Below are 57,671 nucleotides of genomic sequence, written 5' to 3' on the forward strand. Positions count from 1 at the left end.
TATCAAGCGGAGTGTAGTAAAAATCTATTTACTATCATTATGAGTTTAAAAACGTAGACAGTAAAGCTACCCAAGATTTAAGCGCTTACTAGGTAAAAGCATTTTCTAGATAGACATGATTGCATTATAAAAATTAGAACAATTTATTTATTACATTTTTTATGCTGTCATCATCTGCGTTTGCTTGTTTCAGAACCATAGTATATATCAGTGCTCTAGCGACTTCATATAAAACCACATGAAGCGGCTCTATTTCTTTTGGATTACCATGTGCAATTCCATTTCTGAACTCAGCGAACTTTTTACCAGCCTCACTTACCGAAGGAAACTCAACTTTGTTTGCTCTACTCATTTTGTCAACTACAGGTTGAATATATTCCAAGTTATTTGTCAATGCATTTTTATATTTTTCAGCAAGACTATAATCTATCTTCGACAATGCCTCTTTTACTTTTTCACAATATCCATTCATTTTTTTCTTTTTGGTTTGTGATAAATTTTTCACAAGACTATTATACTCATTATCAACCTTTCCAAAATATAATTTTTTGAATTCCTCCGATGTTAATTTGTTCTCTTTAATTGCTATAAATAGCATTTCCAACTCATCTGCAGAATTTTGAAAAACTTCATATACATCAGCATATAAATTATTATCTTCCTTTTTGGTTGGGTACAAACGATCATATTCACTCTCTAAACTTAACGCACAAGCTAAAAATTTTTCATATGATACCGTCAATGCTTCTTTTGAATTCTTTGGGATGTAAAAATTATCATATATTTTTTGATTTCGTCTTAGCGCTACAGTCTTAAATAATTCAGGCAAATAAGATTTGCAATCTTGAGATATAATCGAAGTATTTTCATTTCTATCATAATCATCATCATTTTCGGAATTAATATAAACTGTAGCACTTGTACGAAATTTATCATTTTCTTTGATCTGAAGCGTTATTTTTTCAAAATATATATTTCTACAGAAATTTAAAAAGCAAAAGAAATCATATACCATCAAATATATTTGTGGAAGCCTTTTTATATTCACTGCCTTTTGAAATTCTAATGTAAACTTAGGTATTGCATCACCCATTGAAGTTTCAGCATATTTTAAATTGTGCCAAAAGCTAAAATTAACACCTATATTAATTCTGTCTGAATTGATAACTACTTGAGATGATATATTTATATCCTCCCACTTTTTCGGTGTAATTGACTTCATTCGTTCTGAAATATCAAATCCACTTTCTGATATAAAGGCCCTTCCCGGGCCTGCAAATACATTAACCGGCTTACCTTCAAAACAAATACGATCAAACTTTGTTATTCCGGAATATAAGCCAGTATTGCAATCTGATATCACCAATGCTTTATACCCAAGGCTATTATTGTTATAACGGCATCCTACAAATGCAACTTCTCTATTTCCTGTAGTTGCTCCCTTTATTACTTCTTTTTCTCTAATTTCACCAGGTATTAAGCATGCATATGTATTATTAGGAATTAAATGTACCTTCTTATCTTTTAAATGATATGGGATTACCTTTCTGTCAATTCGAATATGTCCTGTATGTTCCATTCAAATTCTCCTTTTTATTATCATATAAATTAGATAATTGCATATCTTTTCTAGAACACCTGATACCATAGCTGGAAACTTTTACTTGCTTTATCCGCTCTCTAAAGCAATACTCACATTAACGAAACTTATATGCAAAATCCTTTAATTTTGTAACCTATTATACATTTTCCAAATTCAAATACTTGCACACAGAATTAGCAACATACCAGAACATAACTGGAGGAATTGCATTTCCCAAAGCTCGATATTGAGCAGTCTCACTTCCTACCAATTTAAAGTTCTCTGGAAAGCTCTGAATTCGTGCAACCTCTCTTGGGGTAAATCTTCTATATCTCTCGCCTATTTTTAGCACAGGATCTGTACTATTTAATGAAACTTTTGCCAAATGTGCTCCTACTGTATTACAAGGCTTCTCTATGTCTTGAGCTCTCCCCTTGTTCATAAACTCACGTTTTCTCATCATTCCTGCAACAGCTCTTTCGCTAAAGAAATATTTTTCATCCACTGTTTTTTCAATTACTGAACTAAGTGGCTCATATAAATCTTCTTTCTTCAATGCAATATCTGGAAAAGAGAACTGGATGTTCAAATCCTTTCTAAAGCCAACAATAATGACCCTCTCCCTTTTCTGCGGAACCCCATACTCAGCTGCGTTAAGTATGGAGTATGTTACATCATATCCACTTTTCTCAAACTCTTCCATTATAAGTGGAAATGCACTTCTCTTATTCGCAGTAAGTAACCCTTTAACATTCTCTGCAATAAAACATTTAGGTTGCTTTTCTCTAAGAATTCTGCACATTTCAAAAAATAACTTCCCACGTTCATCTTTCACGCCTAACCGCTTTGGATTCTGTGCTACTATCGAAAACGATTGACAAGGGAATCCCCCCGTTAAAATATCAAAATCCGGAATTTCTTCTGATTTTACCTCTCGAATATCTCTATTGTCTGGTTTTATTCCAAAGTTTTCCTCAAAAATATTACAGGCATTGTCATCAATATCATTTGCATACACAATTTCCATATTGTTTGTATTATACTTTTGACCAAGAAAATCAAAGCCACCAAGCAATCCTACATCGGTACCTCCGCATCCGCAAAATAATGATGCAACTTTTAATTTGTCCATGTTAACAACTCCTCAAATTGACCTACCTTGGACGGATTGAAAGTAATATCCGCACCATCGCTAGGTATCATATCAATCAAATCTTTCTTATACAAACCTACAGGATCTTGCAGTAAAAATAACTTTCTATCATTCTTACTAAGAAGCAGTCTGTATACGTAGTATCTGTCATGAGTGCTACTTGCAGTATTCCACTCATTTTTGGTAAGATGAATTCTGTTAAAATGCAATGGTTTTGAACTAATGGTAGTTTTTACTTCAATGTATCTCTTTCGTTCATCCAATTCAACAGAACTTATATCATACCCAACAGCAAACTGTGTAGGGATGCGTTTTATCAAATGAATCAAATCTTCACGACCACCAGTCTTAATACGCATACATTCATGACCATGCACAAGACTTTCACCGATATCTCCAATGTCCTTTGTTGTAAATCCGTCATAATATGTAGCAATTCTCTTTTCAAGAACATTTTCTCTTTCAATGAGATCAGCAAGACCTCCAATGCTATCAGTTGTAGTATTCTCCTTAAGTTTCTTTAACTCATCTTCATCAGATGCAATATACGCCAAAATATCAGTTGAAAAATCAGTCTCTTCAATATCTCGGTTAACATATGAGAACCAACTGTTAACACACTTCTTCACAGCATCCAAAGTGCCTGCCTTCTTCTCAATCATCTCATCATACCCACCGAACCATTCTGTGGATTCGATAAATTTGATAATGGCCTCTTCTTCCAGGGTATTAAGATAATAGGTATAACTATCATAAGTTTTAAGAAGGTTAGCAATCTCCATATAATCAAGGATGTCTCCAGCATAACGAACAACGTCTCCCGTCTGATCATATTCCACTTTATTCTGTCGATTGACAAGTATCCTTTCCCAAGTCTTCTCTACCCCCTCATTATCTCTAGTCACGCGAAGATCATTAAAGATACAATGGCAAGCTTCATATTTTGTAATTCCAACAGAATTACCACCCTCTCGGTTAGCAAATTTCAACATCTTTAAAATATACTGTGCCGGCTTAAAGTGAATTCCATTCTCAATCTGTTCCAATACATTCTTTGGCTTGATATGGGCTCCTGGATACTGAAAATTATATAAAAACACCTTAAAACACTCTACCAAGTCCTCATTAGCAGCCAATTCTTTAGCTCTTCTACCTGGTTTATCTGTTTCGTTTGTATGTTCAATAAACCCAAAAAGTGCTGATATCTCTGTTCTCCAGTTATTGATGGTCTTCAGTTCCCTATGGGCATTTCCTGGATATCTATAAATTGCTTCATTTATTTTTTTAATAAATTCATGTGTAGGCTGTTCCCCTACTCTTGTAATTTCTTCCGCCATATAGATCAGCACATTTTCAATATCACCTTTGAAACGAGGTCTGACATGGTGAATTCGAAAATAATATTCTTCTGGAATTTTATATTCACTCATAGATATCCTCCAATTCTTTCTTCAATTTTTCAGCAATTGCCTGTGCCATTAGCGGTGGAACTGCATTTCCAACTTGTCTAAACTGCTGTGTCTTATTTCCTAAGAAAATAAAATCATCTGGAAACGACTGCAATCTTGCACATTCTCTAACTGTTGGCACACGATTATATTTATAATGAAAATGATGTCTATGTCCTGTATCAATCGTAGGTGCAGGTTTGTTACTCGCAAATCGTGTCCATGCTACATGGAAATTCCTTGAATTAATATATTCTTCCGGTAGATCTTTATAATTTCCACCATCAGGTACAAGAGAAATTATTTTTTTTACCTTATCTGAATGAGCTGCTGCAATATGGTTTCTTACAGATGTAGAATTGATTCTCATCAGTTTTTGATACTCATTTCTCGGTTCTGTAGCATATGAAGCATTATCCTCACCCAACTCATCTTCTAATGGTGGAAGATCATCCAGTGCCATACTGCAAGTCACCTTTTCTTCAAAGGGAGTTGGATAATGAAACTCCCCTTTTTTCATTCCAACAAAAACAACTCTTTTTCTATTTTGAGGTACACCATAATCCGCTGCACACAAAATCTTATACTGAATGTTATACCCCATTAATTTAAACTTTTCTATGATACTATCTTTAATCTGCCCCCCAAATAAACCTACTAATCCCGGAACATTCTCAATAACAAATGCCTTAGGCTTTATTTCCTCTACTAAACGAATATAGGAAAGATACAATTTATTTCTCGGATCATCAAACTTTCGAGGTCCAGACAGTGACATTCCCTGGCAAGGTGGTCCTCCTATTATAACATCTATGCTTTTATCCCCTATCAAGGGCTTAATATCTCCTTCATAGGTGATTTTTGTAATATCACCACAAATAGATTTTGCCCCCTTGTGATTAAATTCGAAAGTCTCTAACGCTTTTTTATCATTATCTATTCCTAATAAAACATTAAATCCAGCAGACTCAAACCCATAGGACAGTCCACCTGCACCTGAAAATAAATCTATTACATTCATGTTTCATTCATCCTTCTTTATTATTCTTTGTTCTTCTTGGATCTTCTGGCTTTTCAGCATCCGCTGGTATAGCCCATGCCTCTCCTAGCTTAAAAACACCTGGTATTCTATCTTCCGCACACAATATTTGTACTCTTCTCTGTGAAATATTCCATCGTTTTGAAGCTTGACTTGCTGTAATGTATTTCATTGATATTCCTCCACTAAGGCACAACACATTATTTTATATTATATTCGAAGGGGCGAATACTTTCAAGTATTCATTTACTTACTCTATACTCAATTAAAAGTTCTCACATTTTTATATGCAAATTAATCGAGGACAGTCTGGTTAATATAATCTTTAGCCCCTAAAGTTTCATTTTTAAAGTATCGTAGTATTTGTGTTAAACAGCCATTCATACAAAGCTTAATAGTCGCTTTCCTCGTTACTCAAACAAAATAGGGGGCATAACAGGGGTACAGATTTCATTACTCATCCCATAAGCCCTTGATTTTAAGGCATTTCAGACAAAAGTACAGATTCTGCCATGGCATACGAAACAAACTCTAATCATAATATTTTCTCCTCTCAAAATGCTAAGAAATGCCGAGTTTTGGGGTATTTTGCCCTACTCGACGAGAGCATTTATTTTCATCGTATAGACTACGCTTTTTGCAAAATACTGCAAAACGGAGTAAATCACTTCCATGTGTAGTAGTCAAATTGTAGTCAGTTTAGGGGGTGCAGACTACTGATAAAAATGCGATTTTATCGTCTCTACAAAAAATTCTTAAATGCCTTTTTCATCTTTAGGCAAACATCCAGAATGTACTCAAATTGCTGTGACCAAGTGGTCTGACCATCAAACTTCGCTTCTTTTTCTATAATGATACGACTTGCTTTTCTTTCCGGCAGATGGCATTATACACTGCCTATGACGCCTATATAGATAATTTTGATTCAAACTTATGTTTGCCTTTCATGCCTCTAAAGGAAAGGTATTCCAAAAACACCTAATCAACTTGGACGATTTTTTACTTTTTCCTGCTCTTAAAGAAGACCCTATGCCTGACAAATGACTCCGCTCATCGTCTGATAATGTCTTTCGGCATATGAAACTAACCGTTCTTTTTCTTCTGCTGACATACGAAATCTCAAACATGAATCTTTGCCATCTAATGATGCTTTTCTCAGCATTTCCATCCCTTCCTTACAAATTTCATTTTAATATGAATCAATACAACTACCAATATTTTTATCGTTTTATAGTACTGGACGAGTTACGTATTTTTTATTGTAGCTCTGGACGATATGATGATACGCTTTGTATTATGTAATTAAATTCTTCATTATGCCTTTTTGTCATATATTCTTTAGCCAATTCAAGCACCTTTTCACTATCTAGTCTGAACATTTTTATTGTGTTTTTTGCTTTATTAGTATGGTATGAATCTGCATCTACTTTAGGTATTGGAATAAAACCTTTACTCCCATCTTCAAGAGAAGGAATATCAAAGTATTCTCTCGGATCATCAAAATATGGATGTACTATATTAAACTCCCAGTTACTGTAGTCACCCTCCTTTTTTACAACTGTATCTTTTTGGCCTTTACACTCTGTTGAATTGCAATTATGACATGCATACACAAGATTTTCCGGTAAAAACATACACTCAATATGTTTTACTCGCTTTATCCCTCCTTTAGGAGCTATATGCTCAATTTCGGGATTTCTGGTAGCAAGAGGCAGTTCACAATATGCACACTTTCCGTCCTGTAATTCTTGCAATGCATTTTTCATTATTTCCTTAAATTTATTCACATTCTCGTCATTAATATCCCAAGCACCTGGTTTAATGTAATTATTGTTCAATTTATCTAATAAATCTTGAGGTACTTTATTTGTCGTTACCAATTTTCGTGTGAACATTTCAAAAAGCCCTCCGCCTGCTTTACAATCAAATCCAATGGATCTTCATCATTATAGATATATTTCTTCAATTTATCTGTAAGTCTCTTAACCTCCTCAAAATCTTCTTTCGTCATTTCAGTTTTTTGCATTCCCATCAATAATTTGTGTAAATCGCTTTCAAAATAGTAATTTCTTGTAGTTCTTAAGCCAAACACATTATAAATTATATTTTCTGCTGACCACGCATACGTTGAATACGGTAATAATTCGGCCTCTGGTGCTTTTTCATTTTTCTTTTTCAGTGTAACTACTGATGATGTATCCTCTTGTAAATCAGATACTAAATAGTGCGAATGACTAGCAAGTATAAAATGACATCCTGAATAATTTTTAAATACTTTTTTCAACAATGAAATATATTTTATTTGCCATTCCGGATGTAAACTTATTTCTGGTTCATCTATTAATACCAAAGAATTTTTGCTAATGTTATTCATAATTCCAGACAAAGCAAAAATCATATGTTTTTCACCAGAGCTACAAGATTCAAAATCAATTTTTTCGCCATTCTTATAGAAAAAAATCTGAGAAGGAATAATCTGTCTTCTTTTCAACAAATTACTTACCTTATCACGCCCAATAAACTGCTCCTCAAAAACCTTCTTTTCCTCTTTAGAACAGTCAACTTTAATTTCCTTTACTAAGGCATTCTTTCCTTCTGAACTATTACTAAATGCAATATCTAAAATTTTATCAAAATGTAACACTGACAGTACTGTGCTCATTTCTTTCAGGAGACCATCATTAATTATTTGTGTTACACATTCAATAACACGATCACATACCGAACTCGTGTAAGTAGCGTTACTTGTTTTTCTAACTCCCAAATATTTATAAATACCATCTTCTTGTTTAACATCGTCCACGAATAAAAATTTGTCGTTTACCATAAACGCAACCGCTAAAATGCTCGATGGCAACTTTATATCATGAAAATCTATATCCTCATTATCGCATTTACAAAGAATTTCTCTTCCTGAAATTCTATTGACCTCATACCAATGATTGTCTAAATAGTATTCCACATAAAACTTTTCATACCTAAATCTCGGTTTTCTCTTTGATATCGGCATTTTATCTAAGAAGATAAAAATATCCGCTATAGTTTTAAGCAAAAAACTTTTTCCAGTCCCATTTTCTCCCAAAATCAGTGTAGAAAACGGTTGTTCTTGTTCTTTTTGTTGATTGTCCAAAAAAGTAACATCTAAAACAGTATTTTGATGATTCTCAACTACTATTTTCTTTAACAAAAACATTTTATCATTCTCCCTACAAAAACTTTTTAAATGCCTTTTTCATCTTCAGGCAAACATCCATAATATACTCAAATTGCTGTGACCACGTGGTACGATCATCAAACTTCACTTCTTTTTCTATAATGATGCGGCTTGCTTTTCTTTCCGGCAGCTCCCGCCAGTCAAGAGCAAATCCCATCACTGATTCAGTCTCATCTTTATGTAACAGCAAATTTCTGAAAAGTTCCTTATCATCATTTATGTACAATTCAACATCAATCGCATTTCTTTTTTGGATTTGAGATACTGCGATATGACAAGATGATGATCCAATACTAAAATCCATCCAATGATCTGTCGTTGGTTTTCTCTTATTAAACGCTTTGTTAAATTCTGCGTTCTGAAAGGCATAATCATTGAACGCCTGCCAATATTCCAGTCTCTGCTGCTGTGTTGGATTTGTAGCAGTTGTTTTCTTAATCTCCTTTGTCCAATCATTCGGTCTTTCCACTACTGTAAATGATGGAGCAATATCAGAATCTCCTATCTGGAACAGCTTTATTTCACATAAGAAGAAGCCTATCTTATCATCTGTATGGTTATTAAGCCACTCAACTGCTGCCTTATGTTCCTCTCTTGCATACTTTACTACCCAAATAACCACATCTGCGCCTTTGCCGGATGCATAAGTAATCAATTTTCCAAGATGGTCATGGTCGGTGTCCTCTAATTGATTTTCAATGATAATTTTTCTATCTGTTCCTGTTTCAGATGCATAGATATCAACATTGAAATCTCCGACTGAAGATTCTGTCTCCTCAACAGTAATATCCAATCCTACTGCATCTGCTAATAAATCAATATTCTCTGCTACCCAAGGAGTAAAATTTAATGCTTCGTGTAGCCATATACTCCTTAAATCTGTTATTTCCCTCAACGTACCCAATTTTACCATTGTGCTTTATCCTCCAATCGCAAAGCACCTAACAACATCTCAGATGCTATTGACACCCAACTAATAATAAGAATTTTTGAGGCATCATCAGAATATGTGAGCAGGTAGCTACCTCTGGCAACATACTTATCCTTTATTCTGCTTGACTACTTTTCATCTGGTATATAAATCAGGGACAAGGGCTCGTTTTTGTATTGCCCGTGGTTTTGTGTTCTGTCACCGTATTGAAGGTTTTTCGTCTTTCTTAAGTGACTCCCTTGTGATCTTTTTCATATCAAGGAATGGCAGCCCGGATGATGCGTCTGCTCGACAATCTCCAATATAAGGTGCTGACGGTTCTCATCCCCGATAGCGTTCAGCAGCTTCCGGCATTGTTTAAATTCCGCCTCCAGTTTATGGACCTCTTCGCAAAACAGATTCATGGTATAACCATCTGCTTTATTCAAGCGCTTAAACTGATTATACCATAAATCTATGAACAAAGTTTATCTGTAAAGAAAATTGATACAGAGTTTTTCAAAATCGGTCCATCTGCACCAAAGCATCCTGCCAGCATTTCTCTCCTCCCCGCAGGAACTTCTTTCACCACAAATCATATTCATTTTTATCGAGGACAGTCCGGTTAACAAATTCCAACCCGAAAGCTTTGCTTTTAGGTTGTCGCGGTACACTCGCGCAAAATAGGGGTACAATGGGGGTACAAATACCATTCTCATTCCCCAAAAGCCTTGATTTTAAGGCATTTCAGGCAAAAGTACAGTTTCTGCCGTGACAAGCAAAAGGAAAATATCTGTAGAATGCTTTCCTGAAATTTATGCGAAACATTTAGAATCAAATAACTATAATTGTCTTGCTGTTATAACCAGATAAACTTTTAATACGAATGGATTTATGTTTGAATATACACAACCGAAACATTGACCGGATTATTTTCAGGATACAGCAACAAGAAAAGGAAAACTGTCATTGTAGAAAATTATTATGTTTCCGTATTCCATATTGATACAAAAAACCAATATCATCAGCACACGATTTGAGCAGAAAAAGTCCTATGATCATGAACGAAAATGAGAGCAAAATTTATTAGACGGCACAATATACTATACCTTTCAAATTCCAGTTGCATAATCATATTGCATCCTAAACGTCATCTATTTTTCTTTGTAATACTTATCAAAAAAAGAAGCACTCATACAAGCGCTTCTTCTTACCATATTAGGACTTCGACCAAAAGTTAGTGGGCCACAAAGTGGGCCATTTTTCAAAAAATTACATGAATTTATATAGAGTTTTATCCAAGTCGAAAATCCGCTAAATGCTCTAGCTATCAGCATTTAAAGGCATTTAACAACTTATATGGACATTTATGAAATCGGCCTCATAATAACGATACCTAATTTCATTGCTTTTGCCTATCCTACACCAATTTATGAAAATAAAAAGATCCAGAATTGTGAAATCCCAACCCGACTCACAATCCTGGATTTTTAAATATGTATTGCCTAATTTCCATGTAACTTCCATAAGGCACCTTATCCTCATTCGAATTTTTCTTTTAATTTGAGATACATTTTATACAATTCTTCTTCCTTGCTCTGAGCATCGGAATCTTTTTTGTATTCCTCAAGAACGGCCTGGGATGGTGTCATAACACTACTAAGTGCTTCCTCTGTAGCATGTGTGTACACATTCTCTACACTGATTGCCTTATGCCCCATTTTTAATGCAGTATTCACTACATTTGCATTTTTTGCAGTATTCGCCATGGTATCTGCAGTGTGTCTGAGTGAATGAAGACACAGCCCTTTCATCTGACCGCCTTTAGTGAGATGCACATCTCTGTCAATATTAAGCTTGTCACATAATTCCTTAAAACACACTTCCATAGAAGCATTTGAACGTCTCTTACCATTAGCAAATGTTGGATAGAGCAAGTCATCCGGATTGTCTTTACATTTAAGTCGGGTCTGCTCCATCATATACAATACACATTCCCGACATAGATCCGACATCATTATGAACCTGGCTTCTCCATTCTTGGGAACTTTTGTGTAATATTCTATCCCTTTTTCCTTATCATTATCCTTAAAACGAACAGATCGTGCCTCTACAATATGAATCTTGTTATTCTCTAGATCCACATTGTCATTTCTCAAAGCGGCAAATTCTCCGATTCTAAGCCCTGTTTCCAATAGAAATAATACAACAACCGGATACTGTCCCATATTATTTTTGTAGGCATAATAAAATTTCTGAATGTCTTCTGGCGTGAATACTTCTTTACGATTTTTGATATCATCTTCTCTTTTCTTGTCGTATTCATCAGAAATTTCCTTTTTTATTCTCACCTGGGCAGCATAATTCTCTTTAAGCAAGCTCCGATCAACCAGCCATTTACAACAGCGTTTACATAGCTGCATCGGCAGAAAGCAGGTTTTCTTACTCTTTAATTCTAATATTGTATCAAAATACCGTTCAAATTCCACAGCATTCAGCATATGAAGCTGGTACTTTGATATTGGAAAATCAAAGAAATTCCGGTTCATGTTATTAATATATGTATGATAGCCGCTTCCAGTTATATTGGGCTTTACCTCCGTCTCAATATATTCAGACATATATTCGCCAAAGGTCTTGGCTTTATTAATCTTTGTATCTCTGCCTCTCTCAATTTCCTTCTCCCAGGCGACAAGATCCAGCTTTGCTTTTTCACGGGCTGCCTTTTCTGTTTCTCCCACTCGTTTAATTCTTTTTGGTTTCCCGGTCTTTGGATTAATGTATTTGCTTTGTACTACACATTCATATTTTCCGCTTGGCAGTTTTCTTACATTGCCCTCACCATTTTCTTTTCTGCCCTCATAGTTCTTCGCCATTTACTTCCTCCCCTGTAGCAATTATCACTTTTTTGAATGACAGTGATTTTTCCTTCCAAAAGTGATACCAAAAGGTGATAGTAGGTAAATTATAAAACGCCCCTACCCACAATTCAATTGGTAATATTTACCAATCATCCTTGTGTTTAGGGGCGTTTAATTACTTCTCGCTTGGACACATTAGCTAAAAAATAGCTATTATTTTATTATTTGTTATAGTTAACGATATCGCCGAACTCTGGTTTCAGGGATGCACCGCCTACAAGACCGCCGTCGATGTCTGCCTGAGCAAATAACTCCGGAGCTGTCTTAGCGTTTACAGATCCGCCGTACTGGATGCGGATTGCTGCTGCAGTTGCCTCATCATAGATCTCAGCGATGCAAGCACGGATTCCTGCGCAAACTTCCTGAGCCTGCTCAGTTGTAGCTGTTTTACCAGTTCCGATAGCCCAGATTGGCTCGTAAGCGATAACGGCTGTTTTAGCCTGATCAGCTGTAACATTCTGGAAACCAACTTTAACCTGCTGACGGATGAAATCCATAGTTACGCCCTGCTCTCTCTGATCAAGAGTCTCTCCACAGCACATAATTGGAGTAATTCCATGCTCAAATGCTTTAAGCATTTTTTTGTTTACAGTTTCGCTTGTCTCAGCGAAGTACTCTCTTCTCTCAGAGTGTCCGAGAACTACGTATTTAACACCAGCGTCTGTAAGCATGTTCGGGGAAATCTCGCCTGTGAAAGCACCTTTCTCCTCAAAGTACATGTTCTCAGCACCAACCTGGATGTTGGAGCCTTTTGCAGCCTCAACTACAGGAAGAATATCAATAGCCGGTACGCAGAATACTACGTCGACGTCATCATTAGCTACTAATGGTTTTAAAGTTTCAACTAATTTAACTGCCTCACTTGGAGTCATGTTCATTTTCCAGTTTCCGGCAATAATTTTCTTTCTAGACATTTTATATATCTCCTTTTGTGTGATAAGGAAGTTCGATTCACTAAACGGACATGTCGCCGGCAGGCGACATCACCATATATGAAAGTCAGCTGGTCTGCGCCGTTGGCTTGCTCTCATTAAGTTCCTTCGAACCAAATTCGCACATAATTCAAGCTGCGCTTACAGCTTGCTTTCATTAAGTGCTCTATTTATTTATCGTTAGCTGCTGCTACACCTGGTAACTCTTTTCCTTCAAGGAATTCAAGAGACGCACCGCCACCTGTGGAGATGTGTGTCATCTTGTCACCATAGCCGAGGATGTTAACAGCTGCAGCGGAATCACCACCACCGATGATAGTGGTAGCATCTGTATCAGCAAGAGCTTTGGCAACAGCCTCTGTGCCATGAGCGAAGTTCGGCATTTCGAAACAGCCCATCGGTCCGTTCCAAACAACTGTCTTGGCATCTTTTACAGCGTCAGCGAAAAGTTTCTCTGTCTCTGGTCCGATGTCCATTCCTTCCCATCCATCCGGGATTTCGCCACGTTTTACGACCTGGATGTTGCAGTCGTTGGAGAAGTCATCTCCGATTCTGTTATCTACAGGAAGAAGAAGCTTAACGCCTTTATCTTCTGCTTTCTTCATCATGTCTAATGCATACTGAAGATAATCATCCTCGCAAAGGGATCTTCCGATATGTCCACCCATAGCCTTGGAGAATGTGTAGGACATTCCACCACCGATGATCAGAGTATCTACCTTGTCAAGAAGGTTGTTGATAACAGAAATCTTGCTGGAAACCTTAGCGCCGCCAAGGATAGCTACGAATGGTCTGTCAGGATTGTTTACAGCGTTTCCGAGGAAATCGATTTCTTTCTGCATCAGATATCCAACAACAGCTGTATCTACATATTTGGTAACACCAACGTTAGAGCAATGTGCTCTGTGAGCGGTACCAAATGCATCGTTTACAAATACGTCACAAAGAGAAGCAAGTTCCTTGCTGAATTCATCACCGTTCTTAGTCTCTTCTGCACGATAACGAGTGTTCTCAAGAAGAATGATCTCGCCGTCTTTCATGTCAGCTACTGCTGCTTTTACAGTGTCATCTACAACAACCGGGCTTGGAACGAATTTCACTTCCTGTCCGAGAAGTTCTGTGAGACGTTTTGCAACAGGTGCAAGAGAAAGCTCCGGTTTCGGCTCTCCTTTCGGTTTTCCAAGGTGAGAGCAAAGGATAATCTTTCCACCATCTGCAACAAGCTTCTTGATTGTAGGAAGAGCTGCTACCAGACGGTTCTCATCTGTAATCTTACCGTCCTGCAGAGGTACATTGAAGTCACATCTTACGAGGACTCTTTTGCCTTTTACGTTGATGTCATCAACAGATTTCTTATTCAGCATCTTGTTATGCCTCCTTATAAAATTTAACTTTTTATACAGACAAAAGGGTCCGGTCCTATTCAGACCGGACCCTTCTCTGAGTCTTATTCATATGCTGTCAAGCCATAGCTTGTCAGCATTCGAAAACCCTACTCTGCTTCTGATTAAGCGTTAAGCAGTTTGCCAAAGTGTTTGATTGTACGAACCATCTGGCTTGTGTAGGAGTTCTCATTATCATACCAGGAAACAACCTGAACCTCTGTTGTGCCATTCTCAAGTGGAAGAACCATTGTCTGAGTAGCATCGAACAGAGAACCAAATCTCATACCAACGATATCGCTGGAAACGATCTCATCTTCGTTGTATCCGAAGGACTCGTTAGAAGCTGCTTTCATAGCTGCGTTGATCTGCTCTTTAGTTACATTTCCTTCAACAACTGCTGTAAGGATTGTAGTAGAACCTGTTGGGGTTGGAACACGCTGTGCGGAACCGATCAGTTTGCCGTTCAGTTCTGGGATAACAAGACCGATTGCTTTAGCAGCACCTGTGCTGTTCGGAACGATGTTAACTGCAGCTGCACGGGATCTTCTCAGATCGCCTTTTCTCTGCGGTCCGTCAAGTGTCATCTGATCGCCTGTGTAAGCGTGGATTGTGCACATGATACCGGATTTGATTGCAGCAAGGTCATTAAGTGCTTTAGCCATTGGAGCTAAGCAGTTTGTTGTACAGGAAGCTGCGGAAATGATGTGATCCTCTTTTGTAAGAGTCTCATGGTTTACATTGTAAACGATTGTCTTAAGGTCGTTTCCTGCCGGAGCGGAAATGATAACGTGTTTAGCACCTGCATCGATATGAGCCTGAGCTTTGTCTTTGGATGTATAGAATCCAGTACACTCAAGAACTACGTCTACACCGATCTCTCCCCATGGAAGCTCAGCAGCGTTAGCTTTTGCATAAATTTTGATTTCTTTTCCGTCAACTGTGATGGAATCCTCTCCAGCTACTACTGTATCTGCAAGAGCATATCTTCCCTGAGTTGAATCATATTTTAATAAGTGAGCGAGCATTTTAGGAGATGTTAAGTCGTTGATAGCAACGATTTCAAATCCTTCTGCACCGAACATCTGACGGAATGCAAGACGACCAATACGTCCAAAACCATTAATTGCAACTTTTACTGCCATGATAAATTCCTCCTATGAATTAAATGGTAAAAATTATGTGAGTGCTTCAATCTTTGTGAAAGAAACATCAACCTATAGCGTATTGTACCTAATTCCGAACAAAAATTCAAGCCTATTTTCAAAAAAATAACAGGCAAATTGCCACAAATATTCTCTGATATGATATACTGCTCTCAAATGAGACAATTAAGTCCCTTTTATGACACATTGGCAGCATTTATGCACGTTTTTTCCTTTCTTTTTCGTGTAGGAAGAATTTTTTTCACATGTTCCTTCGCTGTACACTTATCCATAAAATATATCTTTATATTTACAGAAAATATATTTTTAAAATACTTTTCTTGGTTTATAATTTATAAGGAGGTTATTATGAAAATACTTTCCAACTCTCCCGGAGTTTTGTGGGACTGCCACATGCATTCTGAATTTTCCGCAGATTCCGGCACTCCCACTGCGGATATGATCCGCCAGGCCATTGCACTGGGGTTTAAGGGAATCTGCTTTACAGAGCATCTGGATCCAGACTATCCACCAACTCCGGATGACCTGGAATTTGCCCTAGATATTCCCGCCTATTACACTAAACTCAACGAACTGAAAGAGACTTACAAGAATCAGATTCACATCCATTTCGGTATTGAGATCGGTTTGCAGCTTCATCTTAAACAATATTTTCACAATCTTTTAAAAGAATATCCTTTCGATTTCGTGATTGGTTCTTCTCACGTAGTCCACGGTGCTGACCCCTACTACCCGGAATTTTTCCAGGACAGGGACGAGGAAAAGGCTTATCTTGAATATTTTGAATCCATTCTGGAGAATCTGGATGCATTTCATGAAATGGACACTTATGGACATCTGGATTATATTGTCCGCTATGGTCCAAACAAAAACCAGTTTTATTCTTATAAAAAATATCGGAACATTCTGGATGCGATTCTGAAAAAACTGACAGACACAAATGTAGGACTGGAAATCAACACTGGCGGTTATCACTACGGTCTTGGAGAGCCAAACCCATGTACGGATATCATCCGACGTTATAAAGAACTAGGGGGCGAAATCATCACCATTGGTGCTGACGCGCATACGCCGGATAAAATAGGATACGCTTTTGATAGGGCCGCGCAGGTGCTGAAAGAATGTGGATTTAAATATTATACAGTATTTAAAGATCGGAAACCAAACTTTGTAAAACTATAACGAAGCCCTGTTTTTCCATACCCGGCAGAAGCAATCAGCCCGGCTTTTAGAACGTGTTAAAAAAATGCCTCATCGCCATAACAAGCGATGAAGCATTTTTTGCATTTCTTTATAAATTCAGCCTGAAGTATTATTTTTGATTACCACTCAAGACCAGGTCAGTCATTATTTCTGCACTTTCTCCAAAAACAGAGAAATAATTCCTTTCTTTTCCTTCTCATGTGCCTTGTTATACAAAGATCTGCACCATTCTGTGATAACTTCGATTACAACCGGAGAGAAGGTCATCAGGATAAATACCAGGATGATCATTCCGAATTCCAGGGAGCCAAGTGCCAGCAGGTTCTGCACACATACGGCTGCGAAGAAAAAAATGAACTGCATACCATAAATAATGATTTTCCTGTACCTGCTTAGAGGCGCGTATACCGTCTTCAAAGCTGCCATGTAGTTCCATCCGGTTACCAGGAAACAGGCTGTACTCAGCATTACATTGCTATGGTAAACGTTCTGGCAGACCAGCATAATGGTAAATACACATCCCGTAATGGTGACTGCTGCTGGGAATGCATTCATAAATACATAACGCAGAAAACCACTCTCAATCTTGTTGAAGTTGTTTTCCTGGGCGAGCAGGAAGGTTGGGATACCCACTGCGCAGGCACTGATCAGGGACATCTGAATTGGCTCAAACGGATAGCTATCGCCCCAGAAAATAGTGATCAGACACAGCAGCACAGAGAAAATAGTTTTGATCAGGAACATGGAGGCTGCGGTACGGATGTTGTTCACCACACGGCGTCCCTGGTTCACAATTTCCGGCATAGCGGCAAAATTGGAATCCATGAGCACTACATTTGCAATGTTCTTGGCAGCATCACTTCCCTCTGCCATAACCACGCTGCAGTCTGCCTCTTTCAGTGCCAGAACATCGTTCACACCGTCACCGGTCATGGCAACTGTATGCTTCTGTTTCTGAAGGGCAAGCACCATCTCTTTCTTCTGCTGCGGAGTTACACGGCCGAATACGGAACACTCTGCAACGGCACGCTCCATATCCTCCGGTGTGGTGATAGTGGTGGCATCAATATATTTATCTGCATTCTCCAGGCCTGCTTTTTTTGCAATGGCAGAAACAGTCACAGGATCATCACCGGAGATCACTTTCAGATCTACGCCCTGGTCTTTGAAAAATGCCAGGGTTTCAGGGGCATTATCCCTGATAATGTCAGTAAGCATAAATAACGCAACCGGCTTTAACCCTTCCGGAAGCTCATTCTCCCGATTCAGGTTTGGGCTATGCGCCAACACCAGAACACGTAAGCCTTCTTTTCCATAAGCAGCACACTGCTTGATCAAGTTTTCATTTCCATCCGGGAAAAGGAACTGGGCAGCACCCATCAGATAAGTTCCTTCTGTTTTAAAGGCTACACCGCTGTATTTGCGATCTGAGGAAAACGGAATGCAATGATCTACCGGCATGTCCGTTCTTCTGGAGAAGCGTTTGTGGAGTGCATCTGCGGTGGCGTTCTTGTCCTTTAAAACGGACATCATGTTTGCCATGACACGTTCGATCTCACCCATGGTCAATTCTGGCTGGGCGCCGCTGATGGCTAAATCAGTATTGACATTGCCCTGTGAATCTTGTGCTGACAGCTGTTCAGTAGTTCCCATAACAACTCCTATCTGCAATTGTGCCGCAACCACGGATACTTCAGACTGCGCCTCTGCAGCTGCCATTTCTGGAACTTTCTGAGCTTGATTCGCTGTTCCATTTATTGTACTTTCGCTTATATTCTCATTTTCTGCTTCCGGAGCCTTGATCTCCATCCCTTCCACATAGGGCTGTACCTGTTCCACGCACATAGTACCGGCTGTGATGGTTCCGGTTTTATCCAGACAGAGGGTATCCACTCTCGCCAGAGTCTCAATACAATACAATTCCTGCACCAGGGTATTCTTACGGGTTAACGTCAGCGCACCAAGCGTCAGCGCCACGCTGGTAAGGAGCACCAGTCCCTCCGGGATCATTCCGAGGACAGCTGCTACCATATTAACTACTGCATCTCTGATTCCGTTTCCAGCAATATAATACTGCTTATAAAACAGCAGCATTCCCATAGGAACTATGATCACACTGATGGTCTTCAAAATCGCATTCAGAGAGTTGCGCAACTCGGAATTATGACGTTTAAATTCCTTTGCCTCGCTGGTGATCTGGGAAGCATAATTGTCCTTACCTACATGGATAACCTGACAGCAGGCCTCTCCGGATGTAACAAAACTTCCAGAAAAAAGCTCGTCCCCTTCATTTTTCTGAAGATTGTCAGATTCTCCTGTCAGCAGGGATTCATTGACCTCAATACTGCCCTCAAGCACCCTGGCATCTGCGGGCACCTGATCTCCTGTTTTCAGAAAAAGGATATCATCCAGAACCAGCTTCTCCGTGGAGATGGACCATTTTTTCCCTTCACGCAAGACCACTGCCTTGCTCTCTGTAAGGATAGCCAGCTTATCCAGCGTCTTTTTCGCACGCACTTCCTGGATGATTCCGATCACCGTATTGATCACAATAATTCCCATGAACATGGAGTTCTTATAGGAACCAACCAGCAATACCATAATCATCAGAGCCAGGTTCAGAAAGTTGAAAAATGTAAGCACATTCTCCCTTACGATCTGCTTATAGCTCCTTGTGTTGGGATTCTCATTGACATTGATTTTCCCCTCTTCAATTCTTTGTTGTACCTGTTCGTTTGTCAGTCCTGTCATCGTTACTTCCTTCATTCTTATGTTTTATTTAAGGATGTTTCCGTTTTACTCTTTTTCCCATTGTATGATACCAGTGTCAAAAGGTCAAAAAACCGTTCGTGCCATTGTATTAAAATAGGGCAGATGATAACATCCGCCCTGATGAATTCTCTTTACGGTCTGCCTCATCTTTACCACCTATTTATCTGTAACGAAATAAATCTGCTTAAGGATTCGGTTTCCTGTAAAAAATATTATTCTTTTGTATCGATGACGACACTTTATAATTACTGCAGTTCGCAGTAACTATTAATACTCTTCTTCCTCTGCCTCTTCACCCTCGTGAATGTCAGACTTCGGTTTCTTCAGACCTTCGATCTCAATGTGATGCTTCTGTGCGTAATCCCACAGTGCAGCATGTACAGCCTCCTCTGCAAGAAGAGAACAGTGTACTTTCACTGGCGGAAGTCCGTCAAGAGCCTCCATAACAGCCTTGTTGGTAAGCTTCATGGCTTCCTCAATAGTTTTACCTTTTACCATCTCAGTAGCCATACTGCTGGTTGCTACTGCGGCACCGCAGCCGAAGGTTTTGAATTTGCAGTCTCTGATAATATGTGTCTCGTCATCGATATCCAGGAAAATTCTCATAATATCGCCGCATTTGGCATTTCCTACTGTACCGACACCGCTTGCATTCTCTATTTCTCCAACATTACGTGGATGCTGGAAATGATCCATTACTTTCTCACTATACATCTTTTTTTCCTCCTGGCAAGTGTTTTAATCAAATTTTTTATTTTTTTTAACTATTCAGCAGGCACTATTCCGCGAGGTGTTTTTTGTGAACGTAGTTCACAGAAAACCCGAGAATGTCGGCGCGAAATCATGCAAAGCATGATTTCTGTGCATCGCGAAGCGTGTAACTGTGAAGGTACTGAACAGTTACTGTTTTTTTATAAAATCTTCATATAATGGAGACATTGATCGCAGGTAAGCTACGATTTCTTTCAGCTTATCTACTACAAAATCAGCATCTTCCATGGTAGTCTCCTCGCTTAAGGTCATACGCAGGGAACCATGTGCAATCTCATGTGGGAGTCCGATAGCCAGAAGTACATGGGACGGATCCAGGGAGCCTGATGTGCAGGCGGAACCGCTGGATGCACAGATGCCATAATTGTCAAGCATAAGCAACATGGACTCTCCTTCGATGAACTGGAAGCTTACATTTACATTATTCGGAAGACGTTTGGTGCGGTCACCATTTAATTTCACATACGGAATCTCTTTCAGGATTCTTTCAATGAAATGATCTCTTACCTGAATCTCTTTGTCTGTACGTTCTTTCATAGTGCGGACTGCACGATCTGCAGCAACGCCGTAACCTACGATTCCAGGAACATTCTCTGTACCTGCGCGGCGCTTTCTCTCCTGCGCTCCACCATGTACAAAGGAACGTATCTTAACACCCTTGCGGATGTAAAGGAAACCGATTCCCTTCGGTCCATTCAGCTTATGTCCACTGGAGCTGAGCATATCAATTCCTAACTCATCTACATTGATCGGCACCTGTCCAAAAGCCTGTACTGCATCTGTGTGGAAAAGGATGCCATGCTCTTTGGCAATTGCACCGATTTCCCTGATCGGCTGGATAGATCCGATCTCATTGTTCGCAAACATAACAGAAATCAGAATCGTCTCTGGTGTAATAGCTTTCTCAAGCTCGTCAAGCTTCACAATACCATTCTCATCTACATCAAGATATGTGATCTTCGCTCCGCGCTCTTTCTCAAGATATTCGCAGGTGTGAAGGATTGCATGATGCTCGATTTTGGTTGTGATGATGTGGTTTCCTTTGGATTTATATGCTTCAAAGGTGGCTTTCAGTGCCCAGTTATCAGACTCTGAACCGCCAGCTGTGAAATAGATTTCTTCTTTCTTGGCACCAAGTGCATCTGCGATCTGGCCTCTTGCCTTGCTGACGCCTTCTTTGCTCTTGGATGCGAAGTCGTAAATGCTGGATGGATTTCCATACATTTCGGTAAAATAAGGAAGCATTGCTTCTACTACTTCCGGAGCGGTCTTGGTAGTAGCCGCATTATCCAGATATATCATTTTTCCCATTTTTCTTCCTCCTGGTTTATTGGTATCAATTCGATATGAAAGACTCCCGGGAAAGGGTTATTTCATCTATCTCCTTAGGTACTTTTCTATTTCCTAGTATTTCGCTTGGATTTCTATCCCACTTTACCAGATAATAACAGTTCTGTCAAGGCACATTTACAGCATAAACTAACTAAAAGGATGAAGAGGATAGGCGGATTCTTATGTCTGACAAACTTTTTATCAAAGGAACCCTGATTCTTACTCTTACCGGCCTTGTCAGCCGCCTGATGGGTTTCTTCTATAGAATATTCTTATCTCATACTATTGGTGCACAGGGAGTTGGAATTTACCAGCTTACGCTTCCGGTTCACGCAATCGTACTGGCAGCCTGCTGTATGGGCATTCAGGCTGCTATTTCCAGGCTGTGTGCCTCTTTCACTGCCCTTGGAAAAGAAAAAGAGTCCAGAGATGCGTTGCTTCTTGGAACATTTCTTTCGATGGCACTTTGCGGACTTTTATCTTTTCTGGTCTATTGGAATGCAGATTTTGTGGCTTCTGCCTTGTTAAAAGAGCCGCGTACTGCGGTTCTGCTTCGTATTCTTGCCTTTAGTTTTCCTTTTTCAGCCTTGCATTCATGCGTAAACAGCTTTTATTATGCCAGAAAAACGACTGGAATTCCAGCTTTTATCCTGCTTCTTGAGCAGACTTCCCGGATCGGCAGCACTTACGTGATCTACCTGATTCTGATTTCCCAGAAAAAAGAGATTACCCCTGTAATAGCAGCCGGAGGTGCACTTTTCAGTGAACTTACAGCCACTGTAGCATGTATGCTGGCGCTTGGACTGGATTTTTCCAGGGAAAATTACAAACCAGTCACCGGACTGCTTCGACGTATTTTACGAGTATTTTTCTGTATGTGCAAAGGCACTCACAGAAATTCACCTTCTGCTGTAAAATATATTTCACATATACAACCAGCTTCTGTCAAAAACAATACTGCCACTTCCATAAATGCTCTTATAAAAGGAATCGCCCAGATTGCAGTTCCCCACTCTGTCAACCGGCTGCTGCTTACCTTACTCTCTGGCATCGAAATGGTTCTTATTCCCCAAAGACTGCTTCTGGCTGGAATAAATCGGACTGATTCCCTGTCTGTGTACGGAATTTTTACCGGAATGGCGCTGCCGCTGATTCTTTTCCCGGCGACACTGACAAATTCTGCCTCTGTTATGCTGATGCCTTCTGTGGCTGGTTTACAGGCCCTCGGTCATGAGAAAAAAATCCGTCATGTGATCCGCCGTACCTGCGAAAACTGCTTTTTCTTCGGAGGCTTCTGTACATTCTTTTTCTTTGTTTTCGGAAAATCACTGGGAAATTTTCTTTTTCACAGTGAAACTTCGGGGATTTACATAAGGACGTTAGCTTTTATCTGCCCTTTTCTTTATACAAATACTGCACTGGAAAGTATTCTGAACGGCCTCGGGCGCCCGGATACCTGCCTTTTTCACAATATTGCAGGAGTGTGTATCCGAATTGGATTTGTTTTCTTTTCCATTCCTGTGCTTGGAATCCGTGGATATTTTTACGGAATGCTCCTTTCCCAACTGATTCTTACCTTGCTTCATTTCATTTATCTAAACAGACTGGAGCATGTTTGAAAAATCATTCCCGCAATTTGCCTATCGACATTTTTTCCATCATAGTCTATAATATTGAATCGAAAATAAATTTTGCCGATAAAAGGAGAAAATACCATGGGATTTGAATTCATCAAAAAGCTTCCAACCCCCGACGAGATCCGCAACCAATATCCCATTGATGCAAAGATCAAGGCACTGAAAGAGAAACGTGATCAGGAAATCCGTGACGTATTCACTGGAAAATCCGATAAATTTCTTGCAATCATTGGTCCCTGTTCTGCAGATAATGAAGATGCTGTATGCGACTATCTGCTGAGACTTCGCAAAGTTCAGGACAAGATCGCGGATAAAGTTTTAATCATTCCTCGTGTTTATACAAATAAACCTCGTACTACCGGAGAGGGTTATAAAGGAATGGTTCACCAGCCAGATCCGGAGAAAAAACCTAATATGCTTGCCGGTCTTGTTGCCATCCGAAAAATGCACATCCGTGCTATTGAAGAGAGCGGATTTACCTGTGCGGACGAGATGCTTTACCCAGAGAACTGGCGTTACCTTTCCGATCTGCTTTCCTATGTTGCTGTAGGAGCACGTTCTGTTGAGGATCAGCAGCACCGTCTCACTGTCAGCGGTATGGATGTTCCGGCGGGAATGAAGAATCCTACAAGTGGTGACTTCAGTGTTATGCTGAACTCTGTTGTTGCAGCTCAGGGCAGCCATACATTTATCTACAGGGGATGGGAAGTTGAAACTACAGGAAATGAGTTGACACATACCATTCTTCGTGGTGCTGTAAACAAACACGGAGAGGCTATTCCTAATTACCATTACGAAGATCTTCGTCTTCTTTTCGAGAAATATTCCGCTAAGAACCTGAAGAATATGGCTACCATCGTGGATACCAACCATTCCAACTCCAACAAGCAGTATGAGCAGCAGATCCGTATTGCCAAAGAAGTTCTTCACAGCCGTCAGGTTGATTCTGATGTTCGTGGGCTGGTAAAGGGTCTTATGATCGAAAGCTACATTGAGCCAGGCAATCAGAAGATCGGACCAAACCATGTATATGGTAAATCCATTACAGATGCTTGTCTTGGATGGGAAGAATCTGAGAAGCTGCTTTATACAATCGCTGAGATGTGCTAGCGCCTGTTTGAAAAATCATTTCCGCAATCTACACGCCCCACTTTGCGGTATATTTTCAGAAATAAAATTTATTTATCTCCTGTATTCTGATTTCGGAATGCGGGAGATTTTTCAGACACGCTCTAATATCTTTCGATAGAATTTTCGGTCAAACATTTTTATAATACAAGAAAGACTCTTACTTTGCAGAATTTTCATTACATAAAAAAGAATCCTGCTTGCAGGCTTCTCCGCCTGCGGCGGGTCGCCTCGAGCGACAACTACCTTTCCGCCGCAGTGCGATCCTGCCCGGTAGGGCTTTTTATGTAATAGGAAATTCCAACGGAATTTCCTATTACATAAAAAACTGCCCACAGGTCTCTCCCATGGACAGTTATCATCTTATTCGATCTTCTCAATGTCTTGGATGTGCTTTCATATACACATCTCGCATCCGGTTAATATTCATGCTTAAATATACCTGAGTCGTAGAAATATCGGAATGTCCCAGCATTTCCTGGACGCTTCGGATGTCTGCTCCATTCTGCAGCATATGTACTGCAAAAGAATGTCTCAATGTATGTGGCGTAATATCTCTGTGAATTCCAGCCTCCTGGGCATAGCCTTTCAGCATTTTCCAGAATCCCTGACGGCTCATGGCCTTACCGGAGCAATTTGTGAACAGCGCATGCTCTGAATCATCTTTCACAAATACCTTACGTCCCTCTTCAAGATAAAGATTCAACGCTTCCCTGCTTACATTTCCAATCGGAATGATACGCTCTTTATTCTCCTGGCAAACCACATAGCCAAGCTGAAGGTTTACATCTGTGGTCTCCAGATGGATCAGTTCGCTGACACGCATACCAGTGGCATATAAAAGCTCTAACATAGCCTTATCCCGAATTCCCTTAGGCGTAGTCAGATCTGGCTGCTTCAAAAGATCGTCAACTTCCTGAATACTGAGAATCTCCGGAAGCTTCTTCTCTACCTTTGGAGATTTCAGATTATCTGTGGGGTTCTCTTCCATCTTCCTAAGTGCAAACATGTGTTGAAAAAAAGCACGCATGGAAGCAACACTTCTTGAAATAGTGGATGACGCGAAGTTCTCTTTCTCCATATAATCCATGTATCCCATAAGATCAAATTCACGGACATCTTCCGCTTTCATAATCCCCTTCATTTCCAGGTATGCAGCCATCTTGTTCAGATCACGCTGATAGGAAACCTCTGTATTCTGGGATGTTTTTTTCGTATTATGTAAGTATTCAATAAACTCGCGTATTTCCTGTTCCATATTGTTTACTTCCTGTCTCTTTTGTTATAAATTCATTTCATATAGCCCATGATCATACTGCTTTAGACCATGTTTGAAAAAGATTCTGGAGCGTGTTTGAAAAAGGCTTTCTGTAAGATGTGCGTCACAATTTGTGGGAGATTTCGCCCGGAATTCCTATTGTCCATTGCATTTGCTCTTTCACGCTTTATTGCAGGAACGGGCTACCTCCCCACAATAACTGATCTTAAAATGTATTTGTATTATACTTTGTAATTGACATAAAATCAAACCTTTTTTTCGGCCAAAAATCGTATAAAAACAAGCTTTTTTTGCCTATTTTACAAAATAGCGTCGCTTTTATGGTAACCAATACTATATCTTGTATTTTTCATATTATTCTCATTCAAAAAATTTCGAAAAATCCAGAATTTTGTTTAAAATCCATGGATTTACACGCCATTCCAAAAGAATTCCCACACCGTATAAAGCTGTATATAAGAGCACTTTCAGGAGATAAGCGCTTACTTTCTGTGGAAAAATTCCATGATTGCGCCAGATTCCCATAGATTCCCTGTAGACCATCTGATACACCGAATCCCATAATGGCAGATAGATCAGATAATGCGGAAAAAGAAGTGCTACGGCAACTGCGCCTCCGGTAAGTCCGAACTGCAGAATAGACATGGAAAATACGATTCCCAGTCCAATTCCGGTAAAAAGCATCGCCATAATTGCCATAGGGACTCCAAATACAGTAAAACCACAGATTAGAGAAAGGAAAAAAATCCCACCGCGCATCCAGAGAATCTGCAAAAGATAATCGATTCCTCCTGCTTCTGTTTTCCCATAGGTTTCCAAAAGGTACACTGCGGAAAATGCCTGCTGCTTCCAGGAAAAACGGTATATAAAGTTCGGGATCAGCATTCCTGCAAGAAATCCTGCAAGCAGCAAAGTCAGTCCTGGAAAAAAACTTTTCTTTTTGATACTGAGTAAATTTTCCATATATTCACCCTGTACCATTGTACGCAAGCGATGATTTGATTATGAATTACATAAAAAAATTCTTTTTGATTTTCCATGAATCAGCCCATGCAAGCATAGCTCGTTCATGGCTGCCGTCCGGGACTTTCATAATAAAAACCGCCTCCGCATCCTTCATATAGTATGAAAAATGCGGAAGCGGTTTCTTAATATTTCTTAATGTAAATTAACTCCGATTATTTGGCATAATCAACAGCTCTGCTCTCGCGGATCACATTGACTTTGATCTGACCCGGATACTCAAGCTCAGCCTCAATCTGCTTCGCTATGTCTCTTGCGAGAAGTACCATCTCAGAATCATTCACATGCTCAGGAACTACCATAACACGGATTTCTCTACCAGCCTGGATTGCAAAGGATTTCTCAACCCCCTTGAACTGATTGGTAATATCCTCAAGCTGCTTCAGTCTGTTGGTATAAGTCTCCAGTGTCTCTCTTCTGGCACCTGGACGCGCCGCGGAAATCGCATCTGCTGCCTGCACGATACAGGCAATAAGGCTCTCTGGCTCCACATCACCGTGGTGTGCTGCTACCGCATTGATCACAATAGGTGATTCCTTATATTTCTTACAAAGGTTTACACCAATCTCAATATGGGATCCCTCAACTTCATGGTCAATAGATTTACCGATATCATGAAGCAGACCGGCACGTTTCGCCATACGCACGTCTACACCAATTTCACCGGCAAGCAGACCGGAAAGCTGTGCTACTTCAATAGAATGCTTCAGCGCATTCTGTCCATAACTTGAACGGAATTTCATACGTCCAAGAAGTTTCAGAAGCTCTGGATGAATACCATGAACTCCAACATCCATAGCTGCATTCTCGCCATCCTCGCGGATCTGAGTTTCAACTTCTTTCTGTGCCTTCTCAACCATTTCCTCGATTCTGGCCGGATGGATACGTCCATCTACGATCAGTTTCTCAAGTGCTACTCTTGCCACTTCACGTCTGATAGGATCAAATGATGAGAGAACTACTGCCTCAGGAGTATCATCAATGATAAGGTCTACACCTGTCAGGGTCTCCATAGTACGAATATTACGTCCCTCACGTCCGATAATACGTCCCTTCATCTCATCGCTTGGAAGCTGCACTACGGAAATAGTAGTCTCGGCAACATGGTCTACCGCACATTTCTGAATGGCATTTACCACATATTCCTTGGCTTTCTTTCCTGCCTCTTCCTTCGCCTGGCTCTCAAGTTCCTTGTAAAGTCTGGCAACATCAACTTTAACATCGTCTTCCACAGATCTGAGCAATTCTTCTTTTGCCTGTTCGGAGGTCAGACCGGAAACACGTTCCAGTTCCTGTACTCCTTTCAGCTCGAGTTCATCTACTCGCTTTTCTTTCTTCTGCAATTCAGCAAATCTCGCTGTGCACTCTGCCTCGCGCTTCTCAACTGCTTCAGCTTTCTTATCAACGGTTTCTTCCTTCGATAAGACACGCTTCTCATATTTCTGCAGTTCGTTTCTACGTTCCTTGGTTTCCTTCTCCAGTTCGTTCTTTGTACGGAGAGATTCTTCCTTTACTTCCAATAAAGTTTCACGTTTCTTTGTTTCGGCCGCTTTTAAGGCTTCATCAATGATGCCTCTGGCCTTTTCTTCAGCTGACCCAATCGTTTCTGCGTCTTTCTTAACTTTGTTATCCACAGAAACTTTACTAGTAATAGGAACTGCAATCAGTAGAGTGGCTACTACAGCGACAACTGCAACAATAATTGTTGTCACAGGAGCACCTCCTCAATATTTAGTTTTCATTGTGCAATCACAACAATACAAGTTTATCTTTTTTTTAGAATTATGTCAAGTTTTTCTACACAAAAACAAAATTTAAATTTCCAAAGAAACGTCTAGCGTTACTGTTCACTCCGCGACCAGTAACACGCTTCGCGATGCACAGAAAGAATCCGGCAATTTATCAATAGCTTCTCTCACAGGTAATATTCATGTCTTCCAGCACGTGGGAAATATCTCCATAGGAAAAACCTCTTCGAAGGAGAAATCCCTGGAGGCGGCGCATCCCCTTCTCGTCCAGGGCAGTACCAGGCTGACACTTTTTCTCTACTGTAGTTCGGAGAATGGCCAGTTCATCTGGCTCTTCAATCTCTGCTGCCTCTTCCCAGGCTGCAAGGGCAGTCTCGCGGTCAATTCCTTTCCCGGAAAGCTCCTGGAGAATCTTCTGACGGCTCTTGGTTCCCATGCGGAAGGAAATATAATTCATGGCATAGCGGTAATCGTTCAGATACCCATAGGAACGCACATAGTTCATGGCATCCTCTGTGGCTTCTGCTGAAAAGCCTGCCTGACGCAGCCGGTCAGACAGGCCTTTCTCTGTACGGTCCATATGCTCCAGAAGAAGCATTGCCTTTCTTCTGGCATTCTTTTGCTCTTCAGGTGTAACCGCCATATTTTATTCCTCTTCTGCTGCCGGAGCGTCAGATTCTGGTGTAGTTTCTTCTTGCTTCACATCCTGCTGCTCTTCTTCCTCACCTGGAAGAAGGTGATAATGGATACGAACCTTGCGTTCAATCTCATCGCAGATGTCCGGATGCTCTTTCAGGAACAGCTTGGCATTCTCACGTCCCTGGCCGATCTTATTTCCTTCGTATGCATACCATGCACCGCTCTTATTCACAATGGAATTCTCAGCAGCAAGATCAAGGATATCCCCTTCCTTGGAGATGCCGGTACCAAACATAATATCAAACTCAGCCTGCTTAAATGGCGGAGCAACCTTATTCTTAACAACCTTGATCCTGGTGTGGTTTCCAACCATCTCGCCGCCCTGCTTCAATGTCTCTACACGGCGTACATCAAGACGTATGGATGAATAGAACTTAAGGGCACGTCCACCAGTAGTTGTCTCCGGGTTACCAAACATAACACCAACCTTCTCACGGAGCTGGTTGATAAAGATCACAACGCAGTTAGACTTACTGATAATAGCGGTCAGCTTACGAAGTGCCTGTGACATCAGACGTGCCTGCAAACCTACATGACTGTCTCCCATGTCACCATCAATCTCTGCCTTGGGAACCAGAGCTGCAACGGAATCCACGATGATAATGTCAACTGCACCGGAACGAACCATGGTCTCTGTAATCTCCAGAGCCTGCTCACCATTATCCGGCTGGGAAATGTAAAGATTATCAATATCTACGCCGATGTTCTTCGCATATACAGGATCAAGAGCATGCTCGGCATCGATAAAACCGGCAATTCCGCCTCTTTTCTGAACCTCGGCTACCATATGTAATGCAACAGTGGTCTTACCACTGGACTCTGGTCCGTAGATTTCTATAATACGTCCCTTCGGCACACCGCCTACCCCAAGTGCAATGTCAAGGCTCAGGGAACCGGTAGGAACAGTCTCCACCTGCATATTGGCACTGGACTCACCCAGTTTCATTACAGAGCCCTTGCCATATTGCTTCTCAATATGTCCAAGAGCCGCTTCCAGCGCTTTCTTCTTCTCTTCATTTATCATTATTCCGATCTCCTATTCTTAATAATCAGACAAGTCCGTAGTAATTTCTGTAATCATTAACCGGACTGTATAACCTGTTACCATTCACAAAAGGCACCTGGCAGAACCTTATCCGTGAACAGCAGCCAGGATCTGTTACTGTTCACTCCGTTCACAGTAACGCGCTTCGCGATGCACAGAAATCATGCAAAGCATGATTTCGCGCCGCAATTCTCGGGTTTTCTGTGAACTTTGTTCACAAAAACACCTCGCGGAACATTACCAGTGAACAGCAGCCAGGATCTTCTTGCTTGCGCAAATACGAACCTATGTTCGTTTCTCTGTAGTACATACTATCTTAAATCAGTTCACTTGTCAAGCCCCTACTCGCCATATAAAAATTTTATTTTTCATGTTAAGCCAAACGAACTGTAAAGTTATTTTCACCGGTGGAATCATCCCGGAATACGGGTGTGAAATTCTTGTATACCCGGAGACAGACAAAACTCCGGTAAATTTTGAAATGAATCGTATACGACTTTTATATTGTCGTTTTCCTGTCAGTAATTCTACTATATAGCAAAACATCCGGAATTACAAGAATTATTTCCTGCAACCCGGATGTTATTTACTATCTCATTACTGTTCACTCCGTGACCAGTAACACTAGCCCCTCTTATCCCTGGCTAAGCACGCTTCTGACATGATCCACTTCTTCCCTTGTTGCCTGAGCTGCCGGCACATAATAGCCTCTTGCACGAGCAATCTGGTAAATCTCCTCCTGGGACATCTCGCACTGATTTCTCATCTGTTTTAAGGTTTGTTTCAGCTGAGGATTCTCTGTCTGAGGGATCATCTCCCCATAACGGGTCAGTTCACCGTTAATTCCGGCAAGGGTATCTGCTACCATCACTTTTTCATTCATCTGCGGCACCTCCTACTGTAAATACTGCATAAGCTGATTTTTGCAGTCCACTGCCGACTGGGCAGACTTCTGGAAAAACTGTTTTACCTGGGCATCTGTAGCCTTACTTGCATACTCCTCCATTTTACAATGGGTGGTGTCAAATCCGCCGATCAGGTGACGTAAATTCTGTAGATCCAGTTCTGAAATTTGGTTCATATAACCTGCCTCCTGTTAAAATATGTTACTGTTCACTCCGTTCACAGCAACGCGCTTCGCGATGCACAGAAATCATGCATTTGCATGATTTCTCGCCGCACTTCTCGGGTTTTCTGTGAACTACGTTCACAAAAAACACCTCGCGGAATGTTACCAGTGAACAGTAACTAAAATATTTCTGTAGCGAAAACCAACAGTATGGAACCTTTGTTTTCGACAGCCTTCAAATGTCCATATATACAAAATACAGGAGAAAATTAATCTCTCCTGTATCCTGAGGCGGACACTTTACAGAAAGTAGTATGTCCGAATTTCATCTTATTATGTACCGTATATATTATGTACCATATATATCTATATCCGTACTTTAAATGGCATATTTCTTACAGAATCATTATTCCCCGATCAGCCAGTTGTACATCTCTTCATACTGGCGTGCGGAATTACTCCATGAGAAATCCTTTGCCATAGCCCGGTCTACCATCTTATTCCATTCGCGCTTCTTGTCATAGTAAATGTGCTCTGCATAGCGGATCGTGGAAAGCATCTCATGTGCATTGTAATTGCTGAATGAAAATCCGGTTCCGGTTCCTTCGAATTCATTGTAAGGCTCTACCGTATCCTTCAGACCACCTGTCTCTCTGACGATTGGAAGAGTACCATAACGAAGGCTCATCAGCTGGCTCAGACCGCATGGCTCAAACAATGACGGCATCAGAAATGCATCAGAAGCTGCATAGATTCTGTGAGACATGCTCTCATCGTAATAAATCTGTGCAGAAACCTTGCCATGATATTTCCAGTCAAAGTGACGGAACATATTCTCATAGCGCTCATCTCCTGTGCCAAGAGCTACAATCTGTACACTATCCTGACAAAGCTCGTCCATGATATAAGCGATCAGGTCAAATCCCTTCTGATCTGTCAGACGGGAAACAATACCGATCATCATAGCCTTCGGATCCTGCTCAAGTCCTAAATCTTTCTGTAGCTGGATCTTATTCTTAACCTTCTCCTTACGGAAGGTGGTAGCATTATAACGAGCTGACAGATTAATATCTGTCTCCGGATTAAAATCATTATAATCAATACCATTTACAATACCACGCAGACTGTTGGAGCGTGCACGGAGCAGTCCGTCCAGACCTTCGCCATAGAACGGTGTCTTGATCTCATCTGCATATGTATTACTTACTGTAGTAACAGCATCTGCAAATACAATACCACCCTTCAGGAAGTTGCCATCCTTGTATGCTTCCAGCTTATCCGGTGTAAAATAGTAATCGGAAAGTCCTGTAAGCTCCTTGATCGTCTTCACATCATATACACCCTGGAATTTCAGGTTATGTATGGTCATGATGGTCTTAATTCCCCAGAAGAACTGATTCTGCTGGAAGCTGTCGTGCAGATAAACCGGAACAAGACCTGTCTGCCAGTCATGGCAGTGAATAATGTCCGGGCGGAAATCGATTACCGGAAGTACGGAAAGCACTGCCTTGGAGAAGAATGCAAATTTCTCCAGATCCCACGGAGCACTGTCATATGGCTTCGGTCCACTGAAATAATACTCATTATCTATAAAGTAGAACTTAATGCCATCATACTCCATCTGAAGAATACCTACATAACAGTTCTTGTATCCAAGATCCATGTAGAAGTGTGTGACATATTCCATTTTATCTTTCCATTCCTGCTTCATGCAGGCATATTTCGGTAAGATCACGCGAATATCAAAATAACGTTTATCAAAGCATTTCGGCAGTGAGCCGGCTACATCAGCCAATCCTCCGGTCTTAATAAAAGGCACTGCCTCTGATGTTGCAAAAAGAATTCTTTTCATCCAAAAAACCCTCCTTAGTAATAGCAAATAGCGTTACTGCCACTTAATGCCAGTAACCTGCTTCTGTCTTTTATTATACCCCAAATTCGGCTCATTGGAAAGAACGATTTTTATATTCCAGTCTGATTTTGTCAGCAATCAGTGCAATAAACTCGGAATTGGTAGGTTTTCCTTTCCCATTGCTCACTGTATAGCCAAACAGCTGGTCAATGGTATCCATTTTTCCACGGCTCCATGCAACTTCAATGGCATGTCGGATAGCCCGCTCCACGCGGCTTGGCGTTGTCTGATGGCGTTTGGCTATGGTTGGATATAAAATTTTTGTAATAGAATTCAGCATTTCCATGTCATTTACGGATAAAATAATAGCATCCCGCAGATACTGATAACCTTTAATATGTGCAGGTACTCCGATTTCATGTATGATATCTGTCACATCCGTTTCCAGATTTCCTGAATTGTAAGTATTTTCCTCTTCCTTTTGTCTTGGACGGTTCATTTCCCTGACGCGTCTCTCTCCCGCCCGGCGGATGTGTTTGATTCGGTTCAGCAGCATTTTGTTGTCAAAAGGCTTCAGCATAAAATAATCTGCTCCAAGATCAAAAGCGTCCTCTGTGATCCGCTCCTGTCCCACTGCCGAAACCACAATAAATGACGGCACTTTTTTCAAATTTTCATCGTGACTGAAGCGCTCCATCACTGAAAGTCCGTCTACTTTTGGCATGATAATATCCAGTACAACCACGTCAGGCTGTTTTTCCTTTATGATGTTACAGATTTCTTCTCCATTATGTGCTTTTCCAACCAGTTTCAGTTCTTCGTCCTGATCAATGATCTTACTCAGTACCTCCACCATTTTCTCATTATCGTCCGCAATTGCCACATTCAATTTTTCCATGAGGCCATTCTCCTTCTACTATTTTGAAAATTCTCCGGCAATCCACAGCCGGAAAGTTGCTATATTTCTGATATCAGGAAGCAAACGCGTTTTTCTTCCCAATATCTTCCTATCACCTGTACAAAACAGCAGGGCCCTGTTTGCTCTTGCACATTTTTCAGAAAAATTTTCCTTTGCTGTAACAACGTCTATTATAGTGGAATTGCCATGGGGAAATCAAGCCGAAACTGCCGTTTTTACTGCATTTTCGTTCGATTAGTTTCGAGCTTTTTTGCGTCTTTTAACGACAATAATTTCATTTTTTCTGAGGGGATTTTTATATTAAGACAGCGTTTTACACCGACTCTCAATTTAACACAGTTTATTTTTTTCGCGTTTTATGATTGAAAGATATGGAACAGGTTCATAAAAATACAAGAGTGAAATCATGATTTTTCTCCATACTAGTACAGTGAAAATTAAGTTTCTGCTATATTGACACAGTATATGAAAAATCAGACAAGTCACTATAGCGGTTACTTAATATTTGCTGTACCAGCACAGTGAAAAACAAAAGAAAAGGATGTGAAAACATGTACCAGAAACGAAAATACAAACATTTTATCCTGCTCTGTCTTGTCCTTGACCTTCTGACAATAGTATTTCTGGGATATCGTTATCTGGACCGGAAAATTCCGGATGAAATACACATTGACAAAAATTCAGGACTTGACCTTTCCCAGATTTCCAATCTTCCTTTTGTATCTTTCGGAGATACAATCACTACTTCCGGAGAAGGCAGCTACCAACTGCCTTGCAGACTTTTTGGAAAAATAGCTTTCAAGAATATTAAAGTGAAACCAACAGAGGCAGACACCATTCTGGTCAGCGGCAGCACAGTGGGGATTTACATGGAAACAGACGGAGTTCTTGTGATCGACACCGGAGAAATCCTTTCTAAAAATGGGCAGATGCAGGATCCGGCAAAAAATATTTTAAAGCCTGGCGATTATATTGTTGCACTAAATGAGCAGAAAATATCCTGCAAGCAGGATTTAATTAACGATCTGGAAACTATTGATGGAAAGCCTGTTACGGTAAGCGTGCGAAGAAATAACAGTACCATTCCGGTCTCTCTCTCCCCGGCACAGGATGCTTCCGGAAAGTACAAGCTTGGAATCTGGGTCCGGGATGACACCCAGGGAATCGGAACCCTTACCTATGTAACAAAAGACGGAAATTTCGGTGCTCTTGGCCATGGAATCAGCGATATCGACACAGGAAATCTTTTGTCAATAAAGGGAGGAAATCTTTACTGTGCCCAGATTCTCGGAGTGCAAAAAGGGGAAAAAGGAAGTCCCGGAGAACTTTCCGGGCTGATCCGTTACAGAAATGACAATGTGATCGGACAGATTCGTGTAAATAGTTCAAATGGAATTTACGGCAGTTTCACCAGCAGTTCTGGCAATAATATTACAGAGCTCCAGGCCGCAGCTTCTGCTTCAGATGATACGGTCAATGCTTCTGAAAGCTTTAACCAGTCCAAAACTTCTTTCTGGGATTTTGCAGACAGTTTTTCCGGAAATGATTCTCTGCCAATTTCCCTCCGCCAGATGAAAATCGGCTACAAACAGGAAGTACAGACCGGTCCGGCTTCCATTCTGTGTGATGTAGGTAATGGAGTAAAAGAATACGATGCAGAAATCACCAGAATCGACATGAACCACGAGGACACTAACAAAAGTTTCGTCATCCATATCACCGATCAGCGGCTTCTTAACACCACCGGCGGCATTGTCCAGGGCATGTCAGGCAGTCCCATCCTGCAAAATGGAAAAGTAATCGGTGCGGTAACCCACGTTTTTGTCCAGGATGCGGCAAGTGGGTATGGAATTTTTATTGAAAACATGCTGGAGCGTGTCTGAAAAAGGCTTTCTGCAAGATGTGAGTCACGATTTGTGGGAGATTTTGCCCGGATGAGGGCGCCGTAGCGGACTACGGCAACTGAATTCGGGCAAAATATACCGCAAAGTGGGGCGTGCAGATTGCGGGAATGATTTTTCAGACTCGCTCCGGAGCCTGCCTGAAAAAGCTTCTGATATACTCAGAAATCCCCTGTCAGACAGGAGCCTGTCTCACAGAGGATTTCAACTTACATGTTTGAAAACTCATTTTCTCAATCTACAAAAAGGAATTATGCCTTGCACTCCCTGGCCAGTTTTTTCATCTCCCTTGCATTTTCCAGCACAGCGCCAGTGATCTGGGCACCCCCAAGAAGACGGGCCAGTTCACGGATGGAGGCTTCTTCATCAAGGGGATGGATCTGAGTGGTGGTCTTGGTGCCTTCAACCTGCTTCTCGATCTCAAAATGGGAATCTGCCATGGCTGCGATCTGGGGAAGATGGGTAATGCAGAGCACCTGATGATGATGCCCGATCACTGCCATTTTCTCAGAAACCTTCTGAGCAGTACGTCCACTGATTCCCGTATCTATTTCATCGAAAATCAGTGTTTCGATCTGGTCACGATCTGCCAGGATTGCCTTCAGGGCAAGCATAATTCTGGAAAGCTCACCGCCGGATACGATTTTACCAAGGGGCTTCAGACTTTCTCCCGGATTTGTGGAAATTTCATACTGAATTTCATCATAACCATTCTCTGTAAAACTGCTTCTTCTGGAAAACGTGATGGCAAACTGTACATCCAGGAAATTTAAGTCTTTTAATCCCTGGATTACCTTTTTCTCCAGCTGATGGCTGTATTCTTTACGAATTTCCGAAAGACGGCTGCAGGCTGTTTCCAGCTTTTTCTCTGCCTTTTTCAGTTCTTCCCTGGCAACCTCAAAAATTTCTTCATACTTCTGAAGTTTGTTCAGCTTTTCCTGCTGTTTTTTCTGGTATTCCTGAATTTCTTCGATACGCTGACCGTATTTGGCTTTCAGACCATTGAGCAGATCCAGGCGGCGCTCTGTCTCATAAAATACGGATTCATCAAAAGTCATGTCATCCATATAGGAGGACAGCTCCCTGTTAAAATCATTGAGAAGTCCGTCCACTTCGCTTAAGGTCTGGGAAAGGGATTCCAGCTGTTCATCGTACTCTGTCACTCTGGAAAGCTCCCGAAGAGCCTCTCCCACTGCTTCCCCGGCTCCCTGTCCGTCATATCCGGTAAGGGCATGGGCACTTTGCAGGGAATCGATAATTCTGCGTCCATTGGAGAGCTTTCGATATTGCTTTTCCAATTCTTCGTCTTCTCCTGGAACCAGAGATGCTTTCTCAATCTCATTGATCTCAAATTCCAGAAAAGCCATTTCCCGATTCTTCTGCTCTTCGTCCATATCAAGGGATTTCAGTTCTGCCTGACATTTCTTATATTCCTGATAGGCAGCTTTCACCTTCTCTTTTTCCGGAAAGATTTTCTCACGGCCATAAGCGTCCAGGATTTCCAGCTGTTTCTCCTCATAGAGAAGGGACTGGTGCTCATGCTGCCCGTGAATGTCAAGAAGACAGGCTGCAGCGGCCTTCATCTGGCTGACAGTGCTTGTCTCCCCATTTATCTTATTAATGCTCCTGCCGTCCATGATTTTTCTTGACATGAGGATCTGTCCGTCCTCCGGATAAATATCAAGTGCGGCAAGTGCTTCTTTTGCTTTCGTATTTTCAACCTGAAATAAAAGCTCTACCAGTGCATAGGGCGCATTTTCCCTGATCATGCTTCTGGATGTCTTTCCTCCCAGGATCAGCTGCATGGAACCGAGAAGAATGGACTTACCGGCACCAGTCTCACCGGTGAGGATATTCAGCCCTGGTCCGAATTCCACTTCAATTTCATCTATGAGTGCAAGGTTTTTTACGTGTAAATGTACTAACAAGGTTGACCTCCTTACGTTACTGTATATTCAAATGGACAGTAACTCCTTACTCTTTTCTCATACCCTTATAAACAGGTCTAAATGCCATATGTAATGTCAGGCAACGCTATGCTTCAAAGCCACACATGCCCTTCAGATAGTAACAATCGAGCAGGAAATTCCTGCCCGATCCACTTTATGTTCTCAGTCAGCTCTGAAACCCGATTGAAAATTCCGGTCATGCAAACTGTTTCCATTTTTATCTTCTGTTCAAAATACTGCCCAGCTTCTCCATGACACCCTCCGCCAGCTCAGAGCTTTTGCAGGCACACATAATCGTGTCATCTCCTGCAATACAGCCCAGGATTTCCGGCCATTTCAAGGCATCCAGAGCTGTGGCAACTCCCATTGCCATTCCGGTAACTGTCTTGATCACTACCAGATTTTGTCCAACCTCAATGGACACAACCGCATCATTTAACACTCTTGTATACTGGTCCCCAAGCCCTGGCTGTGTATCCTGCAGGATGGCATAGCGGGATTTCCCGTCTTTTCCTGCAACCTTGGTCATTTTCAGTGCACGGATATCTCGTGAAACCGTAGCCTGTGTCACCTTAAAACCGGCTTCATTCAATCTGGCTGCAAGCTCTTCCTGTGTATCTATGTCATATTCTTTTATCAGTTCGATAATTTTCTCATGTCTTGCTAATTTCACTTCTTAACCTCCCCTGCAAAGATTTTCTGCCCTGAAGTCTGTTAAAAAAGGCTGTCACTTACAATACCCCTTTTTCAAACAAGCTCTGAATGAACCTTTGCAACGCATTCTGAAAATGATATTATCAATAAAATTCCCATACTATGATCAATACTTATAATAATATTTGTATTCTGATACATTAATAAAAATCAGCTATCCCTCATTTTTTGTCTCAACACTTCAACAAAACTAAGATGATTCAGCTTCAAAATCCTGGTTTTCACCTCTGCCTTTCGGATCACAATCTTATCTCCTGTGATCATTGGAATTTCAGAATCCCCATCAAAAGAAGCCAGTCCTTTTTCACAATCCTGGTGACGTCCCTCTCCCATTTCCACCGTGATCACATCCTCCGCTGGGAAAACAATGCTTCGGCTGTTCAGAGTGTGTGGCGCGATTGGTGTCATAATCGTCATCTCTCCACTTGGTGAAACAATAGGACCGCCAACAGAAAGGCTGTATCCTGTCGAACCTGTAGGTGTGGAAATAATAATTCCATCAGCGTTATAAGAGTTCAGATATTCGTCATTGACAAAATTTTTAAATCTTACAACACGAAGGGGACCTTCCCTTGCAATTACAATGTCGTTTAAGGCAATATCCTTGCCAATGACCCTGTCTCCCCGGTAAACAGTCCCGGAGAGCATCATTCTCTCTTCCACCTCGTAGACATCCTCCGTAAGCTTGTCAAGAGCCTGGTATACAGACTGCCTGTCCACCTCAGCCAGAAAGCCCAGATTTCCAAGATTGACTCCCAGAAGGGGAATCTGACTGCGCTTCTTATCGTGAGCCGCCTGAATGTCTCTGGCAGCCTGAAGAAGGGTTCCATCACCGCCAAGTACGATAATGCACTGTGTTTCTTCCGGAATCCTTCTTGGATCCGTATAGTGGAACGGACCTGCAGTCTGTCTTCCTGCAAGCTGAACTTCACAGTGTCCGCCTCTTTTTCCAAGATAATCCACTACCCGGTCTGTAAATTCCAGATTTTTATCTTTTTCATTGTTGGTTATAATATAAAACTTATTCATACCAAAGTCCTGTATCTGTTTACTGCCCCTGTAAGCAACAGCATTCAACTGCATACTATTTTTCTGCCGGTTTATCCAATGCTCCGTGTGCCTGTGCAACCACATCCTCCACTTTCACAGTAAGACTGTCCGGAACCTCCGTTCCCTCCGGTCTTTTCTTCAGATGCAGAAGATATTCAATATTTCCCTCTGGTCCTTTGATCGGAGAAAAAGAAAGATGGCATGGCTCGAGGGAAATACTCATGGCGAAATCCCTCACCTTCTCTATCACTTCCTCGTGTACAGCAGGATCACGGACAACCCCTTTCTTTCCCACCTTTTCCCTGCCAGCCTCAAACTGGGGTTTTATCAGGCAGACGATTTCGCCATCCTCTGTAAGAAGATTTCGCACAGGTCCCAGTACCTTGGTCAGGGAAATAAAGGAAACATCAATAGAGGAAAATGCAGGTTTCTCCTGGATATCCTCCGGTACCACATAGCGAATGTTGGTTTTCTCCATGCACACAACTCTTGGGTCGTTGCGAAGCTTCCAGTCCAGCTGGCCATATCCTACATCAATAGAATATACCTTCACACCGCCATTCTGAAGCATACAGTCTGTAAAACCGCCTGTAGAGGCGCCTACATCCATGCACACCTTCCCCTCAAGACTTACATCAAATTCATTCATTGCTTTTTCAAGCTTCAGGCCGCCGCGGCTTACATATGGAAGGGTGTTTCCTCTGACTTCCACTTTCACCGTTTCAGTAAACATGGAGCCTGCTTTATCTTCCTTCTGACCATCTACATAAACCTGTCCGGCCATGATATATGCTTTTGCTTTTTCTCTGGAAGGTGCAAGAGCGCGCTCCACCAGCATCATATCCAATCGTTTCTTCATTCTCTTATTCCTTCTGAATAGTTACCTGAAATTTTCTTTATCTTCTCTGCAATGGCATTGGCGCTAAGCCCCAGCTGTACCCTAAGACTGTCCACACCTCCATGAGGCACAAAACGATCCGGAATAGCCACTGGCAGCACCTGGATACCAGGATGATGTTCTTCCATATAACCGCATACCTGCTGTCCAAAGCCACCATTTTGCACATTTTCTTCTACTGTTACCACCAGGCTGTGATTCCGCGCCAGCTGATCCAGCAAAGCTGTATCTAATGGCTTTACAAATCTGACATTTACAAAGGTAGAATCAATTCCTTCCTTCTGTAATTCACTGCAGACCTCTGCACAGATCTCCACCATGCTTCCAAGTGCCAGAACTGCTACCTTACAACCGCTGTGAAGGACTTCACTTTTCCCCATCTCCACAGCTGTCTGATATTCCTGCAGCCCCTGATATGCATTACCTCTTGGGTAACGGATTGCTACCGGGCCATCCGCTTTCACAGCAAAGCGAAGCATTTCCTTTAACTCCCAGTCATTCTTCGGTGCCATCACTGTCATTCCAGGCATCATGCTGAGATAGGAAATGTCAAAATTGCCCTGATGTGTCTCACCATCTGCTCCAACAAGACCTGCCCTGTCCACTGCAAAGATCACATGAAGCTTCTGCATGCACACATCGTGAAGCATCTGATCCACAGCTCTTTGCAAAAAGGAGGAATAAATGGCAACCACCGGGACTACTCCGCCAAGTGCCAGTCCGGCTGCAAAGGAAACTGCATGCTCTTCTGCAATTCCCACATCAAAGAACCGGTCTGGAAATCTCTGGGAAAACTTTTTCAGCCCGGTACCATCAGGCATGGCAGCTGTAATGGCAACCAGCTTCTCTTCTTCTGCTGCCACCTGGCACAAAGCATCTGCAAACACATCTGTATAACCCGGACAGACCTTCTTCTGGGTTGGCTTTCCAGTCTTGATGTCAAACGGTCCGATTCCATGAAACATATCCGGATTCTGTCTTGCAGGTTCATAGCCACGTCCCTTTTCTGTAAGAACATGAACCACAACCGGTCCCTTCACACGCTTTGCCTCATTAAAAAGACGCATCATCTGGCGCATATTATGCCCGTCCACCGGTCCAAGATAGGTCAGGCCCATATTTTCAAAGAGCATTCCCGGAATAAAAAGCTGCTTAATGCTGCTTTTCGTCCTTCTCACAGCATCCACCATAGCGGTTCCCACACGGGGAATCTTTTTTACCGCCTTATTCAAGCTCATTTTCATTCCGGTGTATGCTTCTGCAGTACGGATCGCACTGAGATAATTTGACATTCCTCCTACATTTGGAGAGATTGACATATTATTGTCATTTAAAACAATTATAAAATTGGTATCCAATTCGGCTGCATTATTCAGCGCCTCATAAGCCATACCGCCTGTAAGCGCACCATCGCCGATCACAGAAACCACATGATAATTCTCTCCAAGAAGATCCCTTGCATGCACATAACCAAGGCCTGCAGAAATAGAATCTGAACTATGTCCCGCGTCAAAAGAGTCGCAATTGCTCTCCCCTCTTTTTGGAAAACCACTCAGTCCGCCTTCCTTGCGCAGGGTCTCAAATTCACCTTTTCGTCCGGTGAGGATCTTATGAGTGTATGCCTGATGGCCTACATCCCAAATCAGCTTGTCATCTGGAAAATCCAGTACATTATGCAGTGCCAGTGTAAGTTCTACCACTCCAAGATTGGATGCCAGATGTCCTCCTGTCCTGCTGACGGATTCAATCAAAAAGCTTCGTATTTCTTCTGCCAGCTGCGGAAATTCAGCCAGAGGAATTTTGTGAATATCGTTGGGCTTTTTTATTTTATCCAGAATCATTTGTATCCTTCTTTCACTTCCTGCGTCCCACCAGCTCGTTCACCAGAGTAAACAGGAATTCATTTTTCTTATTCAGTCCTTCAAACAAAGTAACTGCCTCATCTGACAGCTTCTTCACCTGCTGTGATGCTTTCTCAATTCCCATAAGTGTCACATAAGTAGTCTTATGGTTCTTCTCATCACTGTGAATTGGCTTACCCAGCTCTTCCTCGGTGCTGGTCACATCCAGGATATCATCCTGGATTTGGAACGCAAGGCCGATATTTTTTGCTGCTTTTTCTACTATAGCAGTCTCTTCTTCCGTGGCACCTCCAAGAATTGCGCCTGTCATCACAGAGGCTTCAATAAGTGCAGAAGTCTTATTCTCATAAATATAATCAATCATCTCACGGCTCATAGGCTTGCCGTCATTTTCCACATCCACACTCTGTCCGCCAAGCATTCCGTAAAGTCCGGTCTTATGGGACATTACCTTCAGTGCCTGAATCACATGTGCCTGACAATCTGGTGTATCTGCCGTGTCAAAAGCTGTAAGCATCACTTCATAAGCATAATTGAGAAGTGCCACACCGCTAAGAACCCCCATAGCTTCCCCATAAACTTTATGAGTAGTAAGACGTCCTCTCCGGTAATCGTCATTATCAAGAGCCGGAAGATCATCATGGACCAGTGAATGGGTATGAATCATCTCCATTGCTGCCATAAAAGGATATGCCAGCTTCTCTTCTCCTCCAAACAGCCTTAAGGTTTCCAGGATCAGCATAGGGCGAAGGCGCTTTCCTCCTGCCAGAATACTGTAATTCATTGCCTGTGCCATAGTCTTCGCAAAACCTTCCTCTTCCGGAAGATAAGACTGGATCACTTTATTAATTTCTTCTGTTCTTTTTTTTAATTCATCTTGAAAATTCACCAAGGCTACCATCCTCATTCATCTGCAGCATTTTTTTCTCAACAGTATCAAGCTTATCATTACAATATTTCAGAAGCTCCATTCCCTGTTTATAAAGGCGAAATGAATCTTCCAGGGAGGTCTCACGGTCTTCCAGCCTTCCCGCCAGAACATCCAGCTCTGAAAAAGCCTCCTCCAGAGTTTTCTCTTCTTTTTTCTCATCAGCCATCCTTCCGCACCTCCGTCTTTATTGCTGCACACATTGTGCACAGAAGTCTTTTACTAGCTATGCACGATCTGCATGCTGACTTTATTTTTCACTGTCTGTATCTGCTCCGTAACTGCTGGCTTTTGTATTCTGTACAGACGCCTCTATTGTACCATCTGTAACATAAATCAGCAGACCATCCCCTTGTTTTACCTGTGAAACGCTTGTCAATGTCTTTCCTTCCTTATCAGAAACGTAGGAGTAACCCTGATTCAGCTTCCGAAGAGGAGAAAGACCGTGAAACCTTTCCAGATAGAGGGACAGTCTGTGTCTTTTATCTTTTATCTTTTGTTCCATGGCAGACTGGATTCGTTCCTGCACATCTGCCGCATACTGCTGACGGTCACGCAGACGGCTCTCTGGATTCAGATACTGAAGACGTGTTCCATATCTTTCCAGTTTTGCCCTGTTTACGTCAATTTTATTCCACACTGCCCGTTCCAGCCGTTCCTGATACCCTTGCATGGAATTCAAAAGAGTCCGGCAGTCAAAATAGGCGAGTTCTGCCGCTGCTGAAGGTGTAGGGGCACGAAGATCCGCCACAAAATCCGCGATGGTAAAGTCAGTCTCATGTCCCACTGCAGAAATTACAGGTGTATGGCACTCAAAAATCGCCCTTGCCACCTCTTCTTCGTTAAAAGCCCATAGTTCCTCGATAGAACCACCGCCCCGGCCTACAATGATCACATCCACGCCTGCCTCGTCCAGCATGCGGATACCACGTACAATACTGGCCGCTGCTCCCTCTCCCTGCACAAGTGCCGGGTAAAGAATACTCTGGATAAAAGGATTTCTTCGGGTGGAAACGTTGATAATATCCCGAATCGCAGCACCTGTAGGAGATGTGACAATCCCCACTCTGTGGGCAAATTCCGGTATGGGCTGCTTATACTCCTGTGCAAACATTCCCATATCCTCCAGCTCCTGCTTCAACGCCAGGTATCTTTCATAAAGCGCACCAGCTCCCTCTAAAGTAATCTCCTTCGCATAGAACTGATATGCGCCATCTCTTTCATAAACATCTACTCTGCCCCCGGCTATCACCTTGTCTCCGTCTTTCATGCGGAAAGCAAGACCTTTTCTGGAACCTGCGAACATAATGCATTTCAGTGTGCCGCCTTCGTCCTTCAAGGTAAAATAGATGTGTCCTGTGGAGTGGTATTTACAGTTGGATACCTCTCCCTTTACATAAATATTCTGTAAAAAATAGTCCTGGGTAAACATGTTCTTCACATAGCGGTTTACCTGACCAACAGAATAGACATTATTCATTTTTATTTTCCGGTGCCCTGGAGCTTACATTGCGGTTGACAACTACCACCTTTTTGGAAGGATCCTTTACCTTGAAACCGGATTTCGGTCTTGCAGAGGTCTGTTCTTCTTTCTTAGAAGATGCCTTTCTTGCAGCAACCTTCTTATCCGGGTTGGCAATCTTTCCAAGGATTCCGTTTACGAATGCACCGGACTCTTCAGAACCGAAGCATTTCGCCAGTTCTACAGCCTCATTGATGGCAACTCCTACCGGCACTTCCTCTTTCTCATATTCAAGCTCATACACAGCCAGACGAAGAACTGTCAGATCAACACGGTTCATACGGCTTGTCTTCCATCCCATACTGATGCTGTTCAGCTTCTCATCAAGCTCATCTGTGTGGTTCATAATGTTCATATATTTGCGGCTGATATAGTCCCGGTCGCTCTCTTCCAGATTCTCAATATCAGCTAAATATAAAGCCAGCTGCTCTTCCATTTCTTTCTGTGTATTAAACTCGCTGATAAAAAGCAGCTTAAAAATATGTTCTCTCTGTTCCCTTCTTCTCATGTTTCCTCCTACTATCTGTAACTCCCGAAAATCCCTGCAAAGAAATGCCAGCTCACGCAGACATTCATAGAAAAAAAAGGAAAGGTTTACTTTCCTTTTTTCGTTTACTTGCTTTTTTCATTCTCCATATCTACGCTTGCAATATGAATATTGACATCTGCAACCTCAAGTCCTGTCATGTTCTCAATGGCTGCTTTTACTTTCTCCTGAACCTTCTTGCTGGTCTCAAGGATATTCATGCCATATTCAATATTCAGGGTAAGGTCAACGCTTACCACACTGTCAACAATTTCAACCTTAACTCCCTTGGAGAGATTCTTCATTCCAAGCTTGCTTACCAGCTCATTGGTAATATTACCTGCCATGGAGGCAACTCCGTCTACTTCTGTAGCGGCAAGTCCGGCGATAATAGTAACGACCTCATCTGCGATCTGAACCTCACCGATTCCCTCAATATCCTGTATTTTATATGTTGTTCTCTTCTCTGCCATGCTTACAAACCTCCTAGGTTTAATCTGCCGGCTGCCGGAAAATTCGCATCTTTCCCCGAGGCCAGCGTCAAATCTGCCTTACGGCGTATTTACACGAAACGGACTATCCCACGCATCTGCGCAGTTCTATTTCTATCCGAGACTTTCTTTAATTATAGCAAAATGCGTCAAAAATGAAAAGAGTTATTTACTGAATTCTGTTAATATTAAATCCGGATTTCTGTCTTCTGTCATGCCCACACTCCATGCATTGATAAACAGAAGCAACGGATTGCCTTTCAGATCTGTAACCTTCTTCATGTCAGAAGTTCCGACGATCTTGTCCACCTGAATCTCATCCTTGTTCGCAATCCATCTGATGTGCTCATATGGCAGATTTTCCAGACGAATTTCCACATTATACTCGTTCTCCAGACGATATTTCAAAACATCAAACTGGAGCACACCAACAACGCCCACAATGATCTCTTCCATATTTCCGTAAAGCTCCTGGAAAATCTGGATGGCACCTTCCTGTGCGATCTGGTTAATTCCCTTTACAAACTGCTTTCTCTTCATGGTATCCAGAAGTCTTACCCTTGCAAAGTGCTCCGGTGCAAATGTAGGAATGCCCTCAAATGCAAATTTTTTTCCAGGCGTACAGATCGTATCTCCAATAGAGAAAATACCGGGATCAAATACACCGATAATATCTCCTGCATAAGCCTCCTCAACTACATGGCGTGACTCAGCCATCATCTGCTGGGGCTGAAGAAGTCTCATCTTCTTATCCCCCTGTACATGATAAACCTCCTGGGAGGCATCGAATTTGCCGGAGCAGATACGCATAAATGCAATTCTGTCACGGTGAGCCTTATTCATATTTGCCTGAATCTTAAATACAAAAGCAGAAAAATCATCGCTCATAGGATCAACAAGACCTGAGTCTGCCATTCTTGGAAGAGGTGACGTAGTCATCTTCAGGAAATGCTCCAGGAAAGTCTCAACACCAAAATTGGTAAGAGCGGATCCAAAGAACACAGGAGTCAGTTCTCCCTTACTTACCATCTCCTGATCGAACTCGGCACTTGCGCCATCCAGAAGCTCGATTTCCTCCAGAAGCTGTTCTTTCTGCTCCGGATCCATAACCTCAAGTGCATGAGGAGAATCCAGATCGATTTCCTCAATAGTTCCCTCCTTGGTACCTTTCTGGGTATCTGTGAAAGTAAGGATCTTATTCGTGTTGCGGTCGTAAACACCGCGGAATTTCTTACCGGAACCGATTGGCCAGTTAATAGGGCAGGTTGCGATTCCAAGCTCTTTTTCGATCTCGTCAAGAAGATCAAAGGTATCGTTGGCATCACGGTCCATTTTATTGATAAAAGTAAAAATAGGAATGTGTCTCATAACGCAGACCTTGAACAGCTTTCTGGTCTGTGCCTCAACACCCTTGGACCCATCGATTACCATAACTGCAGAATCTGCAGCCATCAGGGTACGATAAGTATCCTCTGAGAAATCCTGATGTCCAGGAGTATCCAGAATGTTGATGCAGTAACCGTCATAATGGAACTGCAATACGGAAGAAGTAACGGAAATACCTCTCTCCTTTTCAATTTCCATCCAGTCTGATACTGCATGGCGGGCCGTTGCTTTTCCTTTAACACTACCGGCCAGATTAATGGCTCCGCCATACAGCAGGAATTTCTCAGTCAGAGTAGTCTTACCTGCATCCGGGTGGGAAATGATGGCAAAGGTTCTTCTTTTTTCTATTTCTTTCGTATACTTCGACACGTTTAGCCTCCTATTTGAATTCTCTATTTCAGACACGCTCTAGAGCGTGTATTCTTACATTTTTGCAGCATTCCTATTCTAGTATAAGGACTGCTGCACTGTCAAGGGGGTATATCATGGATTTACTGTAGTATTATCACGGATTTACTGTAGTATCATCATCAATATCCACGGAAGTCTCCAATGATTCATCTTTGTTTACCAGTTCTTCCTCGCTTTCATTTAACGGCGTGATCACAATATTTTCCGGCGCAATCCCTGTTTTTCTTTTCACAATATCTTCAATCTGAGCTCTTTTTGCGTCTGTCAGATCTGCTTCCGGAACCACCACATCTGCCGTCTCTCCGGTAAGGTTTACGATCACATTTTCGAAACCTTTGGCTTCCAAAAGAAGTTCTGCTGCCGACTCTTTTTCCGTCAGGTCCGCCATGGAAACCATTGTGCTCACAGCCTCCTGCTTCTGGTCATCTCCCAGATCCTGGTTGTTAATAATAGCCTGCAGGTCTGCTTTATTCTGGGAACGGATCTGTTCTCTGGAAAGTTTGGCCTGGGCCGCAAAATCAGAAGCCGCAGTAAGTACAGCTTCCCCCGGCGTGCTGGTGGTCTGATCCTGCACATCCGTAAGGCTGCTATCCGCCCCGTTCTCATCCAGAAGGGCTGTTTCATCGGTCAGATCATAGTCTACATCCTCCAGAATACTGCTGCTGTCCGCGCTTGCCTCCTTATTTTTCAGGCCAAGATCTACATCTGCAAAATTCAGGTATCCTGCAACTGCGATCAGAACCGCCAGTGAAGTAATGATTACCTGGTTCTTTTTCAGAATCTTTTTCACTTTACCTCTCCTCATTTCATTTTCATTACTTTAATTTTATGGGCATCCAGCTGAAATAATGCCATAACTCCTTCTACAATATTCCTGGAAACCACAGAATTATCTGCTCCTTCCGCCGCGATCAGCACTCCGGTCACCGCCTGATTTCCGAAATCGTAGAAACTGCTGCTGTCTTTTTCTTCCCCCGTCATAAGGAGCACCCGCACTTTTCCCACTCCTTCTGTCTGGGATAAAAGATCTTCCAGTTTTTTCTCCAGAACTGTCCGTTCTGCATCTGTATTTTTCTCAGAAGAAGCTGAAAAAAAGGAACTGCTTTTTACTTCCGGGGAGCTATCCTTTTTATCGGATACCGGAAGTGCAATTACCGTAAGCAGAAGTCCCAAAAGGAGAAGAATCACCCATTGTCTGCTTCCCATTTTCCCAAGCAAGGACTTCACAGTTTTCTTCCCTGATTCCCCAGTTTGCTGCAAGTTCATCTTTTATCCCCCTCTCAAGCTCTCCATCTGGCACCTCCTTCGTCCACAGGCAGACTTTTAACAGCTCCCCTTCTATATGTACTTTGCATGCCGTCACTTCTATGCCTTTCTTTTTCAAAGATTCCGGAATATTTTTCTCAAGCTGCTCCTCCACACCTTTTTCCAGAAGGCTTTTCTGAAGATTTTCCAGATCAAGAGTGAGCCGCTTTTTTTCTTCCTGCTGGTAAAGGCTGGAAAAGCTTTCCGGCAGTGTCTTAGCTTTTTCCAGAATGGAAAGCATGGGAGTGATCAGCATAACCATCAGCAAAAGTCCCATAAAAAAACGCACATAACGCTGATATTTCCCGGTAGGCACCAGATGGATGAGCATAGTCAACAGAATATAAAATATGGCAAGGCATTTGATCCAGCTGTAGATGGCTTCTTTCATAATATATCACTTCCCGCATCCCATTTTGGTCCCATATCTCAATCATATGCTCAGGTTATTATGGTTCATTTCCGCTTACTGTTACTTTTATCCGCCTACAGACGCCATGAGAACTATAAAGGTAAGCACACACAGAATTTCCGCAGTCAGCATGATCCGCAGAAGCAGGGCACAGCCTTCTCCCATTGTGCCAAGGCAGCCTACGATTCGTTTGTCTGATACAGGCTGTGCCACTGCACCAAGGAAGCGAAAGCTAAGGGATAGGAGACCATAATGAATCACAGGTCCGGCTCCTGCAAGAAGCAGAACCACCACCGCCATTGCTCCAAGACAGTTTTTCACAAGCAGTGCCCCTGCCAGAATCAATTCTGTTACCGCATTTACGGCATTTCCCACAGCCGGAATCGCTCCGGCAGTTCTGCCCAGGGCAGTTCGTTTGATGGCATCCATGGCAGGCGCAACCAGTCCTCGTACCGCCTGAAGCCCAAGGACAGCCCCAAGCATGGTTTTCAGGCTCCAGTTGATCATAGTTTCCAGAAGTTCTGCCATCTTGCTTAACATATCCTCTTTGGAAAGATGGTTCACCATACAAAGAAGAACATACAGATTAGCCCCTGGCAGAATCAAAGTGAGAAGAAGCCATTCCACCAGCCACACCAGAAGAAGAACCCCCTGATAAAATACAGAAGCCGTGACAGCTCCTGATGCTGCTGAAACTGCCACGAAATAAGCAGGTGCCAGGCCTTTCATAAACTGAGTCATCCATTCCAGCTGTTTTCCAAGAGAAACTCCAAGCTGCTGATAGCTGTTCATCAGAATGGTAAATAATAAAAGATATACCATGTAAAAACTTACCTCTCCAATCTGGCTGTTTTCAAATACCTCTGCAAAATTTGAAAAAACAGCAGCTGCCAGCACCAGGAGAAGAATGCGAAAAAAATTAGCCCGTTCTTTTTCCAGCCGTTCAAAAAAGAGGCTGCGCAGAAATTGCTGCACCGCCTCTTTTGAAAATACTGTTTCGCCGTTTATCATGTTTTTTAATGCTGTTCCTATGGAGAAGCTGTCCTCTCCCAGCATTTCATCCATTAAAGTTTGTACCTGTTCGAAAGACATGTCAGAAACCAGCTGCTCCGTAATGCCCTCAGAATCAGCGGAAGCTGCACGATAGCCAATACCTGCTGTTACCGTTTTCTCCGTTGTCTCTTTCTCTGTTTCGACTGCTGTTTCACCTGTAAAACTCTCTGCTTCCATGTTCTCTGCGTTTACATTTATTTTTCTGGTTCCCATCAGAATCCATACTGCAAACAACAATGCAGCAATTACCTGCCATTTTTGTTTTTTTCTCCAGACCCTCATACCATGAACTCCTGAATCGTCTTCAGAAGTGCCATAAGCACCGGCATGCTCAGAACCATCACCGACAATTTACAGAACAGCTCAATCTGCGCCGCTGTTGTGCTGTAGCCTGCATCTTTACAGATTCCGGAGGCAAACTGACCGATGTAGGTAATTCCGATCATTTTTACCAGTGTGGAAATATATTCCGTGTCCACTGGAAGTGTCTCCTGGATTTTCCCCAGAGATTCAAACAGGTAATAAATTTTCCCCACAGCAAGTCCCATGATCACAAGACCAATTCCAACTGTAATAAAACAGGCGTATTCCGGTTTGGTTCCTTTCATAAGAAATCCAAGAATAACACCGCATACGCCTAGTAACGAAATCTTTATAATGTCCATTTTCCACCTCCTGAACACAGGTGACAGGATATTGGTGAATCAGATCACAATTCAAATAATTTTTTTATGCTGTCAAACAACTCATAAATATATGGTACGATCCAGAAGAGTACCACAAGGAGACCTGCCAGGCTGACTAAAAAAGCCTGTTCCTCTCTGCCGCTGTGCTTCAGAACCTGAGAAAGTACGGAGACCAGAATCCCCACAGCAGCTATTTTGAAAATAATACTGACTTCCAAGGGGGCCTCCTTTCTTACCGTTATCTGCCTTACATAACCGTTTTCCAGGCAATTTTTCCAGATATTATATGAAATTACCACAACAAGACTGCCAGCAGAATTCCGCCCAGAATTCCCATGCTCTGATATGTTTTCTGCTGCTTTGGCATAGCACTTTTCAGAGTCTTTATCCTGTAGCCTAGTTCCTCCTCCAGAAGTGTCAGCTGTGCCACCTGCATTTCCCTGTCCAGATATCCCAGTTTTTCGCCCAGAGAAAGAAAGCTTTCCCTCTCTTCCTCTGAAAGTCTGTAAAGGGGAAGCAGTCTTACCGCGCATTCCCTGAAAATCTCATCAAAGGTAATTCCAGGCCGCTGCTGAAGCCATCCTGCAGTTTCTTTGAGAAAAAGCCTGTACTCTCCTGGCATTTTTGCTGCAGCATCAAGAAAGGCATCTTCCAACGTCGCCCCTGTGCAGCGGATTTCCCCTTTCAGTAACAGAAGAAGCTGAGCCAGTTTTTCCAGAATTTTCAGTCTGGCTGTCAATTCCATGCTTTTACACAATCCAAGACCTGTTCCGGAAAAAAGGATCAGAATGATTCCTGCTGTTTTCAACAAGGCCTCCCGTTTCTGTCATAAATTCCAAGTATGGTTCCCGCATGTTCTCCCTTGTCCAGGAAAATATACCGTTCAAACACTCTTCTTCTCACCAGCCTTTCAAAATAAGGCTGATGGATCACGTCCTCAATGGAATTTCCATGAGCGGTGGCGATTACTTTACATCCACTGTGAATCACAGATTCCACAGCTTTAAAGTCTTCTTTCCGTCCCAGTTCATCTACGGCCACAACTGCCGGAGACATAGAACGGATCAGCATTTCCATCCCTTCTGCCTTTGGACAGCCGTCCAGCACATCCGTACGCATACCAAGGTCATTCTGGGGAACTCCCTGATAGGAACCGGCAAGCTCACTTCTCTCATCTACAACGCCAACCGTTACCCCCGGCATTTTTTTCTTTTCCTCACCATTGCTCAGCTGACGGATAATATCCCGAAGCAGGGTTGTTTTCCCCCCTCTTGGCGGAGAAACGATCAAAGTATGCGCTACCCAGTCTTTTTTGCGGATATAGGGCATCACCTGGTCTGCGCAGCCTACCACTTCGTGAGCCAGACGTACATTGATACAGGAAATATATTTCATTCCCTGGATCTCATTGCCGTCAAGAATCACCTTTCCGGTAACACCTACCCGATGACCTCCCTGAACAGTAAGAAACCCCTGGCGCATTTCATCTTCATAGGAATAAAGGGAATAACCACTTATATATTCCATGGTTTCCTTCAGATCTTCCCTTGTCACCACGTATTTGCCATCATGGTCGGTAAGGAAACCCTCACCTCCGTCATAGGTGTAGAACAGCGGTCGTCCTACTCTTAACCGTATCTCATATATTTTGTCATAATCAAGGTTTGCATTCATCAACAGTCTGCGGATATTGCCCGCAAACAGGTTCTGAATCTGCTCTGCTTCTATGTTGTATCACCTCTCAATTTTAATATATGTGGACAATCCCGGATTCATTCTTAAATAAATCCACCAGATTTACAGGCTCTAGAGCGTGTTTGAAAAATCCTTCTAATACTGGCTCACATTACTCTGTATGCTCTGCTGGTATTCTTCCATTCTGGGAAGGCTCAGTTTTAAAACCCTGTCCACAATATTCACAGACGCTGAACTATATGCATAAGCAGCGGATTCAAACAGCACGTACAAGTCATCCCCATCCACAAAAATCTGTTCGATTCGTTCCGGAAACCGATAGCTGACAGCAGAATTTTCATCTACATAAAGCCTTTTATCGGATTTCTCATAAAATACCACTCTGGAAGGCAGAATTCCAAAGGAATGAGACAAAAGAAGCTTGTCGTTATAAAAAGTCATTCCCTGTGCCTGTTCGGAAATGGTGGAATAATCAAGGGGAACTGCCATCCCAAAGTTCATTCCCAGACCTTCATCCATAGTATTTATCAGGTTTCCCTGATCATCTACTGCATATCTTGCAATTGCACTGTCTGTATATTTTGTAAAGCAGCCAACGTACAGACACCCATCATAAAAGGTCATAAAGGAATCACGGACGATTCCGTAAAGGCTGGCTATCTGGTTGGTCGCGATAGGATGCCTACCCGCATCATAGTCATAATTTTCAATGGATTCCATGGTAAGACTCACTGCCTGGGCAAGCTCCTGCGTATTTGAAGAATACCACAGAATCTGATGTTCACTGTCATACGCCAGACCGCCAACATGTGGCTGTCCGGGCAAAATAATTTCTTTTATAAAACGGTGCGATTCTTTGTTGATCATATAGATCACAGAATTATGCTTTTTCGCATGACAATAGGCACTTACAAAAACATAATCCTCTGTTACTGCCAAACCCTGCGGTGTCATAGTGGTACACATGGCCGGCATATCACCTTCACTGGTAAGAAGGGTTTGTGTTGCTTTCAGACCGGGAATAATATAGGTTCCATATTCCCGCTCTTTTTTCCTGTCTTCAAAGGCAAATGCCATCAGCTCTTCTTTCTGGGAAAGCATCTGGATCTGTCCACGAAGCGTATAGTAAGCCGCTTCCTGATTGGTGGTTTTCCTCTTGGTGGGCGGCTCATTTCTGCCTCTGTATATAAAGGCATATGCCAGATAAGATCCCACAATGACCAGAACCATGATCAGGATCCTGAGCCAGAAAATGCGGTTTCTCCATTTCATCTTTTTCTTCATTTATCTGCACTGCTTCCGCAATAGTACTCTTTTGGTAACTGTTCCGTACCTTCACAATTACATGCTTTACAATTGCATGCTTCGCGATACACAAAAAATCATACTTTCCATGATTTCACGCCGCAATTCCCGGGCTTTCTGTGAACTGTGTTCACAAAAACAACCTCGCGGAATACTGTCTCCTGAATAGTTACCTCTTTTTTTGTTATAATTTCACAACAGACATCATTATACTTTATCAGGTTTACGTTTACAAGAGGAAATTAGAACAGCCCGGTTTCTTCCAGAAACCGTGAAGGGTCACGCTCTTTATCGTACTGACGGCGCACATAACAGAGCATAAGTTCTTTCTTCGCCCGGGTCATGCCTACATAAAAAAGCCGGCGTTCTTCTTCCAAGGACTCTGCCAGAACCGCTTTTTTATAGGGAATGCTCCCTTCGTTTACATTCATAATATAAACTTTATCGTATTCCAGCCCTTTTACCGCATGAAGGGTGGAAATTACAATCCCTTCCCTTTTCGTCTCCTGTTTTTTCGCCTGTTCGGCCAGTTTCTTTGTGTAATCCTCTATGTAGTTTTCCCACTCTTCCAGGGTTTTCATGCCTTTGGCACTTTCCTGTATGCGGTCAAGGACCTCAAGGAGCTCCTCTGGACGAATTTTACGATACTGGGCATATTCAATCAGATACTGCTCGTAGCCCATTCCTTTTCGGATAAAATTCACTGCAGCATAGGGTGCTAAAGTGGAAAGAATACGAAGATGTGTTTCCAGTGTGGTAATCCTGTCGCACATCCAGTCTTTATCTTTATAGAAATCTCTCAGTGCAGAAAATGAGATTGTGGTCTGAGTCAGGGCATCCCTCGCTATATACCGGTTGGGGCGGTTCATGATTTCCAGGAAAAGCTTTCGCGTCCTGTCTCCTGCTGCCATTTTCAGATATGCCATCAGGTTTCTGCTGATCCAATGCCGGAACAGATTGGGCAGCTGTTCTTTCATGGTAAAAGGAATCTGGTACTCCATCAGCGCTCCAACAAGCCCCTCTGCCTCCTGATTGGTGCGAAAAAGCACTGCAGTATCCTCCAGATTCTCTCCTGCCTCCAGCCGCTTCTTCAAAAAGGCGGCAATCTTCACATACTCTTCTCTTGGATTGTCAAATTCCATCACTTTCACAGGTTTTCCCTGCTCATTTGGCGTAGACAGCCTCTTCTTAAAGCGGATCTGATTGCAGCCCACCACATTCATGGCTGCCTGAAGTACATTTTTCGTACAACGATAATTAATGTCCAAAAGAACCGTTTCTGCCTTAGGATAATCTTTGGTAAAGTTCAGCATGATCTCTGGCTTGGCGCCACGGAAATGATAAATAGACTGATCATCGTCTCCCACTATGAACAGGTTATCCCTGGGCTTTGCCAGCATCCTTACAATATCATACTGGAGATGGTTGATATCCTGAAATTCATCTACCATAATGTATTGGAATTTGTTTTGCCATGCCGCCAGGATATCTTTTCTCTTGACAAAAAGTTCATAGCAGCAAAGAAGCATGTCATCGAAATCCAGTTTTCTTCTCTGACGCAAGGCCTTCTGATACCCATTATAAATCTGGCGGAATACCTCATCCGGGCAGCAGGAAGAATAATAGTGATCCAAGGAAATCCTCCCCCCTTTTACCACGCTGATTTCCTTTGCCACATCCTCCTGGAAATCTCCCTCCTGCGCTAGTTCCTGACCAAATTCCAGAGTCATTTCTTTTAAAATGGCATATTTTTCTTCTTCTGACAAAATATTGCCGGCACTAAGTCCATAAGCCTGCTTCAGGATTCCGTAAAAAACACCGTGAAAGGTTCCGAAGGTAACAGCCGTGGAGGTCTGTCCGGTAAACTTCAAAAAACGCTCTCTCATCTCTTTTGCTGCAGCCCGGGAAAAGGTTACAACAAGAACAGAGGACGCCGGTATTTCCCCCTCACCAGTCATATATGCAGTTCTTTCAACGATCACTGAAGTTTTCCCCGAACCGGGGCCTGCCAGAACCATCATAGGTCCTGACAGGTGGGCGATTGCCCTTAATTGAGATGGATTTTTCTTCATAATTGAGACAGATTCTTCATTACAGATTCTCAAGCTTCGCGATTGCTGCTTTCACACGGCGGATTGTCTCATCCTTGCCAATGATCTCCATGATCTCGGTAGCGCCTGCCGGTGTCATCTGCTTGCCTGAAACAGCTGTACGAAGAGGCCACATTACATAGCCGTTCTTGTAACCTTTCTCCTTGACAAATTCGCTTAAGGAAGCGAACAGCGGATCATTGGTGTAATCCTCCTGAGCCTCCAGAAGCGGAAGAACTTCTTTCAGAACTGTAAGAGAAGTCTCTTCGTTTGTTTTCATTTTCTTATGGCAGTACATAGATGCATCATACTCTGGAACTTCCTGGAAGAAATCAATCAATGCCGGAATGTCAGGGAAAGTTTCGATTCTGGTCTGAACCATTCCTGCAATTTTCTTAAAGTTAAAGTCTCCCTTCAGAACTTCCTTCATGTATGGAAGTGCTCTCTCATAAAATACTTCCGGATCCATTTTCTTAATATACTCGCCATTCATCCAGCGAAGCTTGTTGATATCAAATACAGCCGGAGATTTATTAATGTGATGATAATCAAATTTTTCAACCAGTTCCCTGAGGCTGAAGATCTCGTTATTATCTGCCGGACTCCATCCCAGAAGTGCAACATAGTTTACAATTGCCTCGGAAACAAATCCCTGATCCAGAAGGTCCTCATAGGAGGAATGTCCGGAACGTTTGGACAATTTGGCGTGAGTTTCATCCGTGATCAGTGGACAATGTACATAAACCGGAATATCCCAGCCAAATGCCTCATAGATACGGTTATATTTCGGGGAAGAGGAAAGATATTCATTGCCTCGTACCACATGTGTGATTCCCATAAGATGATCGTCTACAACGTTAGCAAAATTATAAGTCGGATATCCGTCAGATTTGATCAGGATCAGATCCTCAAGTTCCTCATTGTTTACTGTAATATCTCCGTAAATTACATCATGGAAAGTGGTAGTTCCCTCTGTAGGCATGTTAAAACGGATTACATGTGGCTCTCCGGCATCCAGACGGCGCTGAACTTCTTCCTTGGAAAGCTTCAGGCAGCGTTTGTCATAAATGGAAATCTCCTTGCCTGCTACCACACGCTTCATGCTCTCTAATTCTTCCTTCTGGCAGAAGCAGTAGTATGCATCGCCCTGGTCTACAAGCTGTCTGGCATATTTCATGTAAATCCCCTGTGCCTGGCGCTCGCTCTGTACATATGGGCCATATCCACCGTCCTTATCCGGACCTTCGTCATGAATAAGACCAG

At 42.1% G+C, this 57,671-nt stretch carries 53 protein-coding genes (1 of these 53 running past the window's edge); 6 read left to right on the forward strand and 47 right to left on the reverse strand.

Features of this window, described 5'->3' with window-relative positions; genetic code table 11:
- Window positions 1-133 precede the first annotated feature (133 nt).
- The 13 genes from ABHC48_RS10210 to gap all read right to left on the reverse strand — a co-directional run bounded on the left by ABHC48_RS10210 (window position 134) and on the right by gap (window position 15,726).
- Window positions 134-1,579 carry a hypothetical protein gene (locus ABHC48_RS10210; protein ID WP_195699418.1) on the reverse strand — a complete coding sequence of 482 codons (1,446 nt, stop codon included), beginning with the start codon at window positions 1,577-1,579 and terminating at the stop codon, window positions 134-136.
- 160 nt (window positions 1,580-1,739) lie between these two features.
- Window positions 1,740-2,714, reverse strand: a complete 975-nt coding sequence (gene dcm, locus ABHC48_RS10215; RefSeq protein ID WP_195699419.1) for a DNA (cytosine-5-)-methyltransferase — start codon at window positions 2,712-2,714, stop codon at window positions 1,740-1,742.
- Complete coding sequence (locus ABHC48_RS10220) at window positions 2,702-4,165, reverse strand: DUF3883 domain-containing protein (RefSeq protein ID WP_195699420.1); 1,464 nt, start codon at window positions 4,163-4,165, stop codon at window positions 2,702-2,704. Before ABHC48_RS10220 ends, dcm begins: the two co-directional genes overlap by 13 nt.
- The gene (locus ABHC48_RS10225) at window positions 4,158-5,204 is read right to left on the reverse strand and encodes a DNA cytosine methyltransferase (RefSeq protein ID WP_195699421.1); all 1,047 of its coding nucleotides are present in this window, start codon (window positions 5,202-5,204) and stop codon (window positions 4,158-4,160) included. The genes ABHC48_RS10220 and ABHC48_RS10225 overlap by 8 nt, the downstream gene beginning before the upstream one ends.
- 7 nt (window positions 5,205-5,211) lie before the next feature.
- Window positions 5,212-5,394 carry a DNA-binding protein gene (locus ABHC48_RS10230; protein WP_195699422.1) on the reverse strand — a complete coding sequence of 61 codons (183 nt, stop codon included), beginning with the start codon at window positions 5,392-5,394 and terminating at the stop codon, window positions 5,212-5,214.
- An 855-nt stretch (window positions 5,395-6,249) separates the two neighbouring features.
- Window positions 6,250-6,384 (reverse strand): hypothetical protein, encoded by a 135-nt coding sequence (locus tag ABHC48_RS10235; RefSeq protein WP_272066976.1) that lies wholly within the window; start codon window positions 6,382-6,384, stop codon window positions 6,250-6,252.
- 94 nt (window positions 6,385-6,478) lie between these two features.
- A complete protein-coding gene (locus tag ABHC48_RS10240; RefSeq protein WP_195699423.1) occupies window positions 6,479-7,117 on the reverse strand; it encodes a retron system putative HNH endonuclease in 639 nt (212 codons plus the stop codon).
- Complete coding sequence (locus ABHC48_RS10245) at window positions 7,096-8,415, reverse strand: ATP-binding protein (protein ID WP_195699424.1); 1,320 nt, start codon at window positions 8,413-8,415, stop codon at window positions 7,096-7,098. The genes ABHC48_RS10240 and ABHC48_RS10245 overlap by 22 nt, the downstream gene beginning before the upstream one ends.
- 13 nt (window positions 8,416-8,428) lie before the next feature.
- Entirely contained in the window at window positions 8,429-9,349 is a 921-nt protein-coding gene (locus tag ABHC48_RS10250) for a DUF4268 domain-containing protein (protein ID WP_195699425.1), read from the reverse strand.
- Between the two features lie 1,538 nt (window positions 9,350-10,887).
- Entirely contained in the window at window positions 10,888-12,222 is a 1,335-nt protein-coding gene (locus ABHC48_RS10255; RefSeq protein WP_195699426.1) for a site-specific integrase, read from the reverse strand.
- Window positions 12,223-12,428: 206 nt separating this feature from the next.
- Window positions 12,429-13,181: a triose-phosphate isomerase gene (tpiA, locus tag ABHC48_RS10260; protein WP_118580952.1), complete on the reverse strand. Its 753-nt coding sequence runs from the start codon at window positions 13,179-13,181 to the stop codon at window positions 12,429-12,431.
- A gap of 188 nt (window positions 13,182-13,369) precedes the next feature.
- Window positions 13,370-14,563 carry a phosphoglycerate kinase gene (locus tag ABHC48_RS10265; protein WP_195699427.1) on the reverse strand — a complete coding sequence of 398 codons (1,194 nt, stop codon included), beginning with the start codon at window positions 14,561-14,563 and terminating at the stop codon, window positions 13,370-13,372.
- 143 nt (window positions 14,564-14,706) lie between these two features.
- Entirely contained in the window at window positions 14,707-15,726 is a 1,020-nt protein-coding gene (gene gap, locus ABHC48_RS10270; protein WP_117851616.1) for a type I glyceraldehyde-3-phosphate dehydrogenase, read from the reverse strand.
- 369 nt (window positions 15,727-16,095) lie between these two features.
- On the opposite strand from gap, the gene ABHC48_RS10275 reads away from it, so the two are divergent.
- Window positions 16,096-16,929, forward strand: a complete 834-nt coding sequence (locus ABHC48_RS10275) for a histidinol-phosphatase HisJ family protein (RefSeq protein ID WP_195699428.1) — start codon at window positions 16,096-16,098, stop codon at window positions 16,927-16,929.
- A gap of 165 nt (window positions 16,930-17,094) precedes the next feature.
- Here ABHC48_RS10275 and ABHC48_RS10280 read toward each other — a convergent pair whose 3' ends face one another.
- The 3 genes from ABHC48_RS10280 to nifS all read right to left on the reverse strand — a co-directional run bounded on the left by ABHC48_RS10280 (window position 17,095) and on the right by nifS (window position 21,804).
- Complete coding sequence (locus ABHC48_RS10280) at window positions 17,095-19,701, reverse strand: cation-translocating P-type ATPase (RefSeq protein ID WP_187565774.1); 2,607 nt, start codon at window positions 19,699-19,701, stop codon at window positions 17,095-17,097.
- A 288-nt stretch (window positions 19,702-19,989) separates the two neighbouring features.
- Window positions 19,990-20,436 (reverse strand): Fe-S cluster assembly scaffold protein NifU, encoded by a 447-nt coding sequence (gene nifU / locus ABHC48_RS10285; protein WP_118580961.1) that lies wholly within the window; start codon window positions 20,434-20,436, stop codon window positions 19,990-19,992.
- A 186-nt stretch (window positions 20,437-20,622) separates the two neighbouring features.
- Window positions 20,623-21,804: a cysteine desulfurase NifS gene (gene nifS / locus ABHC48_RS10290; protein WP_118580964.1), complete on the reverse strand. Its 1,182-nt coding sequence runs from the start codon at window positions 21,802-21,804 to the stop codon at window positions 20,623-20,625.
- A 203-nt stretch (window positions 21,805-22,007) separates the two neighbouring features.
- Between nifS and ABHC48_RS10295 the strand changes: the two genes are divergently transcribed.
- Window positions 22,008-23,444, forward strand: coding sequence for an MATE family efflux transporter (locus tag ABHC48_RS10295; protein WP_195699429.1), 1,437 nt, complete (start codon window positions 22,008-22,010; stop codon window positions 23,442-23,444).
- Between the two features lie 96 nt (window positions 23,445-23,540).
- Window positions 23,541-24,572 carry a 3-deoxy-7-phosphoheptulonate synthase gene (locus ABHC48_RS10300; protein ID WP_118580970.1) on the forward strand — a complete coding sequence of 344 codons (1,032 nt, stop codon included), beginning with the start codon at window positions 23,541-23,543 and terminating at the stop codon, window positions 24,570-24,572.
- 394 nt (window positions 24,573-24,966) lie between these two features.
- On the opposite strand, the gene xerD is transcribed toward ABHC48_RS10300, so the two are convergent.
- The 9 genes from xerD to spo0A all read right to left on the reverse strand — a co-directional run bounded on the left by xerD (window position 24,967) and on the right by spo0A (window position 34,203).
- Window positions 24,967-25,848, reverse strand: a complete 882-nt coding sequence (xerD, locus tag ABHC48_RS10305) for a site-specific tyrosine recombinase XerD (RefSeq protein ID WP_195699430.1) — start codon at window positions 25,846-25,848, stop codon at window positions 24,967-24,969.
- 381 nt (window positions 25,849-26,229) lie between these two features.
- Window positions 26,230-26,832: a stage II sporulation protein M gene (locus tag ABHC48_RS10310; RefSeq protein ID WP_173773253.1), complete on the reverse strand. Its 603-nt coding sequence runs from the start codon at window positions 26,830-26,832 to the stop codon at window positions 26,230-26,232.
- 215 nt (window positions 26,833-27,047) lie between these two features.
- Window positions 27,048-28,604: a ribonuclease Y gene (gene rny, locus ABHC48_RS10315; protein WP_118580984.1), complete on the reverse strand. Its 1,557-nt coding sequence runs from the start codon at window positions 28,602-28,604 to the stop codon at window positions 27,048-27,050.
- A gap of 190 nt (window positions 28,605-28,794) precedes the next feature.
- Window positions 28,795-29,283 carry a regulatory protein RecX gene (locus ABHC48_RS10320; RefSeq protein ID WP_195379679.1) on the reverse strand — a complete coding sequence of 163 codons (489 nt, stop codon included), beginning with the start codon at window positions 29,281-29,283 and terminating at the stop codon, window positions 28,795-28,797.
- Window positions 29,284-29,286: 3 nt separating this feature from the next.
- Entirely contained in the window at window positions 29,287-30,363 is a 1,077-nt protein-coding gene (recA, locus tag ABHC48_RS10325) for a recombinase RecA (RefSeq protein WP_118580990.1), read from the reverse strand.
- 655 nt (window positions 30,364-31,018) lie between these two features.
- Window positions 31,019-31,267: a spore coat protein gene (locus ABHC48_RS10330; protein WP_118580993.1), complete on the reverse strand. Its 249-nt coding sequence runs from the start codon at window positions 31,265-31,267 to the stop codon at window positions 31,019-31,021.
- 12 nt (window positions 31,268-31,279) lie between these two features.
- Window positions 31,280-31,465, reverse strand: coding sequence for a hypothetical protein (locus ABHC48_RS10335; protein ID WP_148462515.1), 186 nt, complete (start codon window positions 31,463-31,465; stop codon window positions 31,280-31,282).
- Between the two features lie 394 nt (window positions 31,466-31,859).
- Window positions 31,860-33,305: a glycogen synthase GlgA gene (gene glgA / locus ABHC48_RS10340; RefSeq protein ID WP_118580996.1), complete on the reverse strand. Its 1,446-nt coding sequence runs from the start codon at window positions 33,303-33,305 to the stop codon at window positions 31,860-31,862.
- 91 nt (window positions 33,306-33,396) lie between these two features.
- On the reverse strand, window positions 33,397-34,203 hold the full coding sequence (gene spo0A / locus ABHC48_RS10345) for a sporulation transcription factor Spo0A (RefSeq protein ID WP_118580999.1): 807 nt from the start codon (window positions 34,201-34,203) through the stop codon (window positions 33,397-33,399).
- A gap of 572 nt (window positions 34,204-34,775) precedes the next feature.
- On the opposite strand from spo0A, the gene ABHC48_RS10350 reads away from it, so the two are divergent.
- Genes ABHC48_RS10350 through ABHC48_RS10360 form a run of 3 tightly spaced genes read left to right on the forward strand, consistent with a single transcriptional unit; the run spans window position 34,776 to window position 36,346 of the window.
- Window positions 34,776-36,107, forward strand: coding sequence for a SpoIVB peptidase S55 domain-containing protein (locus tag ABHC48_RS10350; RefSeq protein WP_243284500.1), 1,332 nt, complete (start codon window positions 34,776-34,778; stop codon window positions 36,105-36,107).
- Between the two features lie 29 nt (window positions 36,108-36,136).
- Window positions 36,137-36,190 carry a DUF6783 domain-containing protein gene (locus ABHC48_RS10355; RefSeq protein ID WP_334285688.1) on the forward strand — a complete coding sequence of 18 codons (54 nt, stop codon included), beginning with the start codon at window positions 36,137-36,139 and terminating at the stop codon, window positions 36,188-36,190.
- Between the two features lie 30 nt (window positions 36,191-36,220).
- Window positions 36,221-36,346: a DUF6783 domain-containing protein gene (locus tag ABHC48_RS10360; RefSeq protein WP_334285686.1), complete on the forward strand. Its 126-nt coding sequence runs from the start codon at window positions 36,221-36,223 to the stop codon at window positions 36,344-36,346.
- 30 nt (window positions 36,347-36,376) lie between these two features.
- Here ABHC48_RS10360 and recN read toward each other — a convergent pair whose 3' ends face one another.
- From recN to gltX, 22 genes are all read right to left on the reverse strand, one after another.
- On the reverse strand, window positions 36,377-38,053 hold the full coding sequence (gene recN, locus ABHC48_RS10365) for a DNA repair protein RecN (RefSeq protein WP_195699431.1): 1,677 nt from the start codon (window positions 38,051-38,053) through the stop codon (window positions 36,377-36,379).
- A gap of 238 nt (window positions 38,054-38,291) precedes the next feature.
- Window positions 38,292-38,747 (reverse strand): arginine repressor, encoded by a 456-nt coding sequence (gene argR / locus ABHC48_RS10370; RefSeq protein WP_118581008.1) that lies wholly within the window; start codon window positions 38,745-38,747, stop codon window positions 38,292-38,294.
- Between the two features lie 191 nt (window positions 38,748-38,938).
- The gene (locus ABHC48_RS10375; protein ID WP_187565771.1) at window positions 38,939-39,817 is read right to left on the reverse strand and encodes an NAD(+)/NADH kinase; all 879 of its coding nucleotides are present in this window, start codon (window positions 39,815-39,817) and stop codon (window positions 38,939-38,941) included.
- A 55-nt stretch (window positions 39,818-39,872) separates the two neighbouring features.
- On the reverse strand, window positions 39,873-40,697 hold the full coding sequence (locus ABHC48_RS10380) for a TlyA family RNA methyltransferase (RefSeq protein ID WP_118581011.1): 825 nt from the start codon (window positions 40,695-40,697) through the stop codon (window positions 39,873-39,875).
- Window positions 40,694-42,577 carry a 1-deoxy-D-xylulose-5-phosphate synthase gene (gene dxs / locus ABHC48_RS10385; RefSeq protein WP_173715645.1) on the reverse strand — a complete coding sequence of 628 codons (1,884 nt, stop codon included), beginning with the start codon at window positions 42,575-42,577 and terminating at the stop codon, window positions 40,694-40,696. Before dxs ends, ABHC48_RS10380 begins: the two co-directional genes overlap by 4 nt.
- A gap of 13 nt (window positions 42,578-42,590) precedes the next feature.
- The gene (locus ABHC48_RS10390) at window positions 42,591-43,487 is read right to left on the reverse strand and encodes a polyprenyl synthetase family protein (protein ID WP_118581017.1); all 897 of its coding nucleotides are present in this window, start codon (window positions 43,485-43,487) and stop codon (window positions 42,591-42,593) included.
- A complete protein-coding gene (xseB, locus tag ABHC48_RS10395; RefSeq protein ID WP_118581019.1) occupies window positions 43,471-43,695 on the reverse strand; it encodes an exodeoxyribonuclease VII small subunit in 225 nt (74 codons plus the stop codon). Before xseB ends, ABHC48_RS10390 begins: the two co-directional genes overlap by 17 nt.
- Window positions 43,696-43,776: 81 nt before the next feature.
- Entirely contained in the window at window positions 43,777-45,006 is a 1,230-nt protein-coding gene (xseA, locus tag ABHC48_RS10400; RefSeq protein ID WP_195699432.1) for an exodeoxyribonuclease VII large subunit, read from the reverse strand.
- The gene (nusB, locus tag ABHC48_RS10405) at window positions 44,999-45,556 is read right to left on the reverse strand and encodes a transcription antitermination factor NusB (RefSeq protein WP_118581025.1); all 558 of its coding nucleotides are present in this window, start codon (window positions 45,554-45,556) and stop codon (window positions 44,999-45,001) included. Before nusB ends, xseA begins: the two co-directional genes overlap by 8 nt.
- Before the next feature lie 104 nt (window positions 45,557-45,660).
- On the reverse strand, window positions 45,661-46,047 hold the full coding sequence (locus tag ABHC48_RS10410) for an Asp23/Gls24 family envelope stress response protein (protein WP_118581028.1): 387 nt from the start codon (window positions 46,045-46,047) through the stop codon (window positions 45,661-45,663).
- 183 nt (window positions 46,048-46,230) lie between these two features.
- On the reverse strand, window positions 46,231-47,820 hold the full coding sequence (locus tag ABHC48_RS10415; protein WP_118581031.1) for a peptide chain release factor 3: 1,590 nt from the start codon (window positions 47,818-47,820) through the stop codon (window positions 46,231-46,233).
- A 136-nt stretch (window positions 47,821-47,956) separates the two neighbouring features.
- Window positions 47,957-48,652, reverse strand: a complete 696-nt coding sequence (locus ABHC48_RS10420; protein ID WP_118581034.1) for a SpoIIIAH-like family protein — start codon at window positions 48,650-48,652, stop codon at window positions 47,957-47,959.
- A gap of 11 nt (window positions 48,653-48,663) precedes the next feature.
- On the reverse strand, window positions 48,664-49,035 hold the full coding sequence (locus tag ABHC48_RS10425; RefSeq protein WP_243284501.1) for a hypothetical protein: 372 nt from the start codon (window positions 49,033-49,035) through the stop codon (window positions 48,664-48,666).
- Entirely contained in the window at window positions 48,992-49,558 is a 567-nt protein-coding gene (locus ABHC48_RS10430) for a stage III sporulation protein AF (protein ID WP_173769997.1), read from the reverse strand. The genes ABHC48_RS10425 and ABHC48_RS10430 overlap by 44 nt, the downstream gene beginning before the upstream one ends.
- Window positions 49,559-49,645: 87 nt before the next feature.
- Window positions 49,646-50,914: a stage III sporulation protein AE gene (locus ABHC48_RS10435; protein WP_195699434.1), complete on the reverse strand. Its 1,269-nt coding sequence runs from the start codon at window positions 50,912-50,914 to the stop codon at window positions 49,646-49,648.
- Window positions 50,911-51,297 (reverse strand): SpoIIIAC/SpoIIIAD family protein, encoded by a 387-nt coding sequence (locus ABHC48_RS10440; RefSeq protein WP_118581049.1) that lies wholly within the window; start codon window positions 51,295-51,297, stop codon window positions 50,911-50,913. Before ABHC48_RS10440 ends, ABHC48_RS10435 begins: the two co-directional genes overlap by 4 nt.
- A 44-nt stretch (window positions 51,298-51,341) precedes the next feature.
- The gene (gene spoIIIAC, locus ABHC48_RS10445) at window positions 51,342-51,536 is read right to left on the reverse strand and encodes a stage III sporulation protein AC (protein WP_021924294.1); all 195 of its coding nucleotides are present in this window, start codon (window positions 51,534-51,536) and stop codon (window positions 51,342-51,344) included.
- A gap of 74 nt (window positions 51,537-51,610) precedes the next feature.
- Window positions 51,611-52,126 carry a stage III sporulation protein AB gene (locus tag ABHC48_RS10450; protein WP_226837127.1) on the reverse strand — a complete coding sequence of 172 codons (516 nt, stop codon included), beginning with the start codon at window positions 52,124-52,126 and terminating at the stop codon, window positions 51,611-51,613.
- Window positions 52,123-53,046 carry a stage III sporulation protein AA gene (gene spoIIIAA / locus ABHC48_RS10455; protein ID WP_226815059.1) on the reverse strand — a complete coding sequence of 308 codons (924 nt, stop codon included), beginning with the start codon at window positions 53,044-53,046 and terminating at the stop codon, window positions 52,123-52,125. The genes ABHC48_RS10450 and spoIIIAA overlap by 4 nt, the downstream gene beginning before the upstream one ends.
- Window positions 53,047-53,148: 102 nt before the next feature.
- Complete coding sequence (locus ABHC48_RS10460; protein ID WP_195699435.1) at window positions 53,149-54,297, reverse strand: hypothetical protein; 1,149 nt, start codon at window positions 54,295-54,297, stop codon at window positions 53,149-53,151.
- Between the two features lie 263 nt (window positions 54,298-54,560).
- Window positions 54,561-56,390, reverse strand: coding sequence for an ATP-dependent helicase (locus tag ABHC48_RS10465; RefSeq protein WP_195699436.1), 1,830 nt, complete (start codon window positions 56,388-56,390; stop codon window positions 54,561-54,563).
- Between the two features lie 19 nt (window positions 56,391-56,409).
- A protein-coding gene (gltX, locus tag ABHC48_RS10470) for a glutamate--tRNA ligase (protein ID WP_195699437.1) crosses the window boundary here: on the reverse strand, window positions 56,410-57,671 show its 3' portion. 193 nt of this gene lie beyond the right edge of the window; the window shows 1,262 of its 1,455 coding nt (coding positions 194-1,455); the start codon falls outside the window, past its right edge; its stop codon occupies window positions 56,410-56,412.

It is taken from the genome of Ruminococcus sp. 1001136sp1, from assembly GCF_039841815.1.
Lineage (GTDB): Bacteria > Bacillota > Clostridia > Lachnospirales > Lachnospiraceae > Blautia_A > Blautia_A faecis.

Excerpts from the sequence above, each read along its gene's own strand:
- ABHC48_RS10210 (WP_195699418.1), bottom strand. The coding sequence starts at position 1,579 with ATGGAACATACAGGACATATTCGAATTGACAGAAAGGTAATCCCATAT.
- dcm (WP_195699419.1), bottom strand. The coding sequence starts at position 2,714 with ATGGACAAATTAAAAGTTGCATCATTATTTTGCGGATGCGGAGGTACC.
- ABHC48_RS10220 (WP_195699420.1), bottom strand. The coding sequence starts at position 4,165 with ATGAGTGAATATAAAATTCCAGAAGAATATTATTTTCGAATTCACCAT.
- ABHC48_RS10225 (WP_195699421.1), bottom strand. The coding sequence starts at position 5,204 with ATGAATGTAATAGATTTATTTTCAGGTGCAGGTGGACTGTCCTATGGG.
- ABHC48_RS10230 (WP_195699422.1), bottom strand. The coding sequence starts at position 5,394 with ATGAAATACATTACAGCAAGTCAAGCTTCAAAACGATGGAATATTTCA.
- ABHC48_RS10235 (WP_272066976.1), bottom strand. The coding sequence starts at position 6,384 with ATGCTGAGAAAAGCATCATTAGATGGCAAAGATTCATGTTTGAGATTT.
- ABHC48_RS10240 (WP_195699423.1), bottom strand. The coding sequence starts at position 7,117 with ATGTTCACACGAAAATTGGTAACGACAAATAAAGTACCTCAAGATTTA.
- ABHC48_RS10245 (WP_195699424.1), bottom strand. The coding sequence starts at position 8,415 with ATGTTTTTGTTAAAGAAAATAGTAGTTGAGAATCATCAAAATACTGTT.
- ABHC48_RS10250 (WP_195699425.1), bottom strand. The coding sequence starts at position 9,349 with ATGGTAAAATTGGGTACGTTGAGGGAAATAACAGATTTAAGGAGTATA.
- ABHC48_RS10255 (WP_195699426.1), bottom strand. The coding sequence starts at position 12,222 with ATGGCGAAGAACTATGAGGGCAGAAAAGAAAATGGTGAGGGCAATGTA.
- tpiA (WP_118580952.1), bottom strand. The coding sequence starts at position 13,181 with ATGTCTAGAAAGAAAATTATTGCCGGAAACTGGAAAATGAACATGACT.
- ABHC48_RS10265 (WP_195699427.1), bottom strand. The coding sequence starts at position 14,563 with ATGCTGAATAAGAAATCTGTTGATGACATCAACGTAAAAGGCAAAAGA.
- gap (WP_117851616.1), bottom strand. The coding sequence starts at position 15,726 with ATGGCAGTAAAAGTTGCAATTAATGGTTTTGGACGTATTGGTCGTCTT.
- ABHC48_RS10275 (WP_195699428.1), top strand. The coding sequence starts at position 16,096 with ATGAAAATACTTTCCAACTCTCCCGGAGTTTTGTGGGACTGCCACATG.
- ABHC48_RS10280 (WP_187565774.1), bottom strand. The coding sequence starts at position 19,701 with ATGACAGGACTGACAAACGAACAGGTACAACAAAGAATTGAAGAGGGG.
- nifU (WP_118580961.1), bottom strand. The coding sequence starts at position 20,436 with ATGTATAGTGAGAAAGTAATGGATCATTTCCAGCATCCACGTAATGTT.
- nifS (WP_118580964.1), bottom strand. The coding sequence starts at position 21,804 with ATGGGAAAAATGATATATCTGGATAATGCGGCTACTACCAAGACCGCT.
- ABHC48_RS10295 (WP_195699429.1), top strand. The coding sequence starts at position 22,008 with ATGTCTGACAAACTTTTTATCAAAGGAACCCTGATTCTTACTCTTACC.
- ABHC48_RS10300 (WP_118580970.1), top strand. The coding sequence starts at position 23,541 with ATGGGATTTGAATTCATCAAAAAGCTTCCAACCCCCGACGAGATCCGC.
- xerD (WP_195699430.1), bottom strand. The coding sequence starts at position 25,848 with ATGGAACAGGAAATACGCGAGTTTATTGAATACTTACATAATACGAAA.
- ABHC48_RS10310 (WP_173773253.1), bottom strand. The coding sequence starts at position 26,832 with ATGGAAAATTTACTCAGTATCAAAAAGAAAAGTTTTTTTCCAGGACTG.
- ABHC48_RS10320 (WP_195379679.1), bottom strand. The coding sequence starts at position 29,283 with ATGGCGGTTACACCTGAAGAGCAAAAGAATGCCAGAAGAAAGGCAATG.
- recA (WP_118580990.1), bottom strand. The coding sequence starts at position 30,363 with ATGATAAATGAAGAGAAGAAGAAAGCGCTGGAAGCGGCTCTTGGACAT.
- ABHC48_RS10330 (WP_118580993.1), bottom strand. The coding sequence starts at position 31,267 with ATGAATGAAAAAGTGATGGTAGCAGATACCCTTGCCGGAATTAACGGT.
- ABHC48_RS10335 (WP_148462515.1), bottom strand. The coding sequence starts at position 31,465 with ATGAACCAAATTTCAGAACTGGATCTACAGAATTTACGTCACCTGATC.
- glgA (WP_118580996.1), bottom strand. The coding sequence starts at position 33,305 with ATGAAAAGAATTCTTTTTGCAACATCAGAGGCAGTGCCTTTTATTAAG.
- spo0A (WP_118580999.1), bottom strand. The coding sequence starts at position 34,203 with ATGGAAAAATTGAATGTGGCAATTGCGGACGATAATGAGAAAATGGTG.
- ABHC48_RS10350 (WP_243284500.1), top strand. The coding sequence starts at position 34,776 with ATGTACCAGAAACGAAAATACAAACATTTTATCCTGCTCTGTCTTGTC.
- ABHC48_RS10375 (WP_187565771.1), bottom strand. The coding sequence starts at position 39,817 with ATGAATAAGTTTTATATTATAACCAACAATGAAAAAGATAAAAATCTG.
- ABHC48_RS10380 (WP_118581011.1), bottom strand. The coding sequence starts at position 40,697 with ATGAAGAAACGATTGGATATGATGCTGGTGGAGCGCGCTCTTGCACCT.
- dxs (WP_173715645.1), bottom strand. The coding sequence starts at position 42,577 with ATGATTCTGGATAAAATAAAAAAGCCCAACGATATTCACAAAATTCCT.
- xseB (WP_118581019.1), bottom strand. The coding sequence starts at position 43,695 with ATGGCTGATGAGAAAAAAGAAGAGAAAACTCTGGAGGAGGCTTTTTCA.
- xseA (WP_195699432.1), bottom strand. The coding sequence starts at position 45,006 with ATGAATAATGTCTATTCTGTTGGTCAGGTAAACCGCTATGTGAAGAAC.
- nusB (WP_118581025.1), bottom strand. The coding sequence starts at position 45,556 with ATGAGAAGAAGGGAACAGAGAGAACATATTTTTAAGCTGCTTTTTATC.
- ABHC48_RS10410 (WP_118581028.1), bottom strand. The coding sequence starts at position 46,047 with ATGGCAGAGAAGAGAACAACATATAAAATACAGGATATTGAGGGAATC.
- ABHC48_RS10430 (WP_173769997.1), bottom strand. The coding sequence starts at position 49,558 with ATGAAAGAAGCCATCTACAGCTGGATCAAATGCCTTGCCATATTTTAT.
- ABHC48_RS10435 (WP_195699434.1), bottom strand. The coding sequence starts at position 50,914 with ATGAGGGTCTGGAGAAAAAAACAAAAATGGCAGGTAATTGCTGCATTG.
- ABHC48_RS10440 (WP_118581049.1), bottom strand. The coding sequence starts at position 51,297 with ATGGACATTATAAAGATTTCGTTACTAGGCGTATGCGGTGTTATTCTT.
- ABHC48_RS10460 (WP_195699435.1), bottom strand. The coding sequence starts at position 54,297 with ATGAAGAAAAAGATGAAATGGAGAAACCGCATTTTCTGGCTCAGGATC.
- ABHC48_RS10465 (WP_195699436.1), bottom strand. The coding sequence starts at position 56,390 with ATGAAGAAAAATCCATCTCAATTAAGGGCAATCGCCCACCTGTCAGGA.